At 69.6% G+C, this 57671-nt stretch carries 38 protein-coding genes (1 of these 38 running past the window's edge); 18 read left to right on the top strand and 20 right to left on the bottom strand.

Going from position 1 to position 57671, the window contains the following annotated elements:
* Together OV207_RS11855 and OV207_RS11850 are read left to right on the top strand one after the other, a co-directional pair.
* Nucleotides 1–1392, top strand: the 3' portion of a protein-coding gene (locus OV207_RS11855) for a phosphopantetheine-binding protein (RefSeq protein WP_267555060.1). Its footprint begins 330 nt before the window's first position; the window shows 1392 of its 1722 coding nt (coding positions 331–1722); the start codon falls outside the window, past its left edge; it ends in the stop codon at nt 1390–1392.
* Nucleotides 1389–3071 (top strand): AMP-binding protein, encoded by a 1683-nt coding sequence (locus OV207_RS11850; protein ID WP_267555059.1) that lies wholly within the window; start codon nt 1389–1391, stop codon nt 3069–3071. Before OV207_RS11855 ends, OV207_RS11850 begins: the two co-directional genes overlap by 4 nt.
* A 5-nt stretch (nt 3072–3076) precedes the next feature.
* On the opposite strand, the gene OV207_RS11845 is transcribed toward OV207_RS11850, so the two are convergent.
* Nucleotides 3077–3739: an AgmX/PglI C-terminal domain-containing protein gene (locus tag OV207_RS11845; RefSeq protein WP_267555058.1), complete on the bottom strand. Its 663-nt coding sequence runs from the start codon at nt 3737–3739 to the stop codon at nt 3077–3079.
* Nucleotides 3740–3856: 117 nt separating this feature from the next.
* Nucleotides 3857–5059 (bottom strand): lanthionine synthetase C family protein, encoded by a 1203-nt coding sequence (locus OV207_RS11840; protein WP_267555056.1) that lies wholly within the window; start codon nt 5057–5059, stop codon nt 3857–3859.
* Nucleotides 5060–5293: 234 nt separating this feature from the next.
* On the opposite strand from OV207_RS11840, the gene OV207_RS11835 reads away from it, so the two are divergent.
* From OV207_RS11835 to OV207_RS11825, 3 genes are all read left to right on the top strand, one after another.
* Complete coding sequence (locus OV207_RS11835; protein ID WP_267555055.1) at nt 5294–5470, top strand: hypothetical protein; 177 nt, start codon at nt 5294–5296, stop codon at nt 5468–5470.
* A 129-nt stretch (nt 5471–5599) separates the two neighbouring features.
* Nucleotides 5600–8809 carry a lantibiotic dehydratase gene (locus tag OV207_RS11830; RefSeq protein WP_267555053.1) on the top strand — a complete coding sequence of 1070 codons (3210 nt, stop codon included), beginning with the start codon at nt 5600–5602 and terminating at the stop codon, nt 8807–8809.
* Nucleotides 8806–10650, top strand: a complete 1845-nt coding sequence (locus OV207_RS11825; protein WP_267555052.1) for a leucine-rich repeat domain-containing protein — start codon at nt 8806–8808, stop codon at nt 10648–10650. Before OV207_RS11830 ends, OV207_RS11825 begins: the two co-directional genes overlap by 4 nt.
* Nucleotides 10651–10666: 16 nt before the next feature.
* Here OV207_RS11825 and OV207_RS11820 read toward each other — a convergent pair whose 3' ends face one another.
* Nucleotides 10667–11899: a hypothetical protein gene (locus tag OV207_RS11820; protein WP_267555051.1), complete on the bottom strand. Its 1233-nt coding sequence runs from the start codon at nt 11897–11899 to the stop codon at nt 10667–10669.
* A gap of 216 nt (nt 11900–12115) precedes the next feature.
* Between OV207_RS11820 and OV207_RS11815 the strand changes: the two genes are divergently transcribed.
* The gene (locus tag OV207_RS11815; RefSeq protein WP_267555048.1) at nt 12116–14839 is read left to right on the top strand and encodes a serine/threonine-protein kinase; all 2724 of its coding nucleotides are present in this window, start codon (nt 12116–12118) and stop codon (nt 14837–14839) included.
* Here OV207_RS11815 and OV207_RS11810 read toward each other — a convergent pair.
* A complete protein-coding gene (locus OV207_RS11810) occupies nt 14767–15540 on the bottom strand; it encodes a TVP38/TMEM64 family protein (protein ID WP_267555046.1) in 774 nt (257 codons plus the stop codon). The genes OV207_RS11815 and OV207_RS11810 overlap by 73 nt on opposite strands.
* Before the next feature lie 436 nt (nt 15541–15976).
* On the opposite strand from OV207_RS11810, the gene OV207_RS11805 reads away from it, so the two are divergent.
* The 3 genes from OV207_RS11805 to OV207_RS11795 are packed head-to-tail and all read left to right on the top strand — an operon-like array spanning nt 15977 to nt 20448.
* Nucleotides 15977–16441 (top strand): hypothetical protein, encoded by a 465-nt coding sequence (locus OV207_RS11805; protein WP_267555044.1) that lies wholly within the window; start codon nt 15977–15979, stop codon nt 16439–16441.
* 32 nt (nt 16442–16473) lie between these two features.
* Nucleotides 16474–17919 (top strand): hypothetical protein, encoded by a 1446-nt coding sequence (locus tag OV207_RS11800; RefSeq protein WP_267555042.1) that lies wholly within the window; start codon nt 16474–16476, stop codon nt 17917–17919.
* Nucleotides 17920–17937: 18 nt separating this feature from the next.
* The gene (locus tag OV207_RS11795) at nt 17938–20448 is read left to right on the top strand and encodes a jacalin-like lectin (RefSeq protein WP_267555040.1); all 2511 of its coding nucleotides are present in this window, start codon (nt 17938–17940) and stop codon (nt 20446–20448) included.
* A 145-nt stretch (nt 20449–20593) separates the two neighbouring features.
* On the opposite strand, the gene OV207_RS11790 is transcribed toward OV207_RS11795, so the two are convergent.
* Together OV207_RS11790 and OV207_RS11785 are read right to left on the bottom strand one after the other, a co-directional pair.
* Entirely contained in the window at nt 20594–21202 is a 609-nt protein-coding gene (locus OV207_RS11790) for a superoxide dismutase (protein WP_193348289.1), read from the bottom strand.
* A gap of 46 nt (nt 21203–21248) precedes the next feature.
* Entirely contained in the window at nt 21249–21749 is a 501-nt protein-coding gene (locus OV207_RS11785; RefSeq protein ID WP_193348288.1) for a flavin reductase family protein, read from the bottom strand.
* A gap of 137 nt (nt 21750–21886) precedes the next feature.
* On the opposite strand from OV207_RS11785, the gene OV207_RS11780 reads away from it, so the two are divergent.
* From OV207_RS11780 to OV207_RS11760, 5 genes are read left to right on the top strand one after another with little or no spacing between them, the layout of a single operon-like run.
* The gene (locus tag OV207_RS11780; protein ID WP_267555038.1) at nt 21887–24244 is read left to right on the top strand and encodes an AAA family ATPase; all 2358 of its coding nucleotides are present in this window, start codon (nt 21887–21889) and stop codon (nt 24242–24244) included.
* Between the two features lie 30 nt (nt 24245–24274).
* Nucleotides 24275–32311, top strand: coding sequence for a hypothetical protein (locus tag OV207_RS11775; RefSeq protein ID WP_267555037.1), 8037 nt, complete (start codon nt 24275–24277; stop codon nt 32309–32311).
* Between the two features lie 12 nt (nt 32312–32323).
* Nucleotides 32324–32851 (top strand): hypothetical protein, encoded by a 528-nt coding sequence (locus tag OV207_RS11770; RefSeq protein WP_193348285.1) that lies wholly within the window; start codon nt 32324–32326, stop codon nt 32849–32851.
* Between the two features lie 17 nt (nt 32852–32868).
* The gene (locus OV207_RS11765; protein WP_267555036.1) at nt 32869–33639 is read left to right on the top strand and encodes a hypothetical protein; all 771 of its coding nucleotides are present in this window, start codon (nt 32869–32871) and stop codon (nt 33637–33639) included.
* Nucleotides 33636–35183, top strand: a complete 1548-nt coding sequence (locus OV207_RS11760; protein WP_267555035.1) for a formylglycine-generating enzyme family protein — start codon at nt 33636–33638, stop codon at nt 35181–35183. The genes OV207_RS11765 and OV207_RS11760 overlap by 4 nt, the downstream gene beginning before the upstream one ends.
* 225 nt (nt 35184–35408) lie before the next feature.
* Here the strand turns inward: OV207_RS11760 and OV207_RS11755 are convergent, their stop codons facing one another.
* A complete protein-coding gene (locus OV207_RS11755; RefSeq protein ID WP_267555033.1) occupies nt 35409–35945 on the bottom strand; it encodes a carboxymuconolactone decarboxylase family protein in 537 nt (178 codons plus the stop codon).
* Nucleotides 35946–36060: 115 nt separating this feature from the next.
* Between OV207_RS11755 and OV207_RS11750 the strand changes: the two genes are divergently transcribed.
* A complete protein-coding gene (locus OV207_RS11750; protein ID WP_267555032.1) occupies nt 36061–36633 on the top strand; it encodes a MarR family winged helix-turn-helix transcriptional regulator in 573 nt (190 codons plus the stop codon).
* A gap of 97 nt (nt 36634–36730) precedes the next feature.
* On the opposite strand, the gene OV207_RS11745 is transcribed toward OV207_RS11750, so the two are convergent.
* Together OV207_RS11745 and OV207_RS11740 are read right to left on the bottom strand one after the other, a co-directional pair.
* A complete protein-coding gene (locus OV207_RS11745) occupies nt 36731–37069 on the bottom strand; it encodes a hypothetical protein (RefSeq protein ID WP_193348280.1) in 339 nt (112 codons plus the stop codon).
* A 171-nt stretch (nt 37070–37240) separates the two neighbouring features.
* Entirely contained in the window at nt 37241–37645 is a 405-nt protein-coding gene (locus tag OV207_RS11740; RefSeq protein ID WP_267555028.1) for a RidA family protein, read from the bottom strand.
* A gap of 151 nt (nt 37646–37796) precedes the next feature.
* On the opposite strand from OV207_RS11740, the gene OV207_RS11735 reads away from it, so the two are divergent.
* Nucleotides 37797–38702 (top strand): LysR family transcriptional regulator, encoded by a 906-nt coding sequence (locus OV207_RS11735; RefSeq protein ID WP_267555026.1) that lies wholly within the window; start codon nt 37797–37799, stop codon nt 38700–38702.
* 671 nt (nt 38703–39373) lie between these two features.
* Here the strand turns inward: OV207_RS11735 and OV207_RS11725 are convergent.
* The gene (locus OV207_RS11725) at nt 39374–39937 is read right to left on the bottom strand and encodes a hypothetical protein (protein WP_267555349.1); all 564 of its coding nucleotides are present in this window, start codon (nt 39935–39937) and stop codon (nt 39374–39376) included.
* A gap of 430 nt (nt 39938–40367) precedes the next feature.
* Complete coding sequence (locus tag OV207_RS11720; RefSeq protein ID WP_267555025.1) at nt 40368–40652, bottom strand: hypothetical protein; 285 nt, start codon at nt 40650–40652, stop codon at nt 40368–40370.
* A 362-nt stretch (nt 40653–41014) separates the two neighbouring features.
* Here OV207_RS11720 and OV207_RS11715 point away from each other — a divergent pair, with 362 nt between their 5' ends.
* Nucleotides 41015–41326: a hypothetical protein gene (locus OV207_RS11715; protein WP_267555023.1), complete on the top strand. Its 312-nt coding sequence runs from the start codon at nt 41015–41017 to the stop codon at nt 41324–41326.
* 72 nt (nt 41327–41398) lie between these two features.
* Here the strand turns inward: OV207_RS11715 and OV207_RS11710 are convergent, their stop codons facing one another.
* Nucleotides 41399–42607: an extracellular solute-binding protein gene (locus OV207_RS11710; RefSeq protein ID WP_267555021.1), complete on the bottom strand. Its 1209-nt coding sequence runs from the start codon at nt 42605–42607 to the stop codon at nt 41399–41401.
* A gap of 616 nt (nt 42608–43223) precedes the next feature.
* Here OV207_RS11710 and OV207_RS11705 point away from each other — a divergent pair.
* Nucleotides 43224–44495: a hypothetical protein gene (locus OV207_RS11705; protein WP_267555020.1), complete on the top strand. Its 1272-nt coding sequence runs from the start codon at nt 43224–43226 to the stop codon at nt 44493–44495.
* A gap of 425 nt (nt 44496–44920) precedes the next feature.
* On the opposite strand, the gene OV207_RS11700 is transcribed toward OV207_RS11705, so the two are convergent.
* From OV207_RS11700 to OV207_RS11665, 8 genes are all read right to left on the bottom strand, one after another.
* Nucleotides 44921–45652, bottom strand: a complete 732-nt coding sequence (locus OV207_RS11700) for a hypothetical protein (protein WP_267555018.1) — start codon at nt 45650–45652, stop codon at nt 44921–44923.
* Nucleotides 45653–46886: 1234 nt separating this feature from the next.
* Nucleotides 46887–49058, bottom strand: coding sequence for a hypothetical protein (locus OV207_RS11695; protein ID WP_267555016.1), 2172 nt, complete (start codon nt 49056–49058; stop codon nt 46887–46889).
* A complete protein-coding gene (locus OV207_RS11690; protein ID WP_267555015.1) occupies nt 49055–50665 on the bottom strand; it encodes a hypothetical protein in 1611 nt (536 codons plus the stop codon). Before OV207_RS11690 ends, OV207_RS11695 begins: the two co-directional genes overlap by 4 nt.
* Complete coding sequence (locus tag OV207_RS11685) at nt 50634–50828, bottom strand: hypothetical protein (protein ID WP_267555013.1); 195 nt, start codon at nt 50826–50828, stop codon at nt 50634–50636. The genes OV207_RS11690 and OV207_RS11685 overlap by 32 nt, the downstream gene beginning before the upstream one ends.
* 4 nt (nt 50829–50832) lie before the next feature.
* Nucleotides 50833–52020 (bottom strand): phage baseplate assembly protein V, encoded by a 1188-nt coding sequence (locus OV207_RS11680; protein WP_267555011.1) that lies wholly within the window; start codon nt 52018–52020, stop codon nt 50833–50835.
* Nucleotides 52017–52226: a hypothetical protein gene (locus OV207_RS11675; RefSeq protein WP_193348264.1), complete on the bottom strand. Its 210-nt coding sequence runs from the start codon at nt 52224–52226 to the stop codon at nt 52017–52019. Before OV207_RS11675 ends, OV207_RS11680 begins: the two co-directional genes overlap by 4 nt.
* The gene (locus OV207_RS11670) at nt 52226–52567 is read right to left on the bottom strand and encodes a hypothetical protein (RefSeq protein ID WP_193348263.1); all 342 of its coding nucleotides are present in this window, start codon (nt 52565–52567) and stop codon (nt 52226–52228) included. Before OV207_RS11670 ends, OV207_RS11675 begins: the two co-directional genes overlap by 1 nt.
* A gap of 26 nt (nt 52568–52593) precedes the next feature.
* Nucleotides 52594–57671: hypothetical protein (locus OV207_RS11665; RefSeq protein WP_267555008.1), on the bottom strand; the 5078-nt coding region annotated here is incomplete at its 5' end.

Raw genomic sequence — 57671 nt, 5'->3', positions numbered from 1 at the left:
CTGATCTCACACTCGAGGGTGGAGGAGTTCAGCATCATCGACGGAGATGGCGTCGCAGTGATTGACAGTGAAGTCCGTGGGCATGCGGTCCTGAGCGGGCCGCTGCTGCTGAAGGAGACCCAACTGGACCCACAGGCGGTGATCGGTCCGCTGGTCGTGGTGGAGCAGTCCTACCTTGCGCCCTTCGTCAAGCTCCAGCGCACCGTCAGGGTCCGCGCCAGCTCCATCGGAGCCCACACGGCCCTCGAGGGCGGAAACCATGTCGAGCGCTACCCGCAGTCCACGTCGCAGCGGCGTGGCTTCGGAGTCGAGGTAGGGCGCCAGTGTTGGCTCGGCCAGCACGTCTCGCTCTCGGGCGGGGCCCGGTTGGGAGAAGGCGTGGTGGTGGCGGCCCACTGCGCGGTCTCCTCGGACGTGGGAGAGCACGTCATCGTCGCGGGAAACCCGGCGAGGGCGTTGCCGGTGGATCTCCACCTTCGAGAGCTCTCCGCGGAGCACGCACGCGAGGCAGGTTACCAGCAAGGAGCCGCGGCGACCCGGTTCCCCGTCTATGGCGCGTGTACCTCCGGATGGGATGCCGCCGATGCGGTGGTGCTGCGCTATCCCCACCATGGGAGCCGTCGCGGACTGGCGGGCCCCACCCTGATTGACTTTCAACAAGGGGCCCTGGAGGCGCTCCTCGCCCAGGCGTTCCCGGACAATCCATGTCAGGTGCTCCGCAAGCAAGACGAACCGGAGGTCGCCTTCGAGCTGCGCTTCGCCCGCCTGCTGCCACGGTATGAGAGGCCGTCACCGGCGCTCACACTGTCGCTGGCGGGAGCGTCAAGTGACCTCTCCCCCGAATCACCGATCGAGCAGGACATGATCGAGGTCCTCGCGGAGCAGTCATGCGACCTGGAGAGCTTGTTCTCCGAGTGCATGGCTCGCGCGTTCGAGCGCGAGGAGCTCCTCGAATGGGCAGAGCTGGAAGGCACCCTCAGCCTGCTGTCGCAGCGAGGTTGGGTACGGCCCCCGCTGCTCCCCCCCGTGATGGCCTCCATCCCCTCCCTGGCCCAGCTCCTCACGAGAGAGCCCCCCGCCCCCCCACGAGCGCCGGCCCAGGAAGCCGCGCCGATTCAAGAGACAGGGGCCCGCCCCGAGCCCCGGAGCCGCCCGCGGGAGCACCTCTCCGCCAGGACGATCCCTCCGGCGCTGGAGCAGATCCTGAACGAACTTCTCGGCGACGGGCGCACCGCGGATCCGGATGTGACCTTCCTGGGACTGGGACTTGACTCGTTCGCGTTCGCCCACCTCATCGCCACCATCGAGGAGCGTTGTGGAGTCACCTGCCCGGACCTCTTCATCCACAACACCCCGCGCAAGCTGGCGTTCGCCCTGTCCACACCCGAATGAAGACTCCCAGGGCCCCGGAAACGTTGCGGGAGCGGCTCGAGCACCATGGCCGCTCCCAGGGTCATCAGTGGGCGCTCCGGTTTCCCACGCAAGGGGGCGAGACGCTCGAGCTGACGTGGGCGGAGCTGGTGGAGCGGGCCCGCGGCATCGGGCTCGGGCTGAAGCGGCGGGGGGTGGCCCCGAAGGATGTCGTTGTCATTGTGTCCTCCTCGCCACGGGAGCAGGCCCTGGGCTTCCTGGGCGCCCTCTTCGCGGAGGCGCTCCCGTCGATCTTCTCCCATCCCTCCATCAAGCAGCCCACTGAGCGATTCTTCGCGAGCTTCAGCTCCCTGATCTCGGCCAGCGGCGCGGCGTGCCTGCTGTATTCGGACTCCCTGGCCCCGGCCTTCCAGGGGTGGAAGGCTGCCAACGGCAGCGGGATTGCCCTCCTCCCGCTGCGGGAGCTGCTCGAGGAGCCCGCTGGAGACGAGCCCCTGCCCACCTCCGACGGCAAGGTGGCCTTCCTCCAGTTCTCATCGGGGACGACCGGGCTCCGCAAGGGCGTCGCCATCACACACGCCATGCTGGCCTCGCAGGTCCGAGCGTATGCGGAAGCCATCCACCTCTCCCCGAGAGACCGGGTGGTGAGCTGGTTGCCCCTCTACCATGACATGGGGCTCGTGGCCTGCCTGCTCCTGCCCTGCTTCATGGGCGTGCCCTCTGTCCATCTGTCTCCCTTCGAGTGGGTGCAGCGGCCGCAGTTGCTGTGGCGGGAGATCGCGGGTTCGGCGGGGACCCTCGTCTGGCTGCCGAACTTCGCCTTCGAGCTGCTAGCCCAGCGCACTCGCGCCGAAGACCTGGGCACCATGGACCTTGGGCAAGTGCGTGCCTTCATCAACTGCAGTGAGCCAGTGCGGCCAGGGACGCTGGCGAGGTTCGTCGAGCGCATGGGGCCTCACGGCGCCCGCTGGGACCAGCTCCAGGGCTCCTATGCGATGGCGGAGAATACCTTCGCCGTGACGCAGACGCCCATGGGCTTCCCCCTGCGGCTCGACCGGGTGCGGAGCGCCCCGCTCCTGACGCAAGGGGATGCAGTGGCGCTGGAAGCCAGGCCCCCGAGCGCCGAGGACAAGGTCTTCGCTTCGAGTGGCATCCCCATCGCTGGCTGCGAGGTGCGGATCTCCCACCGTGGAGAGCGACGGATTGGAGAGATCGAAATCCGGAGCCCGAGTCTCTTCGAAGGGTATGTCGCCCAGCCGGAAGTCACCGCTGTCTCGCGAACAGAGGACGGGTGGTTCCGGACAGGCGACCTGGGCTACCTCGCCGAGGGAGAGCTCTTCGTCACGGGGCGGCTGAAGGACCTCATCATCCACCGGGGAACCAACCTGTACCCAGAGGATATCGAAGAGGTCGTCGCGTCCATCCCAGGCTGCAGGGCTGGCCGTGTGGTCGCCTTCGGCATCACCTCCGAGCAGATGGGCACCGAGGAGGTCGTGGTGTGTGTGGAGCCCGAACCGGACGTGGAGGATCCTCGGGCATTGGCTGTCCGCATTCGCCAGGAAGTGGCACTTCGACTGAGCCTCGGTCTCAAGGACGTGGCAATCTGCGAGTCGGGCTCGCTGCTCAAGTCCACCTCCGGAAAGCCCTCACGCTCGGGCAATCACGAGGCGTATGCCTCGGGCAGGCTCGGTGGGCGCTAGCAGGCTCAGGTCCCTCCGTCCTGGTTGTGCTGATAGACAAAGGGATAGGTAATGCGGACCGTCCCATCCTTCGGCGCCGAGAAGGTGGCGGAATGAAGCACCTCCAGAAAGCAGGCCTGGAACCAGGGATCCGGAATGGTGGAGTCGACGATCTCCTCATCCTCGATGTATCCGGACAACCCCTGCCCCTGGAGAGTGAAGGCGACTGTCACCTTCTGGGGCCCGGGGTAGCGCGGGGCCGCTTTCTCGAAGCACCCCTTCACACGAGGCCCCAGGGACCGGATGACATCCCTCACGGACTCGCGAGGCAGCGAGCCCGTGTGGACTGAAGACTGCCGGCTCTCCGCCGGAGGAGGAGGCGGAGGCGGCGGCGGTGGGCGAGCCGCACGAAAGGGAGGCCGCGCTTCCTCATGGGGCCCGACACGCTCCCCCAGGGAGGGGCGGACCGCGGGCACCGTGGGGGCGGGAGACGATGCGGAGGGCCTGGCTTCCTGGCCGGAGGATGGGGGCGGCAGCGGCGGCCCCTCAAGAGGCGGAGCCGCCTGCGGCTCGCGCGCACTCGCAGGGAGGGAGACCGCAGCCACCTTCACCTCCCCGGCGGACGTGGAGGGCTCGGCCTCGGCTCCCCGCGAAGATCCGGATGACCCGGTCAGGAGATAGCCGGCCATCGACAGGACGGCGAAGGGAAGACACACACCCAGGACGAGCCGCCAAGGCCCGGACCTTCGTGGGCGCTTCCCTGCTCCGCGTTGTTCGTTTGGAAAAGAAGGCATGCGGCGTTTCTCTCAGGGTTCGCGGGGAGGCAGGTCCATCAAGAGCATACGATCCCAATGGGGCTCGATGTGGGTGGTCGCCGCGAGGAGCGTGAGCGCCACCCCCGCACTGCCCGCCAGCACTCCCGGAGCATCCTGCCAGGCCTCGCCCGCCGCACCTTCGAGTTCCAGGCTCTGGTAGCCCCCAATGCCGGCCCCCGGCTGGAACACATCCAGGGTGCGGGAGAGCCAGCCTCGGGCGGCGTCGAGGAACAGCGGCTCGCCCGTCGCCTGGTAGAGGCGGTTGAACACGTGCCCGAGCCCCGCCATGCCGTGACAGACGAGAGCGTCCTTGACCCGGCATTCCTCCAGGGGGCGATGCGCTGCCAGACGGGCCGTGAGCAGGGCTTCCTGCTCCCATTCAGGCATCCCCAGCTCGCGCGCGGCCAACAGCAACGCGGCGGCGACGCCCGGATCGCCATAACACCACGCGGCCCGCGCCTCCTTCGGGGGAATGCTCCGGGCAATCCACGCGGGAAATCGTGAGGAGCCCCCCTCGGGCAGCCTCTCGCGCAGCAGGTCCCGGATCGCGTCCCGGGCGAGCTCCCGCGCATGCGGCATTTCCCAGGCATTGCATGCCCGTGCCAGCAGGGCGATCACCCCGGGTGCCCCGTGAGCCACTCCCAGGTTGAGGTGGGGCATGTTGTAGCGCGTGCGCAGATGGGGAGCCTGCTTTCCGGGCACCGTCCACCACCGCGCTCCCAGGCCGTCGCGCTCGCTCAGATTCTCCAGCAGCCGCACGACGTGTCCCAGGCACTCCCTCGCGGAGGAGCGCTCCGGGTACTCCAGCCCGTAGACCCCCAGGCCCACCAGCCCACTGACGAGATCATGCCCCCCTTCCCATCCAGGGGCAGCGAGCTGGTCGCACACGAGCTCCATCACCTGCGCCGTGAGATCCTCCGGCGCCCGTCCGAAGAGGCACCGATGCACGTGCTCCGCGGCCCAGGCCACCCCGGTGAGGCCTGAATAAAGGCCCAGGGACATTGGCGTACTGGCCGCGCCGTCCATGGCGCGCTCAAGACTTTGAAGCGAGAACTCCCCAGCGTCTCCCCCCACCCCCGCCCGGGAGAGATAGGCAAACAGCACGGCAATGCCCGACATCCCCTGGGACAGGGAGAAGTCACGCTCATACGTGCCCGATCGCGCCCGAAGATCCCGCGCGATGAACTCGATCACCCGCCACGCGCGCGCGGCCTGCTCACCGCCAAGGATTGGCTGCCATTCTTCTCGATGCACTGCGTGAAAGACTAGCAGACCCCCGCTGGCGTCCACTACTCAACTTCTCGCTTGCCCTAGATTCCAGGCATTGCTAGGACAGCGCAGATGTCCTGACGCTTGTCATGGTGTCCTTGGCGTCCACGCGGACAACCCGAGCGGCCCAGGGCATTCCCTACCCAGGAGCGTTGTCATATGGAGTCGCGATCCCAGCCGAGCCAGAAGAAGTTGATCGTGAGCAAGGAGTCCATCCGCATGCTCGCGCAGAAGCAGCTGTCGACGGAGGCGAACATGATGCCGCCGGAGACCAGCACCTCGAACCCTACCAACGGACATTGCTGCTTCGAACCGTCGGATGCCTGTCTCCTCTAATCCCACTCGAAAGCTCTTGACTGGGGGCTGACGCATGACGCGCGTACCGCACATCGTGCGCCAGCCTCGTCGCAGATGACGGCCAGCCTCGGGCGTGAGCCTCCGCATCGTGCGATCGCGGACTTCTTCGTGCTCCGCACTCCGCTGCTCCCCCTCCACCTGTTCTCTGGGTGGGCCTCTGGAGTCGAGCTGAGCCAGCTGGACGCCTCGTTGCCATGGGCAGAGCGCATCAAGGTCGCCAAGAGAGGCCTGCGCTCCCGGCTTCGTGAGCTGCTCGAGCTGTCCGAGGTCCACGAGGCGCTGCTCGTCTCTTCGCCCAACCTCGTCTCCAGCCTGGAGTGTTGGCTGCACACCCCGGACAGCCCCAGCGGGAGCAAGGTGGAGCGCGCCCTCGTCCGTTACCTTGCGCGAATGACGGGGCGCGCGACCCCCTTCGGGCTCTTCGCCGGGTGCTCCGTCGGCCAGTCGGGCCGGGAGACCCGGCTGGCACTCCAAGGCCGGGAGGCATACCAAAGACGGACGCGCCTGGACATGGACTACCTGGCCTCCCTCCTCGACGCCTTGCAACGGCAAGGCGCGGCCAGACAACACCTGCGCTATTTCCCCAACTCCAGCCTCTACCGCACGGCGGGACGGTTCCGGTACGTCGAGTCCTCACAGCAAGGCACTGAGCGGGCCTACGAGCTCGCCGCGGTGGAGGCGACCCCCTATCTGGAGTTCGTCCTGGAGCGTGCCCGGGAAGGAGCCCGTCGCGAGGAGCTGGCCCAGGCCCTGGCGGAGAGAGAGGGCGATGTCAGCGTCACGGAGGCGGGCGAGTACATCGACGAGCTCCTCACCCTCCAGGTGCTGGTCTCGGAACTCGTCCCGGCGGTGACGCAGCCGGCTCCCCTCCGGGAGGTCATCGCGCAGCTCAGGAGGAACCCGTCCATGACCTGGCAGGCCGGGCAGTTGGAGCGGGTTCATGGGCTGCTCGCCGAACTCGATGCCGCGGGACTTGGACAGCCGGAGGCGCGCTACCAAGCCGTCGCCGCGTGTGTGGAAGCGCTGCTGCCACCGCCGGAGCTTTCCAAGCTCGTCCAGGTCGACCTCTTCAAGCCCGTGGTTGAAGCAACGCTCGGGCGGGAGGTGATGGACGAGCTGCGCTCGGCCGTGGCGCTCCTCCATCGCATCAGCCCCACGCGGCGCAATCCCCTCCAGAAGTTCAAGGAGGACTTCCTGCGACGCTACGAGCAGCAGGAGGTGCCGCTGGCCGAGGCGCTCGACGAGGATGTAGGGATTGGCTTCGAGGTCGCGAGCGGGCCGACCGCCAGCTGCTCTCCCCTGCTCAAGGGCCTGGTCTTCCCTGGCGCTCCCGAGGACATGCCGGAGTGGTCACGCGCGGGGGATCTGCTCCTGGAGCGGGTTCAGCAGGTGGTCCGGGCCGGCGGCCGGGTACTTGAGCTGACGGGCAAGGACGTGGAGGCGCTCTCAATCCCAGAGAGGCTGCCGCTGCCGGATACCTTCTTCGTGATGGCGACGCTGGGGGCGGCTTCGCAGGAGCACCTCCGGCGAGGAGACTTCTCGCTGCTGGTGCGAATGGTGGATGGGCCCTCGGGAGTGAGGCTCCTCGGGCGCTTCTGCCATGGGGATGAGGCGCTCGGCTCCGCTGTACGCCACCACCTGCGCCTCGAGGAGGCGCTGCGGCCCGACGCCCTCTTCGCCGAGGTCGTCCACGTCCCTGCGGGCCGGGTGGGCAACGTCCTCACGCGTCCCGCCCTTCGGGCCTACGAGATTCCCTACCTCGGGCACTCTGCGGTGCCGCCCGAAGCCCAGATTCCATTGGGGGATCTCCTGGTCTCCGTTCGCGATGGGCGGCTCGTCCTGCGCTCCCGAAAGCTGGGCCGCGAGATCATCCCCCGCATGACGACGGCCCACGCGCACAGGTACCCCCATAACCTGGCGATCTACCGGTTCCTCGGGGCGCTCCAGACCGAAGGGCACGCATGCAGCCTGACCTGGAGGTGGGGCGCGCTGGAAGGCGCGCCCTTCCTGCCAAGGGTCGTCGCCGGGCGTGTCGTCCTCGCCAGGGCGCGCTGGCTGCTCCGCGCGAATGTGCAGGAGGAGCTGGCGCAAGGCCCCGCCCACGAGCAGGTCCGCCGGATGCTGGAGCTCCGAGAGCGCCTGGGCCTGCCCAGGTTCGTCCTGCTCGCGGATGGCGACAACGAGCTGCCGGTGGATCTGGAGAATGTGCTCTGCGTGGAGTCCTTCATGGCGCTCGCGGCGCGGCGGCGGGCGGTGAGCCTCACGGAGATGTGGCCGGCGCCAGGGGAGCTGTGCGCCACGGGCCCCGAAGGCTCGTACCTCCACGAGCTGATCATCCCCTTCGTGGGCCGAGAATCCGAGCGGAAGGAAGTTCCCCCTCGCCCTCCCTCTTCCCTCCCCGCCGGGAGACGGTGCTTCCCGCCGGGCTCCGAGTGGCTGTATGCCCGGCTCCACGTCGGCTCCGGCCTCACGGATCGGCTCCTCCTGGAGGACGTCGCCCCCGTTGTGAGAGCACTCATGTCGTCGGGCAGCGCCGACCAATGGCACTTCCTGCGCTACTCGGACCCCGAGCACCACCTCCGACTGAGGCTGCACGGCCCACCGGACGCACTGGTACGGGAGGCCCTGCCGCGCCTGCACGACGCCCTGGCCCCCCTCCTCCAAGACGGCCGTCTCAAGCGGTTCCAACTGGACACGTATGTCCGTGAGGTGGAGCGGTACGGAGGCAGCGAGGGAATGCTCCTGGCCGAGGAGTTCTTCCACGTCGACAGCGAGGCGGTCCTCGCGACGCTGGAGGCGTTGGAGGGGCTGGACGGTGATGCGCGGTGGCAGTGCGCCCTCGCGGGGATGGACCTGCTGCTCTCCGACTTCGGGTTCGACCTGGAGGGAAGGCACCGCATCGCCAGCCGGCTGCGCACCGCCTACGCCCAGGAGCACGGTGCGGGCAAGAGACTCGAGGCCCAGCTCAGCCGCCTCGCCCGTCAGCGTCGCCCCATCCTGGAGCCACTCCTGACGGGCCAAGGCTCACCCGGAAGCGCGTTGTCCCCGGGTTTCGCCGCCTTGCTCCGTCGGTCGGAGCGCCTGGTGCCTGTTCTCTCGCGGCTCCGGGAGTTCGAGCGGAGCGGAGGCCTTTCGCAGGGGCTCGATGCGTTGGCCGCAAGCTACTTGCACCTGCACGTCAACCGGATGTCGAGGGACGCGCCGCGTGCGCACGAGTTCGTCCTCTTCGATCTCCTCGAAAGGCTCTATGCATCGTTCCGGGCGCGGGGGATGCGCCTGGAGCCAGCAGCGAGGACGGACAAGGAGCGCATGGAATGATGAATGGCCCCTGGAGTTGGCTGCGACTGGCGGGACTGCTGCTCGCGGTGGGCTGCGCCTCTGCGCCCGCCCCCATTCCCCCACCCCGCCCGACCGCGCCTCCGGCTCCCGCGGTCGTGGCCCCCGCACGTCCCTCCCTTCAGGTGTACCGGCTCCTGCCGGACGGGACGTCCTCCCCGTGGGGCCTGCTGCCGGCGGGTGATGCCGCCCCCCAGCCGCTTCCCGACGGAGACTGGTACGCCGAGCCCCTGGAGCCCGTGAGGACACCGGACCAGGCCCAGGCGCTGGTCGCCGTGCTCCGCGAATACCGCGTCCCCGGTCTCTCCTTCGGGGAGAAAGGCCTCCCCGCCCCGGCCCTGCTCGCGCTCCTCGTCGAGGGCACCTCCGTCGTATCGCTCCATCTCTCCGAAACCGCGTTCGGCGATGAGCACCTCGCCGCCCTGAGGAACGCAGCACGGTTGCAGGCGCTGCACCTGGACGGGACACGGGTCACCGATGCGGGGCTCGCCCCTCTCCAGGGAATGCCACACCTGGCCATCCTGCGGCTGGATGCCACCGCGGTGTCCGACCGGGGGCTGGCCCTGCTCACCTCGCTGACGACGCTGCGCCGGCTCTCGCTCAGCGGAACGTCGGTGAGCCCGCAGGGGCTCGGCCTGCTCGCGGCACAGACGGAGCTGGAGTGGCTGGATCTCTCGGACACCACGGTCGATGACACGGTCCTTGCGTCCCTGCCCGGGGACCGCTTGCGCACACTCGTCCTGAGCGGCACCCACGTCACGAATGCCGGCCTCGGCGCCCTGAAGAGAATGCCGGCCCTGAGCTGGCTGGGCCTGGCGCGGACGGCCGTCTCGGACCCGGGCCTGGCGCACATCGGGGGGCTGCGCATGCTGGACGCGCTCCACCTGGGAGGCACCGGGGTGACGGATGCGGGGCTCGTCCACCTGGCGCGGTTGCCGGCGCTACGCGTGCTGGTGCTCAGCAAGGCGCGCATCCGCGGTCCAGGGGTTCGTCACCTTGCCGGGCTCCCACGGCTGGAGGTCCTCCATCTCGACGACACCCTGTTCGGGAACGCGGCGCTGCGACACCTTCAAGGCCTCCACCACCTGCGCGACCTGGAGTTGTCGCGCACGGCCGTCACCGGGAGCGGCCTCCCAGCGCTGGCTGGCCTCCAGGCGATTGAGAGCCTCGGGCTGTCGGGTCTCGCGCTGGCGGACGCGTCGCTCGCGTCGCTGGAGCCCCTGGAGCGGCTCTCCCGGCTCGACCTCAGCGCCACGCGCATCGGCCCCGATGCCTTGAAGCAGCTCGGCTCGCGCATGGTCCTGCGGCACCTGGATCTGAGCCGGACCGACTTCAGCGACGGGTGGGTGGCCACCCTTCAGACCTTCTCCCGGCTCCAGTCGCTCCGCGCCATCCGCACGCTCCTCACGGACCTGGGGCTTGGCCAGCTCTCCGAGCTGCGGGAGCTGGAGTCACTCCAGGTCTCGGGGACCCCCATCAGCGGCTCGGGGCTGGTACCGCTCCAGAAGCTCCCCCACCTCGTCAAGCTCGACCTGGGAGGCACCTGGCTGAACGACAACGGGGTGCAGATGCTCGCGGGCTTCGAGAAGCTCTCCTGGTTGAGCCTCGCCGGCACCCGCATCGGGGACGAGGCGCTCGTTCACCTCCCGGGCTCCCTGCTCACGCTGTACCTGCTGCGCACGAAGGTCACGGACGCCGGCATGCCCGCGCTCCACCGGCTTCCCCTCCTTCGTGAGCTCGACCTGCGCGAGACGGCCGTCTCCGAACCTGTGCGGGCCACGCTGGTGCGCGAGCATGGCATCCGGTTGATGTCCTCCCCCTGAGGTGGGTGCAGGCCGCTCAACGCGCGAACAGCGGCCGGAACACGGAGGAAGCGCGCAGCGCGGACACCATCTCGGCGATGCTGGCGGCCTCTTGCTCCGTCTCGTCCGCCCCGTATACCTCCTTCAGCCGGGCCATGACGCCCGCCTCGGAGCGCCCGTGCAGCAGCTCCCGGAAGATGATGAGCGCCGTCTCGTTGAGGGGGATTCCGAGCGTATCGCCCGAACCCACCCCCTCCGTGGGCTTCGATAGCTCCTCGACCCAGCGCATCACCTTCTCCCCCGGGTCCTCGTGCGGGTACCGCTGGCGTACCAGCCACAGGAGCGACTCGGCATCATCGATATTGAGCAGCAGCGCGAGGAAGTACCGGTGCTCCTCCGTCTTGACCTGCGCGCGCCTGCTGACGAGCATCGACTGGCGTATCCGCTCCTGGAACACCGGGATGAGCTGCTCGGCGAGCGAGCCATGCCTGCGGATGGCCACCTCCCAGAACTCCTCGAGCGCCGTCTCCTCCTTGTAGATCTCCAGCAAGCGCTTGAAGAGGAGATAGCAGGTGTGGATGTCCGACCGTTCGATCAGCTCCGACAACAGGCGCTTCCGAACCGCACGGGGGCTGTCCTGCAGGAACGTCAGTGATTGGAGGATCCTGTTGGTCTGGACGTCCTCGTAGGTCGAGTCGATGGCCAGAAAGGGCTTCTTGTAGGAGTACTGCACCCCCGCGTTGGGGGTATGCAGGGTCCTCACGACGCACGTCACGGAGGGACGCTCCAGATGGAAGAGGGAATGGATGTAACGATTCCCCGGGAGGATCTGCTGGACGTCCCCCTCCTTCAGTTCGTTGAGGGACTCCAGTGAAAGCTCGCCAAAGGCCATACGGCTGTTGACCCTGTGTCTCTCATTCCAGCGGTACTGCCCATGGATGCTTCCGCCCTTGACGACCTGAAAGGCCCCACTGAACCCGTGCTGGTGGATTTCGGTGGTGCCATCCAGCCAGTAATAGAGATCAATGACCAGCCGATGGTCGGAGAACACCGTGACGGGCGGCTGCCCGAAGTCCGACCGCGCGGTCAACTGCCGAGGGAAGGTCCGGGTGTTGAACAACCATTCGATGGGCACCATGGGGTCGAAGCCCTTGTACGGAGCCATCTCCTGCAGGACACGCGCCGCAAGCTCGGGGAAGGCCTCTTCATCATGGTTGTACTTGACCCATCGATCCTGAATGAGCCTCCCCATCTCCTCGTAGACGTGCACGGGTGACCTCCACTTGGAAATACGAGCAATGGCGCCACTGTGCGACGAGAAAACAGACCCCGTCAAGGAAGCCTTTCAAGCTCCGTCTGGCCTTCATGGCTGACATGGCTGGCTTGATGCCTGTCACTCATTGCCCGTTCGGCGAGCACCGGCCCGCGGTGCCGCCAACCACCCTTCTTCGCTGAGCGGGTCTACCCCTAGAGTCCCCGGCCGACCATGACCGGATGCCCCACCGAGGAAATGCTGCTCGCCTTCGTGGAGGACCGGCTGCGGCCCCCACAGCGCGCCCTCACCGAGGCCCATGTGTCGCGGTGTGACGCCTGTGGCGAGCTGCTCGCCGTGGTCGCCGGGGCCTGGCACGCGGAGGGCCGGCTGTCGGCCGCGGAGCCCGAGCCCACCCGTCGCTTCAGTGAGGGGGAGAGGGTCGGCCCGTACACGGTCGTCGGACATGCCGCGAGCGGCGCGATGGGCGACGTGTACCGGGCGCACGATGCACGCCTTGGGCGCGACGTGGCGCTGAAGGTGCTCCCCTCGCGGTTCGCCCAGGACCCCGAACGCCTGGCCCGCTTCCACCAGGAGGCGCGAGCAGCCGGAGCCCTGTCGCATCCGCACCTGCTCACGTTGTTCGACGTGGGGACCCATGAAGGGGTGCCCTACCTCGTCTCCGAGTGGTTGGAGGGGGTCACGCTGCGTGAGCGGCTGTTGCTCGGCCCCCTGCGGCCGGAGCACGCCGTGCGGCTGGGCATCCAGTACTCGCGCGGGCTCGCGGCGGCGCACGCTCGCGGGATCATCCACCGCGACCTCAAGCCGGCGAACCTCTTCATCGGGCCAGATGGGCATGGCCGGATCCTCGACTTCGGGCTGGCGCGGCTCACCGAGAACCTCCAGGACGCCGCGTTGACCCAGAGCGGCGCGGTGGTGGGCACCGCCGGCTACATGGCGCCCGAGCAGATTCGCGGACAGCCCGTGGACTCGCGCGCGGATGTGTTCGCGCTGGGCGTGGTGCTTCATGAGGCCGTGAGCGGTCAGGTCCCGTTCGGCGGGGACAGCCCGGTGGAGCGGATGAGCGCCGCGCTCCGGGACGAGCCGCCGCCCCTGCCCGGAGCGCTGGGGGCGGTGATTGCCCGCTGTCTGGCGAAGTCCCCCGAGGACCGGTTCCAGTCCGCGCAGGACCTGGCGTTCGCGCTGGAGTCCCTCGCCACGCGTAGGAGCGAGCATCGCCCTCCGCTTCCACGCCCTGCCCTGTTCGCGGTCGCAGCGGTCGTGCTGGTGCTGTGCGTGCTCGGGAGCCTGTTCGCGTTCAGCCGCGCGTGGCAGGCGCCCGCGCCGTCACGGGAGCTCTCGGCTCCGCACTACCGCCCGGTCACGTTCCGCAGGGGCCATGTGCTCAACGCGCGGTTCTCCGCGGATGGGCACACGTTGTTCTACGGCGCCGCGTGGGACGGAGGGCGCGCGGAGCTGTACAGCGCTCGCGCCGAGCGGCCCCTGTCCCAGGCCCTGGGCACCCCGGCCGACGTGCTCGCGGCGTCGCCCCGGGGAGAGCTGGCGGTGTTGCTCGAACCCCGCTTCTTTGATGCCGACCACGGCAGTGGGACGCTCGGGTTGATGCCGCTGTCGGGCGGCGCTCCCCGCGCCGTGCTCGATGGGGTGCTGGAGGCCGACTGGGGGCGCAGCGGAGGGCCGCTCATGGTGGTGCGGCGCGTGGGCGAGGACTTCCGCCTGGAACAACCGCCGGGCACGGTGCGCTTCGAGTCTCAGGGGTGGATCAGCCACGCGCGGGTGTCCCCCGACGGCGCGCGCATCGCGTTCCTGTTCCATGAACATCCGAAGGACGACCGCGGCGGGGTGTGGCTGCTGGAGAAGGAGGGCCCTCCCCGGGAGCTCTCTGGCGACTGGGCGAGCATCCGGGGTCTGGCGTGGGCGCCTGACGGCGACGAGGTGTGGTTCACCGCCTCGCGCACCGACGCGGACTCCTCGCTGTTCGCCGTGGACCTGGGCGGCAAGACGCGACTCGTGGATGGGATCGCCGGGCGGATGGTGCTTCATGACATCGCGGGCAATGGCTCCGTGCTCGTCGATCATCCCGTCATCCGGACCGGGCTCGCCGTCGGTCGCGCGGGGGACGAGCGGGACCTGACGTGGGCGGACTCCTCCTTCATGACGGACCTGTCACGCGACGGGCGGACGGTGCTCTTCGCGGAGGGCGGACAGGTGGAAGGTCCGACCTATGGCGCGTACCTGCGGACCACCGACGGCGCGCCTCCCATCCGGCTGGGAGACGGCCTGCCCATGGCGCTCTCCCCGGACGGGAAGTGGGTGCTGACGGCGCGGTATGGAGAGCGGACGGAGTTCGTGCTGCTGCCCACGGGCGCGGGCGAGGCCCGGACGCTGTCCCTCTCCCCCATCGCCGTGGTGCTCGGGGCGCGCTGGTTCCCGGATGGAAAGCGGTTGCTCCTGCGGGCCAGTGAGGCGGGGCGGCCCGCCCGGCTGTGGTCGTTCGAACCGGGTGCGGGTGCGCCCCGGCCCATCACCGGGGAAGGGATGGGCTTCGACGCGGCCATCTCTTCCGACGGTGCGCGCCTCGCGGCGGTCGAGGCCACGGGGAAGCTCCGCGTGTTCTCCGACCGGGGTGAAGACGTGGCCAGCGTGCCCGGCACGTTCGTCGGACAGTCGGTGGTGGGCTGGCACGTCGGCGGTGAGGCCGTCTACCTGCGAAGCGTCTCGTTGCCCGTGCAGGTCGCGAAGGTCGACCTGCGCACCGGAGCGAGCACCCCGCACCTGACCGTGCCGGCGCGCGGGAGCCCGCCGGGCATGGTCTCCATCATGACGCTGGCCCTGTCCGAGGATGGGAGCGCGCATGCATACAGCTACAACGAGGCGCTCTCCCGGCTGTTCCTCATGGAGGAGGCCCCGTCACCCGCCGTCGGAACGCATCCCTGAGCGGGCGACGGTTGCGCGGCCCGCGGGAGCGGACTGAGCCTCCGGGTGAGCAGCATGCCCAGCGCTGGCACACCCATGGCGCCGGCGAACGCGAACAGGAACGAGCCCAGGTCCACAGCGTAGGCCCCAATGGCCGCGTAGGCCGCCGCGAGGCCCAGGTTCGACAAGGCGCAGGTCACCAGGAAGCGGCGCGGCGGCATGCGGCGGAAGCCGGCGAGGATCACCGAGCCCTCCGCCAGCACCGGCACGGCACGGCAGACCACCAGCGTCCAGGCGCCATCCCCCCCGAAGTCACCCTCCCCGCGCGACGCCCCGCGCCCCACCAGCCGGTGCAGCGCCGTGGCGCTGGCGCCCCTGCCCAGCAAGTACCCCACCCCGGTGCTCACCATCAGCCCGGCCCACGCCACCCCCGCCCCACCCCAGAACCCCAGCAGGCTCCCGGCCGCCGTGTTCACGATGCTGGACGGCACCGGCAGCACGATGTCCGCCGCCAGCAATCCGCCAATCACCGCGGCGATCACCCAGCGCGCATGGGGCTCTCGCAGGAAGGCCCCGGTGGCCGCGTCGATGCGGTCCTGCCAGAGGAAGAAGGGCACCAGGATGGCCGCCAGCAACAGCGCGCCCAGCACCGTCCAGCCCAGCACCCGGCGCCGCCGAGTCCCTGCCTCCACTGGCCGCTCCTGCTCATGAGGCATGTCCATGACCCTTGCACACTTCAGCGCCCCACCACACCCCTGGAGGCCCCCAATGGGCTGTCATGACACGGTGTACCAGGCGCGGATGAAGCCTTGCGTCAGGCGCTCGCCGTACCGTCGACAGCATTCAATTACAGCTCAGACAGGATCCGGCCTGGCTGCTGCGAACACGACTCCTTCTCCGGTCACGAAGGGGAAGAGGCGGGTGGCGCGAAAAGCATCCGTTGGATCTTGAACCGTTGGTGATGATAGACACACCCGCAGCGCGAGGGAAAGCGCTCTCGTCTGACGTAAGGGCACGCGTATGCGTCTGCTGCGGCGAATGCTGGGACCGCGTTGTGCGGGCGTGGCGGTGTCTTGCTGGCTCGGGGCGGGTCCAGCCTGGTCCAGCGAGTCAGAGGTGACTGCCCGCGTGGACGAGGCGGCCTCTGTCAGGCAATACGTGAACCTGCGGTTCGGAGCGAGCTCTGGCAGCAAGCGATTGGAGATGTGCCTGGAGATCTCGCCCCTGGAGGCCTTCTCCCTGGAGGGCTGCGGCACGGGCAGTGAGATCCTGCACCATGAGAACTCGCCGGAGATGGCCCACTTCCGCGCCAAGTACACGCTGACGCAGTGGAAGACGGAGGTGGGGTGGCTTCAGCCGCGAATCGGGCTGGGCTTCGCCGAGCTCCAGATGGGCGCGGACGATGCGGGCTTCCAGTTCGGCGGCGTCGGTCCTCGCGGGGTGGAGACCGCGGGCCCCGAGGCGTCGCTCGGCCTCCGTGGCATCTATCCGCTGGGATCCCACTTCGATCTGGTGGGGGAGCTGAGCTTCAGCATGGCGTGGCTCAAGCATGCCCCCCAACTGATCATCCCCCAGTCAGCGTTCCAGCCCGCCTTGAGCTTCACGCTCGGCGCAGGCTTCTAGGCCGTTCCCGAAACCGCAGCCAGGAGAGCATCGTGTCTCACAAACCCTTCAGCATGGTCGTCATGACGTTCGGTGCCATGGGCTTCATGTCCTGCACCACGAATTCCTTCCTTGATCAGCCGGCGCCCGCGGCCCGCGTGTCAACGGGGAAGGCCGCGGCCAGCTCCTGCGCGGCCAACCCGGCCTGGCTCAACAGCTCCGCCCTCCCGGGCGAAGTGCCCTCCAGCCAGACGTTCTGCAACTTCCAGCAGTTCATGTGGCAGAGCATGCTCGCGCTGGTCCAGCCGTCCAAGGGCAACCCGGACGTGCTGCAATTCGAGACCTGGATGCCCTCGTACGGCATCTTCATCAAGGACGGGACACCCACCGCCTGGGGCCAGGAGCCGCCCACCTCCTGCACCGCCAGCCAGAAGAACGCCGCCACCGGCAAGAAGCCCCGCCTCTACACCGACATCATCAAGCAGGCGGGCGTCGACCAGCCGCTCATCGATCTGAAAGGTGAGTTTGTCTATTACGGCATGTCCGTGGACCAGAGCACCTACACCATGCTCACGGATTGCCAGCTCTACAAGGCCGCCTGCGCGGGCCCCCTCAAGCCCGGGAACAAGGGCATCGACCTCATCCAGAAGTATCCGAACCTGGCCTTCCCGGACACCGCCGTCGAGCTCAAGACGAGCTGGATGGTGCTCGACGCGGCGGGTGTGTCCTCGGGCCTCTATTACGTGGTGCCGGGCTTGATCCAGCACAAGGACGGGCCCTGCCGCGAGGTCAACCTGGGGCTGACCGGGATGCACATCGTGTCCAAGACGCCCAACTTCCCGGCGATGATCTGGGCCACGTTCGAGCACCGCAACAACGCGCCCGACTGTAGCAACACCTCCGCCCCGCCCCCGCTGGGAGGGACGTGGAACTTCTACAACCCGAGCTGTACCGATTGCACGACCAACACCTTCAAGCCGGCCACCCCCGCCCAGGTCTGTCGCATGCACCCACAGGGGGACTCGGCGACCGGCACCTTCCCCGACGGCAATGACTGCACCGCCAATCCCAATCAGTTCGCCTGCCAGACCAAGACCCGCGAGATGCTCGCGGAGAGCACCGCGTCCATCCAGGCCATCAATGAGAGCGTCCAGGCGCTCATCCGGGCCAACCCCACCGTCATCAACAAGGTCTGGGCCAACTACGAGCTCGTGGGCAACGTGTGGACGCAGGGGGGAACCGTCCCGCCCTACCTGCAAGCGCAGTCCGGCTCGCTGTCCGCCTCCAATACGTCCATGGAGACCTTCGTCCAGAACGGCGTCGCGGCGGTGAGCAATCCCTACAGCTGCTTCAGCTGCCACAACATGCAGGGCCCCACTGCGGGCCAGAACCTGCCTCCCGTGGGCTTGAGCCACCTCTTCCAGCAAGTCCAGATGGCGGGCGGGTGCGAGAACGACGCCCTGCCCACCACCTGCAACCCCTACTTCAACAACCCCTAGAGCATTGATCGGACCGATATGAGCTACCTCGATCAGCCCCGCATCAACTTCGCAGGTTCGTTCCAGGCGTCGCCCGCCACCATCAACAACACGCCCAACAACTACAACCCGGCGAACTACAACTCGGATTCGCTCAAGCCGGAGAACATCGAGCTGTACTGGGAGCCCAAGGGCGACAGCATCTTCGACCTGTTCAAGTGCGCGGTGACCACCGTTGAGTCCCCCGGCGTGACGACGGACCCCCTCGAGGGGCTCACGGTCACGGCCCTGTATGCGAACTATCCCCCCAAGCTGGTCGACCTGGATCCCATGCAGCAGAATGGGAGTGAGATCTGGGGCTTCACCATCATGGTCGGCGACTTCAGCGGCGCCTATGTCCAGGGCCTCTTCACGCCGGTCGCGTTCAGTGGAATCTGGGGAAACTCCCAGGGGCCCAACACCCCGCGGAACTCCGCGAGCGGCTCCGCCGTCTATCAGTCGACGCTCACCCACCTGAAGTGGAACGTCGGCAACTCGGCGGTCCTCCAGGCGCTGCAGGCCCGCTCACCGAACCGCCTGTCCATCCGCATGGTGGTCAGCGGCCACAACAATGGCCCGCAGCTCTACGCCTTCACCCCCGCCACCTTCCAGACGATGCAGGCGCAGGGGGTCCCCGCAGGGGTCCTGGACAAGATCACGAGCCTCCAGGACTACGTGATGAACGTCGATCCGCAGGGCAACCCCCTCCCCCCTCCGGCTCCGGGGAAGGGCTTCATCCCGACGCTGAGCTACGTGAACAGCCTGCTCAATCAGCTCCTCGGCCAGAGCGTGGCGGGCCAGTACGGTCCGACCATCCTCGCCGCGGCCCAGCAGCCCTACGCGCCATGGGTCGACTACGGCACGAACCTGCCCCTGTCAGAGCAGCCGCTGTTCGCGTTCAACTACGGCAAGATGGTGGGCTCCATCGGGCCGTGCCTGGATGAAGAGCCCCAGCTCGCCGTGCCGGCGCGCACCCTGGCTCCGCCCGTGGGCTCGCAGTCCTATGCGTGGTGGGCCCAGGCCACGCTCGAGCTTGAAGGCAGCCAGCCCTCGTTGACCATCGACCTCGCCAACTCGCTGCCCGTGCGGCTGCCGGGGCGCCCGCTGTGGGCGGAGAAGGTCGGGACGTTGTCGCTCGCCTACTACACCGGCTCCGGCGCAACCAAGACGTACACGACCATCGTCCCTTCGATTGACTACGCCAATCCCGACTTCATCGACAAGCACTCCGGGATGCTGGTCATCACCGACTTCGGCGCCGTCGACCCCAGGAGCCTGGCGAACCTTCCGCTCGCGCTTCGGAGCACGACCGTCGTCAAGGGCAGCCCGGTGACCCAGACGCTGCTGGAGGAGAACTCCCAGGGGCTGAGCATGCGCGCGGACCAGTTCATCTTCCGCATGAACCCCGGCCTGCCGACCACGCCCGCCTTCCAGCGCGGAGAGACCGCCACCGTCGACATCCACGTGCGCAAGTTCGGCAGCGTCGTGGGGACGGAGCAGTTGAATGTCAGCCTGAACACCCTGAGCCCCACGGCCGCCTCCGCCTACACCCTTGGCACGCTGGGGACGTCCGGCACCAACGGCATCAACCCGGGAAACGTTTCGACGCCGGAGGGCAAGCTGGTCCTCTCCTCGAACACCGTCGCGGTCACCGGCGGCAAGGCCACCGTCACCCTCACCGGGAAGGATCCAGGCAACCCGCGAGGCTTCGTCGACGGGCAGGTCTACTTCACGACCTACGGCTTCACCCCGCCGGTCCCGGACTACAACCAGGACCCCAACGACCTCGTCAGCGTCCAGATCTACCAGCAGACGCCCATCACCGGCACGCCCACGTGGCTCAATGGCGTTGGCGACATCCTGCGGCAGTACGGGATGCTCTACCCCATCATGGGCCGCTTCCAGCTGTGGACCTATGAAGGGGTCGTGATGAACCACGCGGCCATCTCACGGGTCCTCGGCCTGGACGTCAGCCAGCCCCTGCACATGCCGGTAAGCCGCGACCTGTCGACCATCAAGTGCAACCTCATCCAGGACTGGTTCAACGCTGGCATGCCCTATGAGCTCCTGGGCCCCGTGGGGGGGCCGGGGACGGGCTGGAACAACATGCCCACGGTCAATGGCTGGGGGCCGATGACGGGCCTCGTGGTGCGCTCGGGCGACATCATCGACGCCATCCAGCCCCTCTACGGCTCCAACGCGGCGCCCATCCAGGGGGGGCCGGGCGGGACGCCGACGTCCATCAACCTCACCGACGACGCCATCGTGTCGATGACCGGCTTCACGGGGACGTACTTCGGCCTGCCGCAGGTCGCGCAGCTCACCTTCAAGACCGCGCAGGGCAGGACGTACGGTCCCTTCGGGACGATGCGGAACGTCCAGGGCTCGCAGCCCTTCACGCTCACCGTGCCCGCCGGGACTTCCATCCGGTCGTTCTTCGGGACGACGGTCACGCACTCGGGGGGGACGACGTACATCGCCTCGCTCGGGGGCAGCGTGCAGCCGCTCTGACCACGGCCCGCGCTTCCCGGGGGCTCATGCCGCGCGTCGGGGGCAACCGACGCGCGGCAGCGCGCTTCCACTGCGCTGCCACGGAGAACCGCGCCACACCGGACCGTGCCGACCGGGCCGCGCGGTTCCCTGTGCTGCTTCGAAACTAGCGGTCGCCCTTGAAGACTTCCGTGCCCTTGAGGTTCTGGGTCACGAAGTCCCAGTTCACCAGGCTCGTGAGGAACGTCTCGATGTACTTGGGGCGCAGGTTCCGGTAGTCGATGTAGTAGGCGTGCTCCCAGACGTCGATGGTGAGCAGGGCCTTCTGGCCGTGCTTCATCGGCAGGTCGGCGTTGCCCGTCTTCGCGATGCCGAGCTTGCCGTCCTTCTCCTGCACCAGCCACGCCCAGCCGGAGCCGAACTGCGTCGCGGCGGCGTTGGAGAACTCCTCCTTGAACTTCTCGAAGGAGCCGAAGGAGGCCTTGATGGCGTCCGCCAGCTCGCCCCGGGGCTCGCCGCCGCCGTTGGGCGCCATGCAGTGCCAGTAGAAGGTGTGGTTCCACACCTGGGCGGAGTTGTTGAACACGCCGCCGTCGCTGGCGAGGATGATCTCGATGAGCGACTTGCTCTCGAGGGGCTGGCCCGCGATGAGCTTGTTCAGGTTCGTCACATACGCGTTGTGGTGCTTGCCGTGGTGGTACTCCAGCGTCTCCGCGCTGATGTGCGGGGCCAGCGCGTCCTTCTTGTACGGAAGCTCGGGCAACGTGAACGCCATCGGGTACGTCCTTTCGGTGTGCGGTGAATGTGCTGCTGCTTGTCTGCTACTTCCGCGTCGGCTCCGGCTCCGGATGCGCCGCGACCGCGCGATAGCCCCGGTTCCAGTAGACCAGCGGATCCCCTTCCACGCCCCGCTGGATGCCCACCACGCGTCCCACCAGCAACAGGTGATCGCCGTAACGGTGCACATCCAACACATCGCAGCCCAGGCCTGCCAGGCTGTCCTGCACGAAGGCTCCAGCATCGAACGCCAGACCCTCCGAGTCCCCCTTCGAACAGCGGACGGAGATCTCCCGCTGGGTGGTGGACAAGATGCTCACGCTGAAGCGCCCGGCGGCCTCCACGCGCTTGAGCGTCCGGGAGCTTTGCTGGAGGGCCAGCACCACCAGGGGCGGCGTCAGTGACAGCGAGCTGAAGGAGCTGACCGTCGTCGCCGCGACACCCTCCGCGTCACGGACCGAGACCACCGCCACCCCGCTCGCCCACCGGGACATCGCCTCCCGGAACTCCAGGGCCGACACCCCTTCAGGACCACTCTGACTCATGTGCCGGTCTCTACCACCCGCACCGCCACCGGGTCAGCAGTTCCTCCAATGCATTGGAGGAATACCAACGGGGTGGCAGGCCCCCCTCTCCCTCGCGCCCCAGCCCTTGCGCCTATGCTGCCGGCGGGAGGCGCCCGATGGGACCGTCTTGGGGGGAGTCGCTGAAGCGGCTGGATGCGCTGCTGATCCAGGTCTGCGACCTGGAGGAAGCGCGTGCCTCGAAGCTCCGGGGCGAGGAGGAGAGCGGCTGGGACGCGGTGCGCGCCACCGTGCGGACGCCCTCCGCGGAACTCGCCTTCAGCGCGGCGCTTCCGGAGACGCCGCTACTGGGGATTTCGCCTCCCCTGCCCTTCGCCCGACTGCGGGCGTCGCTGCGCGTGGACGCGGTGGAGGAGGAGGCCCTGTTGCTGCTGCTCGCGGCGCACCTGGAGCCGCGCTACCCGCGCCTGTTCGCCGTGCTCCAGGACGACACCGCGCAGGGCTGGAACGTGGAGCGGCTGCTGCTCACCGTCCTGGGGCGCACGCCCGCGCGCGCGCAGCGACTGCTGGCGTCGCTGACGGAGAGCGGCCTCCTGGTGGGCGGGGGGCTCCTCCAGACGGGCCTGGGGGCCTTTCCTCCCATGCTCCGCCCCGTGGACCTGGCGCCGGAGGTCCGCGAAGCCCTGCTGGAGCTGCCCCGCCCGTCCGTGCTCGGCGACATCGCCCTGGAGTGGCACGGCGCGGAGGCGCTGCATCCTCCGGAGTCGCGAGCCGCCGGTTCGTTCGCCGTGGTGCATGGCGAAGGCGAACGCCTGGGCGTGGCGCTGGAGGTCGCGGCGGAGGCCGGCACGGTCCTGGTCGTCGCCCGGTGGGCCGGGGCCCCGGAGTCGACGCACGCGGCCCGGGCGCTGTGGCGCATGGCGTCCGTGCGCGGGGCGCTCCTGGCGGTGGACCTGGCCGGGTGCGAGCGCGGCGTCACGCTCTCCGTCACTGAAACCCTCTCAGGGTTGTGCGCACGGTTTGGCGGCCAGGCGCTGGTGCTCTGTGATTCCGCCCAGCCGGTCGCCGTGGCCCACCACGAGGCCCCGGCCCTGGGCTTCACGCAGCGGCGGGCCCTGTGGTGTGAAGAGGCCGCGGCGCGCGGACTGTCACTGGACGAGGCCGACGCCGGGCGGCTGGCCTCCAGCTTCCGGGGCGGGTTGCAGGAGATCCGTGGCGCGTTCGACGCGGCCCCCGGTGGCGGCGCGGACGCCCTTCGCGCCGCCGCGTCCCGGCGGGTCCAGGTGCCGCTGCGCCATGGCTACCGGCTGGAGACGTCCCGCACGTTCGCGGACCTCGTGGTCCGGGACACCACCCGCGAGGCGCTGGAGCGGTTGCTGTTCTACGTGGCCCAGCGCGACCGCGTCGCCGAGGAGCGCGGACTGCTGCGCCGCTTCCGGCTCCACACCGGCCCCGTGGCGCTGTTCTCCGGACGTTCAGGCACGGGAAAGACATTGGCCGCGGAGGTCATCGCGCACGCGGTAGGCCGGCCACTCTACGTCGTGGACCTGTCCCGGCTCGTCAGCAAGTACGTGGGCGAGACGGAGAAGAACATCGACGAGGTCCTCTCCAACGGCGAGCGCGCGGGGGCCGTGCTGTTCTTCGACGAGGCGGATTCGCTCTTCTCCGCCCGCACGGAGGTGAGCAACGCCAATGATCGCTTCGCCAACCTGGAGGTCGGCTTCCTCCTCCAGCGCATCGAGCGCCACGACGGCCTCATCATCCTGGCCACCAACCTGCAAACGGCCATCGATGAAGCCTTCCTGCGCCGCTTCCACGCGCGCATCGAGTTCCCCTTCCCGGAGGTCGAGGAGCGCCGCCGCATCTGGGAGCTGATGCTGCCGGACGGCGTGCCGCGCGAGGGGACGCTCGACCTCGCGGGGCTCGCGCAGCGGCACCGGCTGGCCGGCGGGGACATCCGCAACGCCGCCCTCAAGGGCATCTTCCTCGCCGAGCAGGCCGGGGCCCCGCTGTGCCAGGAGCACCTGGAGCGCGCCGTCGCGCTGGAGCTGTACGAGCTGGGCCGGCTGTCGCGCCGCGCGGAGGCGGAGAGCCCCGGCGACGCGGGCACCCGCCTGCGCCGCGTGGCGGAGGTGTTCCAGGAGGCGCTGGACACGCAGCTTCGCCAACACTTCCTCAAGGAGATCCACATCCTCCACGGCTCTCCCACCCGGGAGGCCCTGGCGGGGAAGCGGCCCGCGGTGTCGCTCGCGCTCTACCGGCTGGCCGTCACCCAGAATGGAGCCCTGCGGCTGGGCCTCATCGTCTCCGCCTGGTCCAACCGCGCCGAGGAGGAGCATGAGCTGCTCGGCGTCCTCCATGGACTGCTCACGCGCGGACTCCCCCATGAGCTGGATGGCCGCAAGCTCACCCCCCGCGTGCAGGAGAGCTACGACTTCGACCTCCTCCACCGCTTTTGGAGCAGTCACGGACATCCCATCCGGGCCTCCCTGGTGCTGGACGTGGAGATGGCCTAGCGTTTTGTTCACTGATGGTGCGGGGGGACCGTGCGCATCCGTGAACAGGGTACGAGGGCGTCCATCAAGGCCGCGACCCGGAAGACGTCCGGGCGCACCCCTTCGTCCTCGTCCCCCCTCCCGCGCAAGCCGGGCGTCGTTCCCCGGGGGCCCGCGTCCTCCAATCCCGCCCGGGAGCTGGCCTCCCGCCTCGCCTCGCTGAAGGGCCCTGGGCCCGGTGTCTCCGGGCAGGTGCTGCGCGACACGGCGCGCGACCTGGGGCGCCGCGTGAGCGACCCGGCGTGGCGGATGGCGGGCGGCCCTCGCTTCCACCTCTTCGACCACTGCCCCGCGCATCCACCCGAAGTGGGGCTGCTGTCCGAGCCGGGCGCCCTCGAAGCGGAGGCAGGCGTCGGCGGACCCGCGCCGCTGCCGCACACCGCGCTCGCGGAGGCCGACGGTGCCGCGCAGGCCCCCACGCTCGCCGCGCAGGAGGACGCGGACCGACGGCGCGCCGCGGCCCGGACCGCCGTGCTGCCTCTCGGATCCGCGGAGCAGCTCGCGGACACGGCCGCTCGGCTCGCTGAAGTCCGGGCCCGGACGGAGGACACCGACGCCGCGAGCACCGCCCCACCCGGCGACCTCTCCGAGGCAGCGGGCCTGGGGGGCAGCACGTCCCCCGTGGGTGCTTCGGAGGTGGACACCACGGTCGATGCGCCGGGCGCCGGGGAACAGGAAGCCTCCACCGACCAGGCGTCCTCCGTTCGCGAAGCAGGGGCCGCGCCTGGCTCGATGGGTGAGCTGGCCCGGCTCGACACGGCCCGCAGCGCCCTGTCGGGCCGGGGTGACGTGCGGATCATCATCCGCCCGGCCTCTCCGGGCACCCGGGGGACCACGACCGCCGCGAAGCCGCCGCCCATCCAACCCGACGCCACCGCCGACACGGGCCGCACCGACGAGGCGCCCCCTGTCGTCTCCGCGGAGGTCCCCGCCGCGAAGGAGGCGACGCGGCAGCTGGCGGAGGCCCACGCCCAGGGCGTCCAGGGCATCCAGCAGGGCTTGGGGACCGCGCCGGACCCCAGCGGCGTCATCCCCACCGAGGCCGCGAGCCCCGCCGTGCTCCCGGCCCCGCCCCCCGAGCCCACTCCGGAGGCGCCCGTCACGGTCAGCCCCGCGCCGGGCCCCGGTCCGAGCGTGGAGGACGGGGCCCTGGCCGCGTGGAAGGGCCGCATCGCCAGCACCACGGAGAAGGTCCCCCAGCCCCAGTTGCCTCCGGCGCCCCGCTATACCTTCAAGGTCCAGCAGGCGGCGGTGGATCCGAACGCGGTGCGCGCCGCGCGCCTCAAGCAACTGGAGGACGAGGGCAAGAAGGCCATCACCCCGGCGAAGCAGCCAAAGGACCTGCCGGCCATCCCGGACGATCCCACCGGCAAGGCCTCCGCCCTGGTGGACGTGAAGTGCGACCGCAAGCTGGACGTCAAGAACGCCACGCTGCCCGACCTCCAGAGGAGCCCCCTGGGCCACGTGCCGGAGATCGGCGCGCAGCTCATGCGCGACGACGGCGGGCACCTGCTCATCAAGGGCCCGCTGGGCGACCTCGTCTACAAGCCCGGCGGCCCCAAACCCACCGACCCGGAGAAGCTCAAGGACTGGACGCTCCTCGAGAAAAAGATCACCGATGCGGCCGAAAAACAGAAGAAGGCGAAGGCCGCGCCCAAGGAGCCCGCCAAGGGCGTCACCGTCCTGGAGGAGGCCCCGCCCGCGCCCATCAACGTCCCCGACTTCGCCCGCGTGGACATTGGCGACGTGCTGGCGCGCCTGCTGGCCGCTCCGGACCGGTACGCGGACGCCTCCGTCCAGAAGGCCCGCGAGGCCTATGTCCCTGGTGGGCTCGACGCGTCCTGGGGCGTGGGGCTCATCGCCGCGGAGCGGCCCCTCTTCGCCGCGGAGCTCCAGCGCATCGCCGACGCCGCGGCCATCAAGAAGGAGGACCTGGACGCCAAGGTCGAAGCCCGCCGCAAGACGCTCGTGGACACGCACGCGGCCACCACCGCCACGCTCAGCAAGGCCCACGAGGAGGCGAAGCAGAGCCTGGTGGACAGCGGCAAGAGCTTCAACGACTCGCTATCCCGCGTGCGTGCCTCGCTGGACGCCCAGGCGGAGGCCAAGGCCGCCGCCATCAAGGGCGGCGTCGACCTGACGGAGGCCCGCCGCAAGCGCGACGCGCTGCTCGCCGCCGTCGACACCAAGGTGGGCAGCTGGGTCGTCCGGTACGCCCAGAACGGCAAGCGCTTCAAGGAAGCCTTCGCGAAGGCCGCCAGCGACCAGATGCACGCGTACGAGCTGGCCGCGCTCCAGGACGAATGGCAGCTCAAGAAGGACGCCGGCGATGATCCGGTGAAGCTGAAGACGGCCACGGAGCTGTACCGCCCGACGAAGAAGTGGCTCGACGACCGCCGCAAGGAGATTGGCGCCGTCGTCAGCAAGGCGAAGCGCGACATCGACCAGGGCGTGGAGCGCTACCAGGACGAGCTGCGCCGGGCCGGCAAGGACGCCAAGGAGGTCATCCGCGACTGGCACGCGAAGCAGATCGGCTACGAGCGCGGCTTCTGGGATCGGCTGCTCGGGTGGATCCTCGACTGGCTCGACTCCGCCCACGACGAGAGCAAGGCGTGGGAGGCCGCGGTCTCCGCGGAGAACAAGACGTCGCTCGACAAGAACATGCTGTTCCTGGCGGAGGTGCGCCTGCGCCAGGGCGAGGAGCTGGACGCCGAGGCCCTCAAGAAGCGTCAGGACCTGAGCGAGGAGCAGAAGGCCATCCTCGTCTCCTACTACGGCAAGGACGGCAAGGACCCCGTCCAGGCGCTGGCCGAAGGGCTGGCCGTGCGCATCGCCGGCCAGCGGCGCAAGCCGCTCATGGAGGCCCTGGAGAAGGAGGTCCTCGCCTCGCCCGACCTGGAGCGCGTGCGGGTGGTGGTGGAGGCGCAGCGGCCGCAGTTCAGCGCGGACGCCCTCAACATCGTCGGGAAGCTGGAGCAGGGCGTCAACCACACGTGGGGCACCGAAGAGAAGAAGATCTTCGACGCGCTCGCCAACCTCACCCCCATCCAGGGCCACTACGTCGAGCTGCTCTACGCGTCCCGCAACAACGGCGAGAACCTGCGCGAGCGCCTGAAGAGCGAGCTGGACGACTTCTTCAGCACCAGCACGCACGACTGGGACAAGGCGGAGGCCCTGCTCTCCGGCAACGCCGCCAAGGCCGCCGCCGTGGAGCTGGACGAAGCGATGGAGGGCACGTTCCTGGGCACCGGCCTGGGCACGGACGAGGCCGCCATCCTCACCCTGCTGCGCGGCAAGACGCCCGAGCAGATCGACGCCATCAAGAAGGCCTACAAGGCGAAGTACGGCCGCGACCTCGTCGAGAAGATGGACGACGAGCTGCGCAGCGGCTCGCTCAAGACCCACGACGCCGACGAGATGCACGCCCTGGTGGAGGGCCGCACCGAGGACGCGCGCGCCATCGAGCTGGACCGGGCCATGCGCGGCTCGTGGTTCTTCGGCCTGGGCACGGACCGCAAGGGCATCGAGGCGGTCTACGACCGGGTCCGCAAGGAGACGGAGGCCGACGCGCAGCAGTACGGCTGGGACGCCAAGACATTCCGGGAGGAGCTGCTCAAGCGCAACCGGGCGCTGGATGCGGCCTACGAGGTCAGGTACGGCGCGGAGTGGACCGACCGTGTCGGGGGCGAGAGCGCGCTCAGCGCCGCGTACCGCGACGAGATGGGCGGCGACGAGCTCAAGCTCATCGAAGGCCTGCGCGACGACAAGGGCCTGCAGGTCGACGCCGCGCGCATCCACATCGAGCACACCAGCTTCCTCTACGCCGACGACAAGGTCATCCGCGACGCGATGTCCGCGGAGGGCCGCCGGCAGATCGCCGATGAGCGCCGCGACGGCTACCTGGACATCCAGGAGCGGCTGGACATCGAGCGGGAGCTGGACGCGGCGAAGGTCAAGCCCGCCAGCGCGGGACCGCTCACCGACGCGGACCGCAAGAAGGGGCTCATCAGCGAGCTGGAGTTCCTGGAGAAGTGGAGCCCGGAGAAGGTCCAGGCGCGCGTCGCCAAGGAGCGCAAGGACGTCGACCGCGCGGCGAAGGCCCACGCCCAGGAGCATGCCCAGGCGAACATGAAGGCGCTGGCGGCGGAGTACGACGCGGCCTACGTCCCCGAGGGCTCCGGGCTCATGTCCTTCGAGCAGGCCGTCCGCTTCAGCACGTCCGGTTCGGACCGGGACGCGGTGGACGCGCTGCTCGCCAAGGGCTACCTCACGGACGCGGAGGTCGTGCAGTTCGCGGTGCAGGGCGCAGGCACCGACGAGGACGCGCTCAAGGAGGTGCTCGCGGGCAAGAGCCGCGAGGAGATCAACGCCATCGCGGAGGACTGGGCGAAGAACAACCCGCCCGCCGCTGGCGACACGCGCACCCCGTTCGAGCGCTTCCGCGCGCGCATCAGCGCGGAGCTGAGCGGGCGCGAGGCCTTCGACATCCTCGACGTGGTGGACTACGGCGAGGCCGTCACGCCCCGGGAGAAGCTGGCCCGGTCGCGGCGCCGGCTGGGCTTCGAGCAGGCGTCGTCCAACGTCTTCTCGCGGTCGAGCCGGAAGATCCTGGAGGACCAGACGGCCACGCTCGAAGCCGAGGTGGCGGCGCTGGAGCTGCACGAGTCGCGGCGGCCGAAGCCCGGGGACAAGGACTACGACGCGGACACGCTGCGCAAGTGGCAGGACGACTGGGAGAAGAAGGCCGTCCGCATCGACCACCAGGCGCAGCTCGCCGACGAAGCGGTGACGATGCACCGCGAGCAGGTGGACACCATCACCGACTTCGTCGTGACCATCGCCACGGCGGCGGTGATGGCCATCGCGGTCATCATCGGCGTGATTCTGAGCATCTTCGCCCCGCCCGCGGGCGCGGGCTTCTGGGCGGCGTTCGGCGCGTTCATGGCCAGCTCCACGGTGCTGGTGGGCACGGCGCTGGCGACCGTCGCGGTGACGATGATCGCGAAGGCGGCGCTCAAGGGGGCCGCCTACGGCTGGGAGGAGGCGGCCACCGACGCGGGCGTGGGCGCCGTGGACGTCCTCACCTCCGTGGCCACGGCGGGCATGGGCTCCAAGCTGCTCAAGATGGGCTTCCTCGCGCGCATGGCCGGGGAAGGCGGCGTGATGGCGCGCATGACGGCGCACGGCCTGGCGCAGGGCGCCGAGGGGCTGGTGCAGTCGGTGCCCTCCGCGTTCCTGGGCAACGTCCTCAACGACGAGAACTACAAGGGCGGCAACGCGCTGCTCAACGTGCTCGCGGGCACCGCGATGCAGGCGGCGCCGGGCACCCTCCTCTCCGGAGGCCTGGGCGCGCTGGGAGGCATCTCCAAGCCCCGGATGCCTCCGCCGCGCACCCACGACCTGCTCGCCTTCCGGGGCACGCCGCAGGAGCGCCTGACGCTGTTCAAGAAGTGGAAGGCGCAGAACCCCGCCGGCGGCATGAAGGAGTTCCTGCGCGAGTTCGACGACAGCCTGCTCAAGCAGATGTCCGGCGACTTCGACAAGAAGCAGCTCCAGCGCACGCTGCGCAAGGAGCTGCTGGAGCACGTGCCGCCCGCGCAGCGCAAGGCGTTCGCGAACACGCCCATCGAGATGCTCTCCGAGGCGGACTTCCAGACGCTCACCGGCAGCAGGTCCGCCGAGGCCGTCACGATGTTCCGCCGGGGCAGGCCCACCATCGTGGTCAAGGCGGGCGCGGACCTGGCGGCGCTGGGCGAAGAGGGCCTGCACCTGCTCCAGCGCCACGACAAGGCGACGCGCGACCTGGTGCGCGCGCTGGACGAAACGGCGCTGCGGCACTGGGACCGGCTGCCCGTCGAGAAGCAGTTCGAGCTGTATCGCAAGAAGCTGCTCCTGGAGATCGACGCGCAGGGAACGCTGATCGCCTCGCTGGAGAAGAAGCGCGGCGTGTCCATGGCGCCGGACGAGGCGGCGCGGCGCCTCAAGCAGGGGGAACGGTCGCTCGGCAATCTGAAGAAGCGCCTGGATGAGGTGGATGCCTTCACCCCGGCGGAGCTCGCGGAGTTCGGTCAGGGGGCGCGCACAAAGCCCCAGTACCTGAACGAACCGCCGCGGCTGTTCAGCAAGAAGAAGCCCCCCGCCCCCCCCCCGGCCAACCAACTCGAGCTGCCCTGGGCGAAGGCGCCGGAGGTGGAGGCTCCCAAGGTGGAGGCTCCGAAGGTGGAGCTGGAGCCGGGGGCGTGGCCCCAGGCCGCACAGGTGCACCCGAACAAGGACGTGGGCCCGTACTCCCTCAAGCGCCCGGAGGTGGACGACCCAAGTATCCAGACGCTGGAGCGCACGACGCTGACGAAGGAGCAGCTCAAGCGCAGGACCCCGGCGCTGGAACCCGGAGAGTCCCTGGCACAGGTAGGCCCCCCGTGGGAGGAGCTGAAGTTCAACCGCGAGCGGCGGGTTTTCGAGAAGCGCTACTACCGGCTGGTCGAGAAGACCCACGCACAGGGAGAAAAAGAGCTGTTCGAGGAGATCCTCTCCGCCCGCAAGAACGGACGCTGGGAGAGGCGCGGCACGTCCACCCACCTGGCAGGAAACGAGCTGGAGAGGGGCGCTTCGCTCCGGATGACGGAGGAGATCCTGGGAGACCGGCTGGGGCCGGGCAAGGAGTTCCAGCGCGTCACCTTCAAACCCAGGGGTGAGCAGGGCAGCGGCTTCGACGAGCTGCTGTTCCAGTTCGATGACGGCGTCAATCCGACCCGGGCCAGCATCCACATCGTGGAGGTCAAGGGAGGCAAGCGGGCGCCCCTGTTCCGCAAGTTCACCTCGGTCAGCGAGAACCTGCTCAGCAACATCGAGGGGCTGCGCGTGGCGCTCAACACCGAGACCTGGGTGAAAGCCAATCAACTGAGCCCGACGCACGTCGCGAGGATCAAGGAGGCCATCGACCAATGGCAGGTCCAGATTGAACTGCGCATCGGTCCCAAGACAGGGCTCCCCCGCAAGGGCCTGGCTGCGCGCATTGATCGCGTCGCGAACGCCTGGCGCAAGCTGGACCTGCTCGACCAGAAGCTGCCGACAGGGCACGACGACTGGATCGCCGTCAATCAGCTCAAGGCCGACCTGAAGGCCGCCCTCAAGAAAGGACACATCCCGAGCGCGGAAGCGGCGCTCAAGGCGGTGGAGGAGGTTGTGGACGGCACCACCCCGGGAACGGGGATGTTCTCGAAGCACGGCATCGACCCGGGGCCCCGGCGTGGCGTGATTCGGGGATTGGACCCCAACGCGACCGCGGGGACCATCACCCGCATCGACGCGCGCTTCGTGCCCCCACCGCCCGTCGTCATGCCGCCGACGGGGAGCGACGTGGCCAACGCCGCGACGGGGCTGGGGAATGCACGCCGGGTGCGGACTGTCGTCCCCGGGGTCGGGGTGCTGGGCTGGGGAGGCTTCGACATCAGCCTGTCCCAGCAGTGGTCGGCGCGGAAGTTCATGGAGTTCGAGCGCGTGCAGCTGCGCGAGATCCGCGACCGGCTCAAGCAGATCCCCGAACTGGATCCGAGGAAGTTCAGTTCGCTGCGCCCGTTGGAAAGGAAGCAGGCGCTGCTGGAGGCGGCGGAGATCACGCTGGACGCGCTGGGCATCCCCAGGTCGAGGCGGCCGGACATCCTCTTCAAGAACCTGCGCGGGGACTATGGCTACATGAGCTGGAACTTCCGCCGCCTCAAGAGCGGGCGGCTGAAGCCCTACCGGAAGCGGGGCCAGCTGGTCATCGCGAACGGACTGTCCGTGGGCGACGCGGTCGGGACCATCGTGCACGAGAGCCGGCACTACTATCAGGCGTATCAGGCCTATCAATTGTCGCTGGGACGCACCTCGCATCCCCTCGCGGGGACCTGGGCCGGCAATCTCCCGGGCTCTGGAGGCACGTACTTCGTCGCGGGCCCACGCTACTATTCGCAGCCGATTGAAGCGGACGCGGAGACCTTCGGTCGGCGCCTCATCGACCTGCTCCCGGGGCGGTGGCCCCCATGAGGAAGACACGGCATGCGCGGTGAACCTTCGAGAACAGTCGTCTGCTACGTGTGCGGCTCGAAGTTCACCGTGCACCGGAAGCTGGTGGTCACCCGGCGGGAAACCGTCGTGCGCCCCGACCCGGAGGCGTGCCCGTTCTGTGACACGCCCCTGAAGACCATCGCGCCCCTGGACGAGGGCGTGGCCAAGGGGCTGGTGCTCACCGGCGCGGAGTTCCCGGAGGAGAAGAAGGAATACGGCACGGCGGAGGACTACCTGGAGGAGTTCACGCTGACCGAGCAGGACGTGGACGCCTTGCTGGAGCTGGCCCAGGGACTGGACTACGCGGAGTGGGCCCGGGACAACGCGGAGCGGTTGCAGCGGCGCAAGAACCCGAGCGTCCAGGCCGTGTCGCGCTTCCTGCCCAAGCTCCAGGCCCAGGTGGAGAGCGGAGCACTGACAGCGCGGTTGCGACAGGCCGCGGAGCACGTCAAAGAGGAGTACCGCGCGCGGAGGAAGCGTCACCTCGCGATCTTCGAGCGGCGCAAGCAGCAACAATGACGGGCCAAGGAGGACGCATGGCGAACCCGCCGAGAACCATCCCAAGCACCTGGAGCGCCATCTTCGGCCCGGCTGGCAACGAACCCGCGGAGGCGAAAGAGACGCTGACGCTGCTCACGCCCTCCGCGCTGGCGAACGCGAATGCCCCCGTGCGGGAAACGGGCCCCCTGAGCAACACGGTCAGCCGGGTGCTCGTGCTGTGCGGCCCCACAGAAGGCCGGGCGGCGGCGGAGCCACTGGCGCGGCTGGCGGGGCCCGCGCTCCAGCAACTCAGCGCGGGCTTCAAGTACCTGCAGCCCGAGCAGGTCATCAACGTGCTGTCCTTCGTGAACGCGATGGAGTGCGCGGGGCTGGCGGAGGGGCTTCTTGCCAGCGCGCCCGTGGAGGCCTGGCTGGAGGCGCTGATGCAGGCACACCGGACGCTGCACGAGGTGCTGGCCTACCGCTGTGGAATCGCATCCCTGGCCTGCGGACTGCCAGAGCTGGCGGCCCGGTTCGTGGGAGGGGGGAAGCTGCCCGCGACCTTCACGCCGGCAGAGACCTTCGGGTTCAACGTCCAGGGCTTCGTCCGCTATCTCGCGACGGCCCAGCGGCAGCAGGCCCGGGCCGAGGACGTCCGCGCGGCATGGGACACGTTCGTGGAGCTGTTCCCCACGAAGCGGGCCGCCGACACGCTCGACTGGAAGGACCTGTTCTGGGCCGCTCGCGCCTACCACGTCGGGTTCGAGCACCGGCCGGTCTCGGAGGTCGCTGAAGCCCTGCACTCGCGCGTGAAGCCCGCCGGATGACCTCCCCTACCCTCGTCACCCGGCCGGACTTCGCCTTCGACGCACTGGACCGCGTCCTGGAGTCGCTGGGCTGGTTCCTCCAGTCCGAAAGCCAGACACCCCCGCTCATCCCCGGCGAGCCGGAGCTGGCGGTGTACGTGCACCGCGTGACGGACACGGAGCTCCAGTACTCGTTCAACCCGGTGGTGAAGCTGCGGGTGCTCCAGTTCCACGGGCGGGACGCGGTGGGGGGCTGGAACGCCGTGCGGCGGCAGGTGCCGGTGCTGGACGCTCCCGCGCTCGCGGCGTTGCTGGCGTCGCGGGAGACGAAGGACGTGCTGCTGGGATTGCTCGCCACCGGGGAGCTGCGGGAGCGCTCGTCATTGGAGCGGGTGGCCGCGCTGCGCTTCCATCCGGACGAGAGCGTCTCCCGCACGGCCGAGCGGGTGCACGCGCTGCTCGTTCCGGCGGGGGTGGCGGAAGCGTTCCAGCGGCTGGAGGAAGAGAAGCGGGCGCATCCGGACCGCTCCGTCCTGTTCGCGCACCTGCCCGGGGAGGAGCAGCGGCGGCAGGTGCTGCGCTGGCTCATCCAGGACCAGGCGGCGTCCAATCCGCACATCGACGCGGTGCTGAACTCCGCGCTGGTGGATGCGGACGCGGAGGTGCGGGTGACGGCGGTGATGGCCGCGGCGCGGCTCCAGGCCCGGGCGGTGCTGCCGACACTGCGCACGGCGCGGATGCCCACGTCCACGCGCGAGGGCGCGGACCCCAGGGACCGGCTGTTCTATTCGGGCCTGCGGGAGCTGGTGGCCGGCGTGCTCGCGGGCCGGCCGCTGCCTCCGGAGGGCTCACCGAAGCGTGAGCGGATGGCGCCGCTGCTGCGCGCGCTGTCGGGGCCCGCGGACGTCCGGGATGATCCCACGCTGCTGTTGCATGCGCTCACGACGCCCGTGGACCTGGGCAGCCCGCCGGAGGTCCTGCCCGAGGCATTGGTGGCCCATGAGGGCACCTACCGGCTGCGGCGCTCCGGACTGGAGGCGTGCTGGGTGCCGGCGGTGGAGCACTGGCTGGGGACGGGAGAGACGCCGCGGCGGGTGCGGTCGCCAGGGTTCTTCGTGGCGCGGGTTCCGGTGAGCCGGGCGGCTTCGGCGTGGGCGCTGGCGGCGGCGCAGGGGCCCCTGGGAACGGCGAGCGCGGATGCGGAAGAAGCAGCGCCCTGCACCTGGGCACAGGCGGAGCAGGTGTGCGCGGCGCTGTCACGGATTGAGGGCGCGGAGCTGCGGCTGCCCTCCGGTGATGCGTGGGAGATGGCGGCGCGCGGTCCGGATGGACGGCTGTTCCCCTGGGGGAACTCGATGCGGGACGACGGGGCTTCGCGCGCTTCACCGTGGGGCGTGGAAGCGTTGGTGGGTTCGCTTCCGCAGTGGGCCGTGGAGGAGAAGACAGGCGGACACCTGCTGTGCGGCGGGCGGGAGCAGCCGCTGTGCTCCTCCAGGCGCGCAGTGGCGGAGACAGACACGGCCTCGCTCGGGGCCGTGCGGTGGGTGTTGGCGCTACCGCCTTGAGTCAGAAGTCGCCCCAGACCTGGGTCGGCCCACCAATGCACTGCTCCAGGTCCAGTTGAACGTCGTGCGCCACGGGGTCGGCGGTGGCGCAGAGCCCGCTCTTCTTGTTCAGCAGGCACTGGCCACTCCCATCAGGGCACCTGTCGAACGTCCATTGCCTGCCGCTGCCTGCGTGACACAAGCCCCGGAGGCGCCGCGCTTCCGCCGGCGCCCCCGAGCGGAGGCTCAGGCGACGCGGGGGAAGTCCACCTCGGTGCCGGCCACCACGTTGAGGTAGTTGGTGAGCACGTTCTGCGCGACGGCGGCCACCACCTCCACCAGCTCCGCGTCGCTCAGCCCCGCCTTGCGCGCCTGCACGAGCTGCGGGCCCACGTCCGCCGCCCGCGTGCGGGCGATGGCGACGGCGAGGTCCAGGATGGCCTGCTCGCGGGGGTCCGCCGAGCGGCCGGTGCGGAAGCCACTCAGCTCGTCCGCCTTCACGCCGTGCCCCTTCGCCAGCGCCGTGTGCGCGGAGAGGCAGTAGGTGCAGCGGTTCAGCTCCGCCACCGCGATGGCGATGGCCTCCTGCGTGCGCGGCGACAGCTTCGCGCCGCCCATGGCGTTGAAGTAGCCCGCCACCGCGTCGAGCGCTGCGGGGGAGTGGGCGAAGGTGGAGAACATCTTCGGGACGGTCCCGAACTTCGCCTTCAGGGCGGCGAGCGTGGGCTCGGAGGCGGCAGGAGTATTCGAGGGGCCAACGGGGGCGATGGTGGGCGTCGTCATGGGGTGCTCCTGGGGGCAGCGGGTTGGATGGCAGGTCGATTGGTGTCGACTCGATACTAAATGCGCGCGGCGCGTCCGCTTGTCAAGTCGGTATCGACACGATACCTTCATGATCATGGCTGGCGACCGCCTCTACGCGCTGCTCGAGCGACTTGGGAACCTGCTCCGCACGGAGGAGCGGGCGGCGGGGCTGCCACACGGGCTGCAACCGGTGCATCTGCAGGCGCTGCGCTACCTGCAGTCGTGCAACCGCTACAGCAACACGCCCGCGTCGCTGACGGAGTACCTGGGGCTCACCAAGGGCACCGTGTCCCAGACGCTCCTGCTGCTGGAGGAGAAGGGGCTCTTGCGCAAGCAGACGGATACGGAGGACCGGCGCGTCATCCACCTGCTGTTGACGGAGGCGGGCCGCGCGGTGCTGCACCAGGCCCTGCCACCCGAGCTCTTCAAGCGGGCCCTCTCGGGGCTGCCCGGCGAAGGCGAGGCGCTCGAAGAGGCGCTCACCGGGCTGTTGCGCTCCCTTCAGGCCGCGAATGCCCAGCGCAGCTTCGGCGCCTGCGGCACCTGCAAGCACTTCCAGCGAGAGGGCCCGGGGCGCTTCCGCTGCGGCCTGACGCAGGATCCATTGTCACGCGAGGACAGCCAGCTGCTGTGCCGGGAGCACGAGGCCATTCCCCCAGGCCACTGACGCCCGGCCCGAACCGCGTGTGCCGCACCCACGGAAAAGCCCGGCCATCCCTCGCGGGCGCCGGGCTTCTCACGATGAGACCGTGGCTTCGAAAGGCCTAACAGGTCTTGTTGTAGAGCGCGATGCAGTTGTCCCTGAACTGCGCGAGGCTGCACTTGCCGTTCTGCTGACAGGTCGCCCACCCGTTGTAGCGCGGGTCCTTACAGTACAGGAGCGTGACCCAGCACCCAGGTCCCATCGCGGACACGTCGCCGCTCGAATCGTGCATCGACGCCAGCGGCTCTTCCGAACTCATGGGACCAAAATCCAGGTTGATGCTCTGGCCGGACTCGGTCGTCACCGTCTGCACGGTGTCAGACGGGGCGTCCTCCGCCCCACCACCACATCCCATGAGAGGAACCGCGACCAGCAGGAGGCCCAGGATCAGCTTCTTCATTGTTGTTCTTTCTCCCCCAGAGAAGTCAAAACCGCCTGAGGGGGGCGTCGCCATGTGGATGGACCGCATCCACGCCCGACAGCCTAAAAGAAAGCCAAACCCTCCATAAAGCAGTAAAACCAGCAATGTGCGCAAGGACACAAACTCCAGTTCACCCGGTGTATGGGTGGATCAGCCCACGACCGCGGTCGCTTCAATCTCCACCAGGACGCCCGGCTCGAAGAGGATGGAGACGCCGATCAGCGATGACGGCGCCGACACGAACTTCAGCTCCCCGGCGACCTGCTCGATGCCGGCGAGGAAGTCGGGCAGCAGCTCGCGCTTCCAGTCGACCACGTAGAACGTCAGTCGGACGACGTCATTGAACGTGGCTCCGGCGGCCGCCAGGGCGATGGCGACGTTGCGGAGGGACTGCGCCACCTGCCCCGCCAGGTCTCCCTGAGCGACGAGCTGCCCCTGCGCGTCATACGCGACCTGCCCCGCGACGTGCACCTGCCGGGTTCCGGTGGCGACGGCCACCTGTCGGTACATCTCGGTCTTCATGAGTCCGTCGGGGTTGAGCAGGGTTACGGGCATGGGTGCGCTCCAGTGGGCCGAGTCGGGTGAAGGGTTTCGGGGACGTCGCCGCCCCGGATTGCGGCGGTGACTGCCAGCCCCATATACCGGGCCCATTGACGAACGGCGTTCCCCTCTCCAGCGACGCGGGAGCTACAACCGGAAGCCATCAATGAAGCGCGCCAACCTGGATGAGATCTTCGCCTTCATGTCCGTCGTGGACGCGGGCAGCTTCGTGGGCGGAGGCCGCGCCATCGGCTTGACCCGCTCCGCGGCGGGCAAGGCCCTGGCCCGGCTGGAATCCCGCCTGGGGGTGCGCCTGCTCAACCGCACGACGCGCCACCTGAGCCTCACCGACGAGGGCCGGGTGTTCCACGAGCATTGCCTGCAAGTGGTCGCGGCCCTGGACGAAGCAGAGGCCAGCGTCGGGCAACGCACGGGCGTCCCCCGAGGGGTCTTGCGGCTCACCGTTCCGGGCGCCTTCGGCAGACTGCACGTCCTGCCCCTGCTGCGGGACTATCTGCGCAGATGGCCCGAGGTGCAGGTGGAGGTGAGCTTCACGGATCGCGTCGCGGACATCATCGAGGAGGGATACGACCTGGCCGTGCGGATCAATGCGTCCAGCACCGATTCGCGCCTGGTGTCCCGACTGGTGGCGCAACACCGGGCCATCGTCTGCGCGGCGCCCTCCTACCTCGACGCGCGCGGAGAGCCCGAGACGCTGGAGGCGCTCGCGACGCATGACTGTCTGCTCTTCAGCAGCCGGACGCGACGCCAGCACTGGCGACTGCGCCAGGAGGACGGTGCCTGGGTGACGGTGGAGGGGCGGAGCCGCTTTCGGCTCGACAGCGGCGAGGCGATCCGGGACGCAGCGGTCGCAGGGCTGGGCATCGCCTACCTCCCCGGCTTCCTGGTCGACGAGGACCTTGCGAGTGGGCGCCTCAAGGCGCTGCTGCCGTCGTGTGAGACAGGGGTCGTCGGGATCATGGCGATCTACCCGAGCAAACGTCATCTGCCGGCGAAGGTGCGGCGCCTTATCGACCTGATGGTCGAGCAATGGAGCGAGAAGTCGCGCTGAAGCCGCGTGGCACCCGATACGTCACACCCCCAAGTCGTCACCAGAAGTTCGTTGACGAGTTCGGTGCGGAAACCCAGTTCGAATGGATGCACCCCATCCAAGGTCCGTGGATGCAGGGGCTCCTCACGAAGCGGAGGGGCCTGGGGCGTAGGCTCTGGAGACTCCACAGGCGCACAGCCCACCCGTCCTGTCGCACGGGACGTCGTGAAGCCGTCGGCCGCCCTTGCGCACTGCCCACGGGTTTGTCCGCGAATGCCAGTGGGGGAGGCTCGGGCTGGAAGCCCCTCTTCCGGGGACGAGGTGTCCCAACCTGTCCGACAGCCGGACAGGTTTTCCGAAGCGATGCGCGGCACGGCCCTCCGTGTCCTCGGCGGTGGGCACGATTGGGTAACGAGTGTGTGGCGGCCAAATCAGGAGAAGCACCACAACTCGAGGCTCGCATGCAGGAGCCGCGAGGAGTTCATCCAGATCATGGAGAACCTCCACCTTCCTCGGCCGAAGAAGAGTGACGTTGCAGTCCCCGCGAACAGCACCTGCGGTCCTCCTCCGGGTGCTCTCTGCGGGGCTTCCAAGTCGTCACAGTCACCTGGAAGCTCTCGCCTTTACTGGCGGACTTGCTTCCGAGTGAACAAGGGTCATGGCGAAGGCCGCGACTGCCTCCGCCATACACCTCAACGCCCGCCGGTCTGGGTGCTCCAGATGGCTCCGCCGCGTGAAGTGCGGATGACCACGTTCCCGTCATTCTGGACGGAGAGATACGCGCCGCTGTAGCCGCCGGTGTAGCTGCTCCAGAGGGCCCGTGGCGCCGCAGTATAAATCACGAAATTCCCGTCGCCCTGCATGACGGCCCCAACGGCCGAAGTCCCGTATGTGTGGGATTGCCAGAGGGCCACCGCGCCCTGGTAGAGCACCAGGTTGCCGTCGCCCTGCATGGCAAGCCGGAAGCGGCCGTCGCAAGAAAAGAGGCGCTGACCACGGCCCAGTCCCTCGTTCGCGGACATGCGACCGCAACCCGTCGGGGCCGGGGGCGGGCTCCACGTCCGGCTGGAGTCCTCCAGTTCCTGCTGGGTCCGGGACTGCGAGTCGTCGGAAGCGGTGTGTGCCGTATCTCCATGCTCCGCCGCTCCGTTCGAGGCCTCCTCCGGAGTTGGACCGCACGCTGTCAGGTCGAATGCCAGCAATCCCAGGACCACCACCTTCGAAAAGCTCCACGCCCGAATCTCATTGCGATTCATTCCAAATTCCTTCTGTGTGTGTCGAAGCAGATTGCTCGCGCGAGCAGATTCGCCTCGCGAAGCTTCGCCCGGACGTCCGGAATAGCCAGACGCATCAAATAATTACACACATCCATGCATAACCTTAATTGGCCGCGAGAATGGGGCGGCCGTTGGAATGAAGACGCGGTGTCGGTGCCCCGAACAACACCCCGGCGCCTTCTGATGCGAGAGGGGTGCGGCGTCAGCGACCGGGCTGCGGCAGGGAAGCGAGGCGATGACCCGACATCATCCGACTCCAGGGAGGAGGATGACGAGGCGCTACGAATTCTTCGGTCATAGGAGAAGGGCTTCCCTGCGGCAACGTGCGTGAAAGGGAGGCGAGCCCCTATGGGGGCGCGGCCTTCATTCACCTCCCTCAACACACCCCGCTGTTTCCAAGGCCCGCCGTTCAGCCGCCGTAGCAGTTCAGGGTCGAGCCACCACAGTAGCTGGTGCCCGAGTTGCTCCAGGAGCCCGCCGAGTTGGTGCAGATCTGGTTCTGCCGGCGCTCCAGGGTGGGCGTGCAGCAGCCGACCTTGATGGTCCGCGTCTGGCCGGGAATGCACCCGGCCTGGGCGGACACCTCCTGCACATCCTCCGTCGGGGCAGTGACCTCGTCAGGGGTCTCCACGCCACAGCCCATGGCCCCCAGAAGACAGGTCACCAGCAACAGCCCACGCTTCATGCTCTTCATGTGTCGCTCCCAGTTGTCGGAATCACAGCGGGACGAGACGCTACCAAGAACTCCAGACTCTAGCGGGATTCTCTGGGGAGCCCGAGATGCCCGGTGTGTGCATGAATCAACAAATATTGGCTTCATGGCAACCCCAGGACGGCGCCCGCGGGTGAGACCTTTTCCGCACATCACCCGCCGAAAGTGGGGACGTTGTGTCGACACTGGAGTGATGCAGCCTGCGTGCAGAGGAAGACAGTCATCTCATCCTTCTGGCAGGAAGGAGTGATGCCCGGAGAACGCCTACCCTTGACTGATGGTGGATACTTCGTCGTCCAGTCACCTGAGACCCTCTTCTGGCAACTGAACGCGGAGGAGACACCATGCGGAACCGGATGCTGTTGATGGGTGGGATTGGCGCGCTGCTGCTGACCGCTGGCTGTGGTCCCCAGGAGATGGGCGAAGAGACGTCCTCGGAGGCGCCACCGGCGAGCGATTCAACCTCGAATGTCCAGGCCTCGGGCGTCGATGAATTCCTCTTCTGTGTGGAGGAGAGCGCGGGTGAGGTGCCGGTGTGCGTGACGAACTGCTTGAACAACGCCCCCATCCTCTCCCTGGTGCCCTGCCTGGCGGCGTCGTGCTCGGTCAACATCACGGACATCTCCGTGAACTGCTTGGACGATCTCTTCCTGTAGCGCAGGCCTGGGGGCACGCAGACCGGGCCCGGCTCCCTCACCCAGGAGCCGGGCTCCTTCACGGCGCGCCTGTCACTGGAGCGCTTCGAGCAGGGCGGCCTGGAGCGCCTTCCGGTTCTCGGGGAAGTGCTGGCTGGGATAGGGCCGTGCTCCGCTCAGGATGGATTCGTACTTCTGGTACATGGGGTCAGAGCGCGCGGGCTCCTGCTCATAAAAGGCGCGGCTGGCCTGGAGCAGGTAGCGGGGCCGGGTGCCCTGGGGGCCATCCTCGCTGAAGGCGATGAGGCTGCGCGTCTCCGGGGCCTGCATGAACTTCGTGAAGGTCCGGGCGTCCTGTGCGCACGTCCCGGTGCAGCTCGCGTTGAGCACCAGCGCATCCACGAACACCGCGGGAGCCGAGCCCGCGCCGAACGGTACCGAGATGACCTCCGGGAGCGGCATGGAGGGCTGGGCCTTCAGGATGTAGAACAGGCGCTCGGTGTAACCCATGAAGCCGTTGGCCTGCTCCGCGGCGAAGGCCTCCTCCGCCACCGAGTTGTCAGCGTAGGTGCCATCCAGGCATGGATTGACGCCCGCCTCGAGCGTGCAGCTGTCGACGACCTCCGCGAACGCGCCCATCGTCGGTGAGTCCAGCGGCAGGGAGATGGCGCGGGCCAGCGCGTCCCCCGGATGCGTGTCCGCCCAGGCGTCCAGGTACGAGGCAGGCAGCGTCCAGCTCCCGTCGAGGTTCATCGCCAGCGGGCGCTTGCCGGGAGACACCTCACGGAGGATCCGCACCAGCGAAGTGCTGTCGGTGGCGGACCGGATGTTCGTGCTCCGCGAATAGACGACCTTGGTGCACAGGTAGGTGGGCACGCCGTAGTCCTGACCGGAGATGCGGACGGCCTCCTCGGCCGCGGGATGCGCGACGCCCGCCTCCAGCGCGACGGGCTGGATCCACCCCTTCGACACGAGCGAGCCCAACAGCAGCGTGTCCACCTCCACCACCTGGGCGGCCCCTGCCCCCGCGCCAAGGAGCTGGTTCAGCGTTCCCCCTTCGTTCAGGTCATAGACATCCAGATTGGCGTCGAACACGACGTCCAGGTCGATGTCCGGATGGGCCCGCTCGAAGTCCGCCTCAAGCCGCTGCTCCAGGCTGGCGAAGCTGTCCCCCGCGGAGTCAGGGATGTATGGGAACAGGACGGCCTTCAGCGGACGTCGCGGGGTGGGCTCGGGGTCGGGGGACTCCGAGCAGGCGCTCAGGACAAGGACGACAGGACAGAGCAGGGTTCTCCACTTCATGGCGGTGACCTCTTCCAGGCTGTACCGGATGCCCATGGATTGCTGGGCGGCGGTCCATAGCAGGTCAAGGCGAGCCAGGGCGACCTGTCACCATGGGCATCCCGTGGGTCACGGGCCTCCATCCGCAGGTCGAAACCGCTCAGCTCTGTAACCGACCTTGAGGGTCCGCGTCTGGCGGGGGATGCACCCGACCTGGACGGACACCTCCAAGCGGCCAGCGATGCCATCAGGGCTCCCGGAGTCACTCAGGATTCTCTGAAACTGATAGAGCGCCACTTCGTCGGCAGTCCATGGCTGGTTGGGGTTTCCAGCGGGGCACTTCACTGGCTGTAACAAATGTCAGGGCTGAGCCGGTAGGAGCATGAGGCTGGCAGCCTGCTGGTGCGTGGAACGCGGTCCGGCTGAGCACTTCGCCCCGGAAGGCTTCGACAGGTGCGTGGATGCAGGACCCTCGTTGGGAAACATGGGCTTCCCTGGGAAATCCCTGTCATCTCCACGGCTTGAGCCACTCGGCGTGTGACGCGGGGATGGCGTCGCCATGTGAACGAGCCTCGACCATGACGCAGCGGGCCGGTTCCGCTCGCATCTCCGCAGGGAACCCGTGACAATCCCCAGAATGAAACTGAGACGCTCGATTCTCTCCTTGTTGTTTTTCTCCCTCGCGACCGCGCCCGTACTCTCTGGCTGTGGTTCCGATAACGGCCCTCCAACGCCGCCCGCACGCATTGATGCGGGCACCGGGTCCGATGCGGGCACCACGACCGATGCTGGTAGCGAAACGGACGCGGGCACCACGACCGATGCTGGTAGCGAGGCGGATGCTGGCACCACGACCGACGCAGGCAGCGAGACGGATGCGGGCACCACGACTGACGCAGGTAGCGAAACGGACGCGGGCACCACGACCGACGCAGGCAGCGAAACGGACGCGGGCACCACGACCGACGCAGGCAGCGAAACGGACGCAGGCACAACGACCGACGCAGGCAGCGAAACGGACGCAGGCACAACGACCGATGCTGGTAGCGAAACGGACGCGGGCACCACGACCGATGCTGGTAGCGAGACGGATGCGGGCACCACGACCGACGCAGGCACCGAGCCTGACGCTGGCACTGAGCCTGACGCTGGCACTGAGCCTGACGCTGGCACTGAGCCTGACGCGGGCACCGAGCCTGATGCCGGCACCACACCTGACGCCGGCACTGAGCCCGACGCAGGCACCGAGCCTGACGCGGGCACCACACCTGACGCCGGCACTGAGCCCGACGCAGGCACCGAGCCTGACGCTGGCACCGAACCCGACGCTGGTACCGAGCCTGACGCGGGCACCACGCCGGACGCGGGCACCGAATCGGATGCGGGCACCGTGACCGACCCCTTCACCGTCTGCGAAGGCACCTGCCAGGACACCGCCACCACGGTGCAGATCCAGAGCAACCAGCGCGTCTTGACCAACGCCTTCTTCGGCTATGAAGAGCCTGAGAACCCCGGGGATCCGTGGGAACTGTGGATCGAACTCAACAACGGCACGCCGGGTGAGTGCCCGTCCGAGACCGCGAGCTTCCCACCGCAGCTCGTCAACGTCTACGCGGTGACGGTGCCGGTCGACACGACGCCGCAGACAGGCTCCCTGCCGGGCGAGCCGCGCGCCACGCTGGTCGACCTCGAAGGCGCGCTCAGCCCGAATTGGTTCGACCACAGCACGAACTTCACCTTCACGCCCGTGGCGGCCTCGCTCTGCCCCTCCTGCGCCAAGGCTGGCACCCCCCTTCCCGCAGCGCACTTCGTGGCATTCGACCTGGACGGCCTGTTCGAGATCGGCGCCCTCAGCGGGCATGGATACGCCACCTACTGCCCCTCGCTCGACAGGTTCCAGTCCCCGTGACCGCGGTCCGGCTTGCCTGACGGTGAGCCGGCTCGTCGTTTGAAGAGAGCGGCCCCGGGATCAGGCGTGGAGTTCCAATTCCACGTCTGGTTCAGCCGGGCGTCCGGCGGAGATTGAAGCCTCCGCGGTCGTGGACTGACCCACGCGGCCGCGGAGGCCCTCCTCTCGCCGCAGATTATTTCTTCGGCAAGCGGACCTTGGGATTGGGAGCAGCGGTGGGCGGCGCCTTTGCCTTGAAAGCGCCACCGGCCGCGGTCTTCATCGCGGGCCCCGCCGCGCTTCCCATCCGCGCGCGGGGGGAGGCTGTCGTTGGCTGCTGGGTGGGCGCGACGGGCCGGGTCGTGGCCGGCTTGCGCTCCGGCGTCCGTTTGGTCTGAGGGCTCAGCGTCTTCACGGGCTGCCTCCTTCGCCATCCATCGTGAGTCTCATGGGCGGGGCCCCGGAATCCGACCTGCGGGGATCCCCTCCAGCTTGAGGGGCAGGCCGGCCGACGCGGGCGCTCCCAGTTCCACCAGCCCTCCCGGGCCGGTGACATGCACGTCCGTCCCTACTTCCAGTCGGCACCCCACCGCCGGACGTCCCGCCTGGTCCTGCGCCAGGAGTCGGCGCCGGTCATCGCTCACCACCACCGACGGCCGCCGCAGCGCGACCTGCGCCTGCGCGACGAGCACACAGCGCTGGCCCTTCACGCTGGCCCGGACCTGGGCGCGGACGCGCGCCACTTCCGGTGTGGTGCCCTCGGGTGGCTTCGCCAGGAGCGTCGCCCGGGGCGATGGAGCCGTCGGCAACACCGCGCCCTCCCAGAGCGCTTCAAAGCCGTCGTCCAACCCCACCGCCGCCAGTGACAGCGGCACCCGCACCGGCTCCGCCCCCATCCAGAGTTCCTCCGGCGCGACGATGGCCACCTCCGGCTCCAACTGGAGCTCCGCGACCTGGCGCCAACGCTCCGTCAGCACATCCGCGAGCCACCCTGCTTCTTCCGGGGACATGCGAGCCAGTGCCTTCTCCAGGTGCGTGGGGTCCGCGAGCCTTTGGAGCGCGGCGGCACCGTCGGTGAAGCGGGCGTTCTCCAGCAGCCCATCGAGCTGGCCTGGGAGGTGCTTCGAGAGCGAGCGCAGCAGTTGTCCCAACCGCTGCCGGGGAGGAAGGCCACTCATCCCCGCCTCCGCCACAGCGAGCGGCCCGTCATCCTTCGCCGCAGTCGCTGCTCGGCCTGCCGAAGGGCTTCGTGGTCCTCGCGTGTCACTCGCCGGCCATTCACGAAGAAGAGCGGCGCTCCCGCGTCTGTTTCAGGGTCCGGTAGCTCCTCCCACGAGCGCTCCTCCTCCAGCATCACCTCCCGATGCGCGGCTTCGGCGCCGAGGGGTGGGACCAGGGTCTTCACCTCGATTCGCACGGGCTCCGACGTGGGACGACCGCTGCTCCGGGCGGCAGGCGGTGGAGGCGTCCGCGCGCCATCCCTACTGGGAGGAGGAGACCGGGACGCCTCGGCTTCGGGCCTCTTCAGCCTGGGGTGATGCCGTGGCTCATCCGTCGCCACCGGAGCGGTGCGTTCTCCCAAGGTCGGCGGTAGGTCCGCTGTCGGCGCATATGGCCGTCTCCGACTCGGCAGCGGCGACAGGGAAGGACCGGTTTCTACCGGGGCGATCGGTGATGCATGGGAATGGGTATGGGGCACCCGGTGGCGACGCACCGTCTCTTCGGGTGCACGCGCGCGAAGGGGCTGGCTTGCTGTCTGTCTTTCGGTGACCGCGTTGGATGGGCGCGGCACCCGGGTCCTTCGAGGCATTGAAGCTTCCGACAACGTGTCCCTGTCGCGGGGGACTTCGGTCGACCGTTCCTCGGGGATGCTCGGGTTCGTGCGCGCAGGCGTGACGGATGAAGCGTCCTGCTCACGCACATGGGGACGTTGCGGAATGACTCCAGGTGACTCAGTGCCCACCTCGTGAACAACGTCCACGGGGATGGGAGTGCGGCCGGGTCCCTCATTCCCTCCCGTGACGGCGTCCACGGTGCCACGCATGGCCAGGGACCTCGGCGCTCCATCCAGCGTCGGCTCCGGACGAGGAACACGGCGGCGCAGGGAGCTGGGGACATGCGCCATCGAGGGTGCACGCGCCTCCACAGGCAGCACGGCCGCAGGCGCCTTCCCGGTGAGCACTCCACGAGGTTCCTCCGAACGCGCGGGCCTGGGCCCTGACGCCTGTGAAGAGGCCTTCACCGAACGACCGCCCTCCCCTCCCCGTCCCGGCGACGTCGGCGTGGGCAGGGACGGCGGCAGGGGCGGATCCACCTTGAAGTCGCCGCCCTCTCCACGCGCCAACGGATGAAGCACGCGGTCCAGCTCCGTGAGGAGCGCGGCCACGGCGTAGACGTCATCTCTCGGATCGCTCATGTCGGGACTCCCAGCCAACCCTTGAGGACCGCCGTCGCGACCCGCAGCTCCGGATCGCGCAGCACCGTCTTCGTCACGCCGCCGTCCTGCACGGTGACGTTCACCGTGCCCGGATCCAGCTCGATGGGCAGCATCACCCCAGTGGCGAGGCTTGGGCCTCCGAAGCCCTTGAAGTCGCGCCGCAGCGTCACGTCCCGCACCAGCGCCTTCGGCAGTTGCAGGTCGCGCAGCGTGATGACCACCACCTCTTCGTCATCCCCGCAGCACACCGGCGTGGGCGTCACCGTCGCCGGATCCTCCTCCCGGGCCGCCGCTCCCGTGAGCACCGACACCGTGTCCACCTGGGCCACGCCCTGCCACCACGTCCCTTCGTCGTCCGCGCCGCGCACCAGCAGCAGCTCTCCCGGCCTTGCGACGGGGACAGGCTGCGCGGAGCCCGAGGTGCTCGCCAGTGGCATTCCCTCCAGGAACAGCCGCGCCGCGCCCACCTCCACCGGCGGCAACAGCTTGAACGTCTGCCCCGGATAGGGAGCGGCCACCGCCGGAGGCACCAGCCCCAGCGCATTACCTCCCTGCCCCAGGAGCAACGCCAGCCGTGTCCCCAACGCGACGGTCTCCTGCACCACGCCGTCCGCCTGTGGCCCCGCCGCCGAACACCCTTCCATCAGCTCCTGCGCGCTGAGCGACACCGCGCTCCCGCTCACCGTCGCCCCGCTCCTCACCAACCCCGCCACGCCCGGCAGCTTCGCGTCCGTGGCGATGGAGACGTTCAGGGGCGAGATGCGCAGCCGCTTGTCCCCAGGCGTCCCGCCCTTCACCTCCCAGCCCAGCACGAGCGCCAGCGTGGGCCGCTCGCCTCCCACGTGCGCCACGTGCCCCGCCTGCACCTTCGTCAGGTCCACCGTGGGCGTCACCGACAGCGCCGTCGCCTGGGTGGGCGTGTCCTTCACCACCGTCACGGCGCCCACCAGCGGGATCCCCGTGGACGTGCCCGCGAGCACCCGCGTCAGGCTGTCGCAGAAGGGCTTCAGCACCTGGCGCAGCAGCGGTGCCAGCGCGGTGCGGTTGCGGACGTCGAACCACCGCTGCCGGAACACCCAGTGGAAGCGCAGCGCCCACTCCAGCGTCCGCAGCATCCGCAGCGAGCCGTCCGGGTACGCGAGCCGCGCCGCCACCGCCTCGTCCATCCCCTTGCCCGCCTCCACGTCCAGCAGCGTCAGCTCCGTGGAGAGCTGACCGGGCATCCCGGGGGAGTCCGCCCGGCGCAGCGTGGCCTGGAGGTCCGCCAGCTGCGTCGTGGAGTGCGTCGCGGTGCGCGGCGGCTGGAGCGCCGTGGCGACCGTGCCGTAGTCCGTCGCCTGCCCCTGGAGCGAATCCGCCGCGCGCTGGAGCGCGTCCGTCAAGGCCACGTCCGCGCCCTGCTCCTCCACGGTGGTCTTCGCCTGGAGCAGCACGCTCCGGTCCGCCAGACACTCCGACTGGCGCGTCGCGGCCCCCGACGCCACCGGGTCGAAGTCGCTGGACGGCGAGGAGATGCTCAGCGCCCCCAGCACGCTGCTCAGCGGCACCGTCTCCGCCGTCGTCGTCAGCTGGCCCCGGCGCGTGTTGCGCAGGCCGGTCCACGTCTTCATCTCCGCTTCGCCCCCTTCCGCGGCGGCGCGGCGCTGGTCCGTGCTGAAGAGCCCCGCGTCGATGGCGTCCGCCACGGCGCCGCTCGCCAGCAGCGGGCCGAAGTCATACGCGGGCACTCGCACCACCACTTCGCCGCCGTGCTTCTCGTCGCGGAACGCGAACAGCGTCACGCTGCCCGCCAGCATCGCCGCCCCCGTGAGCTTGCCGTCTCCATCCGCGCCGATGGTCCCCACCGCGAACTCCAGCTCCTCCACGCCCGGCAGCCGCTGCTCCCCCCCCACCAGCGCCGCGGGGGCAAGGCCCGCCAGCCCCTTGCCTCCCGGGGCGCTCGGCAAGGCCGGCGACAGCGCGATGCCCACCGCGCGACGGCGGGCCCGCTCGATGACGCTGAACACGGGCAACAGCGCGCACACCGTCTGCACGTGGGGCGCGTCCTGCTCCGCCGCGCCCTCCACCCGGTCCAGGAACGCGTCCAGCTGCTTCCAGGCCGCCTGCCAGCCATCCAGCTCCATGCTCAGGCGCTTCACCGCGCTCACGTACCGCTTCCTTTCTTCGGTGTGCCGGACGTGTCCGACGGGGCCGGCGAGCCCGCCACCGGAGGCGCCGGGCTGGGCGCGCGCTCAGACGGTCCCGGACCTCCGAACCCCATCGCCAGGGAGCGCCCTCCCCGGCGCTGCGCCTGCTTCGTCGCGGCGATGCCCGCTTCGATGTTCGCCGACCTGGGCAGCTGGTCCTTCGCCTGCTCCAGCGCCTCCACCAACGAGGAGCGTGCGCGACGCGCGCCTTCCACCAGCTCCTGGGGCGTGCGCCCCACCGCCGCCGCGAGGCCCTCGGGGGCCTGATCCAACGCAAGCACGAAGGCGTCCGCCTGCTCCTGGCTCGCCGTCTTGAGATTGCCCCAGGCGTCCTCCACCTCGTTGCCGCTCGCCTCCAGCACCTGCATCACCTGGCTGTCCTTGAGCTGCTGCGCCACGTCCTCCAGCGTGAGCTTTCCTTCGGCCAGCTCCATCGCGGCGGACAGGCCCAGCATCTCCCAGAGCAGCGCCGCCTTCGCCAGGTTGGGCCCCGCCGCCAGCAGGCAGATTCCTCCCACGTAGCCGCCCGGTGGGCGGTCCCGTGCCTGGAGGAAGGCCTGCTTCAGCCCCGCCACCCCGCCCCGCGTGGACACCGGCAACGCGTACATGCCCGCGGACTTCAGCGCGTCCAGCAGGTCCACCACCGCCTGCACCGCCTGCGCCAGCTTCAGCAACACCTGCACCTTGTCCTGCATCGCGCTGGCCAGGCTCTTGATGAGCCCCGCGAGGTTGTCCACCGACAGCAGCAGCGACCTGAGCGCCTCCGGCAGGATGAGCAGCTTCTCCAGGTCCGGGAACAGGTCGCGCATGCGGGCGGACTTCCAGTCCGGCTTCACCGACCGGCCCCGCGCCCGGCTGCGGCGCGGATCCAACGCGCCCTTGGGGTACTTCTCGAAGGCCTTCTTGAAGGCGCTGATGTTGAACAGCTTGCCCATCAGGTACAGCGCCTGCCGGAGCGCATCCAGCGACGGCGCCGCCATCACGATGAACACCGCCTGCACCGGCGCGCCGTCCGTCACCACCGGGCGCGCGTCGTCCCCCGGGTCATCGAAGGACGCGGTGAAGCGGCTGGCCCAGCGCGAGAAGGCATCCGGCGTCACCGGCGGGCGCTCCAGCGCGTGGCCGGCCTTGAAGTCCTTCGGCAGGTTCGGGATGAAGCCCGTCTCCGCCAGGTTCGTCTCCGTGGGGCCGATGCCCGGCGCGTCCGCGTAGAGGTACGCCCCCGCGTTGAGCAGGTCGTCGATGATGTCCTTGAGCAGCGAGTACGCCGCCAGGATGAGCGCCCGGAAGGGATCCATCAGCCCCAGCAGGATGGCCGCCAGCGCCTGGAGCAGCGCCTGCACGAACTGGAGCACCGCGATGATGACCTGGAGCGGCGGCTTGACGATGCCCACCAATTGCTCCAGCCCCGGCGGCGCCGCCAGCACCAACGGCCGCCACGAGGGCCCCCCGGCCGCGCCCGCGCCTTCGCCGCCCTCGGCCTCGTCCAGCGCCTTCGCCAGCTCCGCGCAGCAGACCTCCAGCGCGCCGTGGAGCTCAGCGAAAGCGGCGTCGGTGGATTCGGCCACGCGCGTCCTCCCGGGTGCGTTGCTCCAGCTCCAGCATCTTCTCCAGCCGCTCGGCGTCCTGCGCCACGCCCACCGCCGCGGCCTGGAGCAGCAGCGCCTTCACCTGCTCCAGGCGCTCACGCAGCGCCTCCGCGTCCAGCGGACTCCAGCCGGGCTCATTCATCGCGTCACCCCACCGGCATGCGCTTGACGAAGCCGAAGTAGGACCAGTCCAGCAGCGGCGTCATGGAGGCCCACACGTCCAGCAGCGGCCCGTACGCGGCCACCGTCATCGGGTTCACCGCCTTGAGGATCTGCGCCAGCATCGTGAAGTGGATGGCCAGGCCGTCCCCCAGCACCATGGGCGACACGGCGGAGATGCCGCCCACCTGGCACATGCCCAGCATGGTGTTGATGGACACGTTGCCCATCAGCGCGTCGATGGAGACGGCGTTGAGCGAAGGCCCCGGCATGTCCGGCATCGTCGCGGCGATCTTCACCGCCTTGCCCGCGGCGATCTGCGCGTTGCCGCCGGACGTCACCCCGTAGCCGCCCACCGCCGTCTCCTGCGACGCGCCCGACACGGTGCGCGTGTGGCTGCCCTGGATGCGGTCCTCGCGCGGGCCGCCCACCGTCTCCTTCAGGCCCGCGCCGCCCACCACGCGCGAATAGCCCGCCGTGTCCACCTGCTCCGTCAGCGTCCCCTTCACGTGCAGCGTCACGTCCCCGCCCACCTCCCGGGTGTGGCCGCCGTCCACCGTCTCGTCCTGCCGGCCGGCGACGTCCAGGCGGTCGTCACCGTCCACCTCCGCGGAGCGGTTGCCCTCGTTCACCGTGCGCTCGTTGCTGATGAGCTGATCCAACCCCTCCGCCGACAGGATGATGCGGTTGCCCTGCCGGTCGTGGATCTCCACGCGCGCGGTCTCCGGCCGGTCGTCCAGGACGATGTAGTGGCCCGTGGCGGACTTGAGCATCCGCACGCCCGGCACCGCCGACTGGGGCGGGTAGTCGTGCTTGGGCACCTCGCTGACGTCCGGCGCCACGCGCGCGCTGGAGTCCGGCTGGCCCAGGTCCGACAGGGCCGGCGCGCCCCACCACATGCCGCTCCAGATGGGCTGCGTCAGGTCGCCGGCCTCGAACTCCACCCAGACGCCAGCGCCCACGTCCGGCACCACGAAGAGGCCCTGGTCGGGCCCGGCGTAGGGGGTGCACGGCATGGCCCAGCCGGTGGCCACGTCCCCCATGAGGCGCGGCACCACGCACCTGATGCGGCCCAGGTTGAGGGGATCCTCCACCTCCGTCACGTAGCCCCGGTACTTGCCGAAGTAGCGGCTCTCCGTCCGCTCCACCAGTTGTTGCAGGAGTTGTTCAATCATCGCGCGCTCCCCAGGTCGTCGTCCTCGTCGTGCTGGCGCACGCCGGAGACGTCCGAGAGGTTGATGTAGACGGGTGTGACGCCGTCCGGCCCCGTGAGGAGGACGACGTCGTCGATGAGCTCCACCACCAGGCCCACGTACACCTGGCCGAGCGTGGTGAAGAGGTAGCAGCGCTGCCCCATGCGGGCTTCGAGCAGCTTGCGCATCAGTCCTCCAGCGCCGTCACCAGCCGCGTGGCCAGCTTCGCGCGGGTGTCCACCCAGACGCCCACCTCGCGCTGACGTTCGGAGACGAGCTTGCGCCGGGCCGCGCGCACCAGGTCCTGGAGCTTCACGGGCTGGGGCTCCACGGGCGGCAGGCGGGACTGGCGCGCCTCCAGGGCCTTGAGGACGGACAGGTCCACGTCCAGCTTCGCGCGGGTGCCGGCCAGCTTCGCCAGGGCCGCGAGCTTCGCGTCCGGGGCGTCCGGGGTGGTGGAGAGGGTGACTTCGGGGAGCGCGTCCCGCAGGAGGGCGACACGGCCGCTGAGGGCGAAGGCGTCAGGCATGGTCGGGGGTCCTTGGAGGTCGTGCGCTACGGGTTGAGCTCCACCACGGAGTCGGCTTCCTGGACGTGGACGCCCGCGGTGGTGGCGTTGCCCACGGCGGCCACGCGCGAGCCGCCCAGGATGACGACGGAGTGGGCGAAGGGATCCGGAGGAGGCGGCGCCGGGGGGGCCGCGATCGTCGTGGCGTCCTGCACCGGCTTGGGGCCCGCGATGGCGCCGCTGTAGAACGAGTCCGCCAGCACCTCGTGCAGCACGGACACGTTGAGGATGCTCTGCTTCACGGTGGGCGCCGCCGAGTCGATGCCGAGCACGCTCTTGTCCACGAGCTGGAGGGCCTTCTTCGGGTCTCCGTCCGCCGAGGCCAGCACGGAGCGCACGTGGCCCTGCACGTCCTCCGGCTTCTCCACATGGAGCGCCACGCGGTCCACCAGGGTGCGCAGCGCCGTCGTGGGCGAGTCGTCCTTGGGCTCCGCGATGCCGTAGAGCGTCCGGGCGCCGATGCGCAGGTCGATCCCCGCCGGCAGCTTTGTCCGCACGTCCTCCAGGGTGGCGCGATCCACCACGGCGCGGGTGGGGATCTCCGCGGCGGACTCGCGGCCCGCCGCGCGGGTGGGCCTCCCGTCCGGCCCCACCTGCGGGGCGGGCGCGGTGACGAGCTCCGCCAGCAGCGTGGAGAAGGCGTCGCTCGCCACGTCGCGGCGGCGCTGGAGCCCGCCCAGCAGCAACTCCTGGTTCAGCGGCACGCCCAGCGACGTGCCCCCGCCCACCGGAATCTGGAGGATCAGCGAGTCCAGGGGCTGCATCCACGGCGGCTGCACCGGCTTGGGGGGCGGCGTCACCGGCTCCGCGCCCAGCACCACGTTGCCGCAGAAGGTCACCGGCGCGCGGCCCAGGCGCAGGACGACGACGTTGACCGTGTCCGGGCACTCGCAGCGGTTGCCGCTGAAGACGGTGGAGTCCGCGCGGCGCAGGTACACCGCGCCCACGCCGCCCGCGCTGCGCAGCGTGTTGCCGGACACCGTGATGGAGAGGACCGGCCCGCCGTTGCCCAGGATGAGCAGCGCCGGGCCCCGCGCGGTGATGTCGTTGCCCTCCACCTGCACCCCGCGCAGCGAGCGCACCCTGGGCAGCGGCAGGATGGGGATCGGCTTGCCCAGGAAGTCGAGCAGCGCGGAGCGCACCGGCGCCACCGCCGCGTCCAGGTAGCGCGACGCCGCCGTGCTGGCGCTCTTCGCGGGCACGAAGGTCTGGGGCGGCACCGTGAGCGGGCGGTTCAGCACCGGCCCCGTCGCGAAGCGCTGCTTCAGGGAGCCAAGCTGCACCAGGTCCTCCACGCGCGGGATCGCGGCGAGCACGCCCACGGCGGACGCCTGGGGCTGGGCCACCACGGCGCGGCCGGCCCCGGTGGCCTTGGGCGGTGGGTCCGACGCCAGGAAGGGCACGCGGGACAGCCTCGTCACCAGTTCCTCCGGCAGCGTGTCGGTGACGACGAGCACCCCCACGCCGCCCCCGCCGCCCCCTTCGTGGCGCACGGTGTTGCCGCGCACGCCCACCTCGCCGCGCCAGTCGATGGCCACCTCGTGCAGCAGCGCCTGCGCCAGCGTGTTGCCGCTCTCCAGGAAGACGTTGTCGCGCACCACCAGCTCGCCGGTGCCCAGGAAGGAGGCGACGGACTGGCCCAGCCCCGGGTCCCCCGAGGTGGGCAGCCCCGCGCACGCGAAGAAGTGGTTGTCCGCCACCACCGTCACCGACAGCGCCTGGCGCAGCGCCAGGCCCGCCACCGCGCACGCCTCCAGCCGGTTGCCCACCACGTCGAGCAGCGACCCCGGCTGCGTCTCCGACTCCGTGAGGACGTGCCCCGCCGCGTCCCGCACGGTGATGCCGGTAACGGCGTCCCGCACGGTGTTGCCGGACAGCCGCACCCGGCCCTGCACGCCCGCCACGAAGAGGCCGTCCGCGGGCTGCGGGAAGGTGTCGAAGACGGGCGGGACCAGGTCGCCCGGGTCCGGCGCCTCGCCTCGCGCCAGTTGCTCCAGCGCCTTGCGCAGGACCTCCAGGATGCCGCCCAGGTCCGTCATGCCGGTGACGATGACCACGAGCGACGCGGAGACCTTCGGCGCGCGCTGGCGCAGGTACTCCTGGAGCCGCGCCACCCGCGACGCGACGTCCTCGTCCGGGTTCATGCCCTGCTCCGTGGCGCGCAGCAGCACGGAGGTCGCCTCCAGCGCCGGCGTCACCGGGGTGCCAGCCTTGGCGGAGGCCGCCCCGGAGACCCGGCCCACGGCCTCCGCGGCGAGGTCCGCCGGCTCACCCACCAGCTGGTGCAGCGCCTGGCGCGCGGTGTCCCCGGGCTCGCTGGTGACGAGCCGCTGGATGGTTTCCTTGACGCGCTGGAGGACGATCTCGCGGAACTGCCCGTCGATGCCCACGATGTCCAGGGCGCGCGCGAAGTGCGACAGGTAGAGCGCCATCGAGTCCTTGAGCACCGGCGCGGGCACCCCGCCGCGCACCGCCAGCACCAACGCGCCCAGCGCGGCGAGCCGGCGCTCCAGCGGATCCGCCCACACCGGCCCGGTGGGCGGCAGGGCGATGGTCGTCGGCAGCACGTCCAACGTTTGCACCCGGATGCGGTCCAGCAGGCCTCGCGCGATGGCCACCTGCTCCGTGCGCTTCTGCGGCTGCGCGATGGCGGCGAGCACCGCCTGATGCGCCTGGGTGGAGAGCACGGACAGCTCCGCGTCCCCGCTCACCAGCTCCGACAGCTGCCCCACGGCGGTGCCGAAGGAGCGCAGCTGCTTCTCCACCGTGTCCTCGGATTCGGTGACGAGCCCCGCTGCCTGTCGGTCCAGGCTCGCCGTGTACAGGCCGATGGTCGCGGTGCGCCCTCGCGCCATCACGCGCTCCGAGTCCTCCACGGAGAGCTCGTCCTGGAGCGTTTGGCCGTTGGTGAAGTCGAGGATCTGCTTGAGGGTGGAGCGCAGCCGCTCCACCGGCCGCGACTGCCCGCCGGTGCGCTCCACGTCGCGGTAGTCCACCTCCACCTGCTGGGCCAGCCTCGGGTTGACGTCCTTCAACTGGTCGGACAAGGCGTCCTTGGACTGGCGCAGTTGCAGGAGCACGTCCGCGCTGGCCTTCGCGCCGATGGAGCGCCCCCGACGGGGGAGCTGCTCCAGCGCGCTGGTGGCGAAGGTGCCGATGATGGTCTTCCGGGGGCCCACCGCCTGCCCGATGACGGGCTGCCGGGCCTTCTGGGCCTGGGCCTCGCGAAGCTGGGCCACCTGGCTCAAGTTCGCGGACAGGGCCACCAGGCGCGGCAGGTCGCCCGGTTCCCCCTGCACCTCCGCCAGCGCCTTCAGGAGCGTCTTCTTCACGGCGTCGGGCAGGCCCTGCACCAGCACCTCGAAGGAGCCCTTGATGCGGTCGGCCGTCTTCACCACCGCGTCCTTGCCGGACACGGTGGCCAGGTCGAACTGGGCCACGGTGTCCCACGCATCCTGGGACAGGTCGTCCGGCGCGGTGAAGCTGGAGGCCCGGGCCAGCGAGGAGCGGACCGCGTGCGACGTCTTCGTGTGGTCCTCGTAGCCCTGGGCGGCGCGCATCTCCGCCACCTCGCGCACCAGCATCTCCGTGAGCGTCTCCGGCGTGCCGCCCAGGAGCTTCAGCTGCTGCGCGAGCGTGTCCAGCGGGCCGTACAGGCCCCGGCCCAGCTGCTGACGCCCGTCCTCGTCGGCGCCCGTGTACTGCAACACGGTGGTGTACATGCCCACCACGGCGGAGTGCACGTCGCCGCGCTCCAGCCGGACGGTGGCCGGCGCCAGGCCCATCCGCTGGAGGACGTCCGCGATGGGCGGCAGCTTCACCGGCGGCTTCAGCGGCGGCACCGCCGTCCTGCGCACCGGCGCGCGCAGGCCCTCCACCTCGTTGTCCTCCACGGTGAGCGCCTGTCCGGACACCACCGCGATGCCCGCCGCGCGCACCTCCGCGTCCTCCAGCCCGGGCGTGCCGTACGCGCCCGTGCGCCCGACGTGGAGCAGCCGGTTGCCGCTCACGTGGGCCTCCTCCACCCCCGCGAGCACCACCGCGCCTCGCAGCGTCAGCCGCTCCAGCCAGCGCAGCGCGGCGTCCAGGGGCGCCCGCACGCGGGGCGTCACGTTGGCGAACAGCGCCTCCAGCAGGGGCCGGGGCTGGGAGAGCGCGCCCGGGCTCAGCTTCGTCTCCAGGCCCGGGTCCAACCGGGACAGGGCCAGGGTGTTGTCCGTCAGCGCCGGCACGTCCGCGAGCGCCACCTGTTCGAAGCGGTTGTCCTCCACGCGGATGCGGCCCACCGCGCCGCCGGTGCCCCAGGCGCGCACCGCCGCGTCGCCCAGCGCCCGCACCACGTTGCCCCGGATGCGCACGTCGAACACCGGCTGCGGCCCTCCCAGCAGGATGCCGAAGCCCGGCGTCGCTTCGCCCGCGCCCTCGATGCGGTTGTCCACCACCTCCACGTCCGCCGCCGGGCGCCCGTTGGACTGGCCGTCGTCCAGCCCATCCCCCACGACGATGCCGGCCACCACCCCCAGCACCGACGCGGCGGGCACCGCGGGCAGGGCAATCCACGAGTCGCGCACGCGCAGGCCCCGGCCGGACAGCTGGATGCCCACCTGGAACAGGCTGTCGGACACCGCGTTGCGGATCTCATTGCCCACGACGTCCACGCCGTCGCCCGCCACCTGGATGCCCACCGCGGTGGAGCCCAGCACCTGGTTCTCCGCCACCAGCACGCGGTCCACCGGGCCGGTGGCGCCGCCTTCGGCCAGGTCCTGCACCAGGATGCCCACGTGGAAGCCCTGGACGCGGTTGCCCTTCACCACCACGCCGGACAGCGTGCCGTCCGCGACGTGGATGCCGGTGGTCGCCTCGCCCAGCGGCTGGAGCCGGTTGCCGGTGATGGACAGCGTGTCGACGAAGAGGCCCGCGCGCGGGAAGGACGCGAGGAAGCGCTCGGCCAGGTACGGCGCGTAGGGCGCCACGGCGATGCCAGTGGCCGCGCCGATGCGGTTGTCCTCCAGGAGGATCCTCGAACAGGAGCCCGTCACCAGCACGCCCGTGGCCTCGCTTCCGG

This window comes from Corallococcus sp. BB11-1 (genome assembly GCF_026626625.1).
GTDB classification, from domain to species: Bacteria; Myxococcota; Myxococcia; order Myxococcales; family Myxococcaceae; genus Corallococcus; species Corallococcus soli.
This window is presented reverse-complemented; position numbering and strand designations above follow the sequence as displayed.

Bases quoted from the DNA above. Each gene is read 5' to 3' on its own strand.
- OV207_RS11680 (WP_267555011.1), bottom strand. From the start codon at position 52,020: ATGATTGAACAACTCCTGCAACAACTGGTGGAGCGGACGGAGAGCCGC.
- OV207_RS11795 (WP_267555040.1), top strand. From the start codon at position 17,938: ATGAGCTACCTCGATCAGCCCCGCATCAACTTCGCAGGTTCGTTCCAG.
- OV207_RS11815 (WP_267555048.1), top strand. From the start codon at position 12,116: ATGACCGGATGCCCCACCGAGGAAATGCTGCTCGCCTTCGTGGAGGAC.
- OV207_RS11735 (WP_267555026.1), top strand. From the start codon at position 37,797: ATGAAGCGCGCCAACCTGGATGAGATCTTCGCCTTCATGTCCGTCGTG.
- OV207_RS11770 (WP_193348285.1), top strand. From the start codon at position 32,324: ATGCGCGGTGAACCTTCGAGAACAGTCGTCTGCTACGTGTGCGGCTCG.
- OV207_RS11810 (WP_267555046.1), bottom strand. From the start codon at position 15,540: ATGGACATGCCTCATGAGCAGGAGCGGCCAGTGGAGGCAGGGACTCGG.
- OV207_RS11785 (WP_193348288.1), bottom strand. From the start codon at position 21,749: ATGAGTCAGAGTGGTCCTGAAGGGGTGTCGGCCCTGGAGTTCCGGGAG.
- OV207_RS11760 (WP_267555035.1), top strand. From the start codon at position 33,636: ATGACCTCCCCTACCCTCGTCACCCGGCCGGACTTCGCCTTCGACGCA.
- OV207_RS11705 (WP_267555020.1), top strand. From the start codon at position 43,224: ATGAAACTGAGACGCTCGATTCTCTCCTTGTTGTTTTTCTCCCTCGCG.
- OV207_RS11790 (WP_193348289.1), bottom strand. From the start codon at position 21,202: ATGGCGTTCACGTTGCCCGAGCTTCCGTACAAGAAGGACGCGCTGGCC.
- OV207_RS11750 (WP_267555032.1), top strand. From the start codon at position 36,061: ATGGCTGGCGACCGCCTCTACGCGCTGCTCGAGCGACTTGGGAACCTG.
- OV207_RS11755 (WP_267555033.1), bottom strand. From the start codon at position 35,945: ATGACGACGCCCACCATCGCCCCCGTTGGCCCCTCGAATACTCCTGCC.
- OV207_RS11700 (WP_267555018.1), bottom strand. From the start codon at position 45,652: ATGAGTGGCCTTCCTCCCCGGCAGCGGTTGGGACAACTGCTGCGCTCG.
- OV207_RS11715 (WP_267555023.1), top strand. From the start codon at position 41,015: ATGCGGAACCGGATGCTGTTGATGGGTGGGATTGGCGCGCTGCTGCTG.
- OV207_RS11670 (WP_193348263.1), bottom strand. From the start codon at position 52,567: ATGCCTGACGCCTTCGCCCTCAGCGGCCGTGTCGCCCTCCTGCGGGAC.
- OV207_RS11710 (WP_267555021.1), bottom strand. From the start codon at position 42,607: ATGAAGTGGAGAACCCTGCTCTGTCCTGTCGTCCTTGTCCTGAGCGCC.
- OV207_RS11845 (WP_267555058.1), bottom strand. From the start codon at position 3,739: ATGGCCGGCTATCTCCTGACCGGGTCATCCGGATCTTCGCGGGGAGCC.
- OV207_RS11825 (WP_267555052.1), top strand. From the start codon at position 8,806: ATGATGAATGGCCCCTGGAGTTGGCTGCGACTGGCGGGACTGCTGCTC.
- OV207_RS11835 (WP_267555055.1), top strand. From the start codon at position 5,294: ATGGAGTCGCGATCCCAGCCGAGCCAGAAGAAGTTGATCGTGAGCAAG.
- OV207_RS11685 (WP_267555013.1), bottom strand. From the start codon at position 50,828: ATGAATGAGCCCGGCTGGAGTCCGCTGGACGCGGAGGCGCTGCGTGAG.
- OV207_RS11765 (WP_267555036.1), top strand. From the start codon at position 32,869: ATGGCGAACCCGCCGAGAACCATCCCAAGCACCTGGAGCGCCATCTTC.
- OV207_RS11675 (WP_193348264.1), bottom strand. From the start codon at position 52,226: ATGCGCAAGCTGCTCGAAGCCCGCATGGGGCAGCGCTGCTACCTCTTC.
- OV207_RS11720 (WP_267555025.1), bottom strand. From the start codon at position 40,652: ATGAAGAGCATGAAGCGTGGGCTGTTGCTGGTGACCTGTCTTCTGGGG.
- OV207_RS11745 (WP_193348280.1), bottom strand. From the start codon at position 37,069: ATGAAGAAGCTGATCCTGGGCCTCCTGCTGGTCGCGGTTCCTCTCATG.
- OV207_RS11740 (WP_267555028.1), bottom strand. From the start codon at position 37,645: ATGCCCGTAACCCTGCTCAACCCCGACGGACTCATGAAGACCGAGATG.
- OV207_RS11725 (WP_267555349.1), bottom strand. From the start codon at position 39,937: ATGAATCGCAATGAGATTCGGGCGTGGAGCTTTTCGAAGGTGGTGGTC.
- OV207_RS11850 (WP_267555059.1), top strand. From the start codon at position 1,389: ATGAAGACTCCCAGGGCCCCGGAAACGTTGCGGGAGCGGCTCGAGCAC.
- OV207_RS11780 (WP_267555038.1), top strand. From the start codon at position 21,887: ATGGGACCGTCTTGGGGGGAGTCGCTGAAGCGGCTGGATGCGCTGCTG.